This window comes from Chengkuizengella sediminis, from assembly GCF_010078385.1.
Taxonomy (GTDB): domain Bacteria; phylum Bacillota; class Bacilli; order Paenibacillales; family KCTC-33759; genus Chengkuizengella; species Chengkuizengella sediminis.
Window position 1 is genome coordinate 288,358 of record NZ_SIJC01000003.1, and the last position, 57,671, is coordinate 346,028.

A 57,671-nucleotide genomic window follows, 5' to 3' on the forward strand; every position below is an offset into this window, starting at 1 on the left:
AACAATATCTCACGAATTAATTTTGAAGCAACAATCGGTGTTTGCTCTGTTGGATCATAAATTGGAGCTACTTCTACTACATCCGCCCCAACAACCCTTGCATCTGATCGAGAAATTTCGTGTATTGCTGCAATCAATTCTTTTGAAGTAATGCCACCCGCTTCAGCCGTACCGGTTCCAGGTGCTGCAGAAGGATCTAAAACATCAATATCAATGGTGACATAAATGGGTCGCCCTGCTAAACTAGGCAAACTTTTCTTTAAAGGTTCTAATACTTCAAAAGGATGAAAGTTCACATGTTTTTTTCCGAACTTAAATTCTTCACGGCTTCCTGAGCGAATGCCATACTGATAAATGTTACTTCCTCCCATAAGCTCCACTGCTTTTTTTACTGGTGTAGAATGAGAAAGCACTTCACCTTCGTAGTGGTCACGTAAATCTGCATGTGCATCGATATGAATGAGTGCAAGACCAGGGTATTTTTTGTACATTTCTCTTATAACTGGCCAAGTGACTAAATGTTCCCCACCTAAACCTAGTGGGAACTTACCATCTTGCAGCAAACCTCCTACGTACTCTCCGATCATGTCTAAGCTACGTGATGCATTCCCAAATGGAAGCATTAAATCTCCTGCATCAAAATAAGTAATGTCTTCAATAGACCGATCTAAATAAGGACTATACTCCTCCAAACCAATGGAGGCTTCACGTATCCTAGCAGGACCAAAACGTGAACCTGGACGAAAACTTACGGTAAAATCCATAGGCATTCCATATATGATAGCACTTGAATTTTCATAATCATTAGAACTGTTTATAAACACTTTTCCAGAGTAAGCTTCATTTAAACGCATTAAGAACACTTCCTTCCTTCATTCATCTATTCCTTGGCAAGTTACCCCATTATCCTTGTTATTTAGGATTGACTAAATCTTCGACAAATCTAGGCAAAGCAAAAGCAGCCTTGTGTAAATTTGGCGTGTAATATTTTGTTGGCAATTCAGGTATTTTATTTTCATCTATATTTAAAGGATCCACCGTTTTACTTCCCATCATAAAAGTCCACAATCCACTTGGATATGTAGGAATATTCGCTTGATATACTTTTACAATCGGGAAAATCTCTTTCACATCTTGATTCACTTTTTGAATCAAATCGCCTTTAAACCATGGATTATCTGTTTGAGCGACGAAAATCCCGTCTTCTTTTAAAGCATCATAAATCCCTTGATAAAAACCTTTTTCAAATAGTTGAACTGCAGGTCCAACTGGCTCGGTTGAATCTACCATAATCACATCATACGTATTTTTATTTTCATGGATGTGCATGTAGCCATCATTTACAATAACTTCTACACGTGGATTGTCTAATTCACCCGCTATTTCAGGTAAATATTTTTTAGAGTATTCGATGACTTTCCCGTCAATTTCAACTAAAACGGCCTTTTCAACTTCCGGATGTTTTAGAACCTCACGAATGACTCCTCCATCTCCCCCACCAACCACAAGTACATGTTTAGGGTTCGGATGTGTATGTAAAACTGGATGTGCAACCATTTCATGATAAACAAATTCATCTTTGATCGTAGTCATAACCATACCGTCTAAAACTAACATACGTCCAAATTCAATCGTATCTATAATCGCTAAGTGTTGGAAGTCTGTCTGTTCCTCCACTAAAGTTTGTGTAATTTTGGCTGTAATTCCAAAATGGTCTGTTTGTTTTTCCGTATACCATAACTCCATCTGTTTCTTCCTTCTTTCAAACTCAATATTTTTATTCTAGCTTGTATTATAGTTTATCCTTTTTAAAATGCAACAAATTATCCATTTTTCTTTTAATATTCTTGAAAACAATGAATAGTAAGTGTTAAGTTTTTCCATACTAGATGTTATAGATGTTGTTTAGAAAGGAGGGATTCATATGATTAAAAAACTGACAACCGTTCTATTTTCATTATTTATCATTTGCACGATTAGTTTTGTTGTGTTCCTGATCTATTTGAGAACCCAGCCACTCCCAGTTACGAGTATACCTCAAACGTCCTATGTGTATGATCTACAAGGACAAGCCATTGACAGTTTTTATGTAGGTGAGAATAGAGAAGTTGTATCTCTTGATGATATCTCCACTTATGTCATCCAAGCCACGTTAGCTGTTGAAGACCATCGTTACTTTGATCATTTTGGTTTTGATTTAAAAGGAGTCACTCGTGCAGCCATTGTTAATTTACAAAACATGGATAAAGGACAAGGAGCTAGTACCATTACTCAGCAGCTTGCAAGAAATTTGTATTTAACACATGAAAAAACTTGGACTAGAAAAATAAAAGAAGCCATTTATACGATTCAATTAGAGATGCAATATAGTAAAAAAGAGATTTTGGAATTATATTTAAATGAAATATATTATGGACATGCCACATACGGAATTCAGGCCGCATCACAGCACTTTTTCAATAAGGATGCTAAGGATTTAACCTTGGCTGAAAGTACACTCATTGCTGGAATTCCTAAAGGTCCTGCCTATTATTCACCATTTTTAGATCTTGAAAACTCAAAGAACAGACAATATGTTGTATTACAGGCTATGGTCAATTCAGGTTTGATTTCTGATCAAGAGGCAGACACTGCCTATAAAGAGCAGTTAAATTTCAGTTCAGGTGAAAAAAATAGCAAAGCTTTTGCACCTTATTTTGTGGACTATGTTCGCAAGCTTGCAATCGAGAAAATTAATATAAACGAAGAGGACTTTAATCAAGGTGGTTATCAAATCTACACAACCTTGGATACAAACGCTCAAAAAATAGCTGAAGAAATCGTTGAGGATAAGATGGAGGATAAAAACGAGTTACAAGTCGCTTTAATCTCTATTGATCCAAGGAACGGGTATGTAAAAGCAATGGTTGGCGGTTCAAATTATGAAAAAAATCAATATAATCGAGTATTTGCGGATACTCGTCAGCCAGGTTCAGCCTTTAAGCCTATTTTATATTTAACTGCACTTCAGTTAAACGAATTATCTGCTGTTTCACAATTCAAAAGTGAGCCTACAGCTTTCACTTATGATGATGGAAAAAAATCATACATGCCTAGCAATTTTGGAGATAAATATCCTCATGATTATATAGATCTGCGTCAAGCGATTGCACAATCAGATAATATTTATGCCGTTCATACGATACTGCAGGTTGGTGCTGAAAATGTCATTTCTACTGCTCGCACATTAGGAATTACAAGTCCGATGCAGCCATTGCCTTCTTTAGCATTAGGAACTTATCCCGTTAGTCCATTTGAAATGGCGTATGCTTTTGGTACGATTGCAAATCAGGGGATAAAAGCAGAACCTATTGCCATTCTAAGAATCGAGGATGCTTTTGGGAATAACCTTTATGAAGCTGAACCTCAAGCTAAACAAGTTATAGACCCTGCATACACTTATATCATGACCAATTTGATGAAAGGTATCTTTGATTCTGGTGGGACAGGCAATCGTGTATCAAAAATATTAAAAAGACCTGTTGCTGCTAAAACAGGGACGACTAACACAGATTCTTGGATGGTTGGGTTTACTCCTGAGCTTTCCACAGCCGTTTGGATTGGATATGACAAAGATTTAACGATTAGTCCAGTGGAATCCATGTTGGCTTCTCCCATATTTGCTGAGTATACAGAGCGTACTCTAGAAGCTATTCCACCAAAACTTTTCCCAGTCCCAGATGAAGTTGTGAGTGTATATGTAGATGTAAAATCGGGAAAGTTGGCCACAGAGGATTGTCCTGATTCACGATTAGAAACGTTTGTTAGAGGTACAGAGCCTACGGAATATTGTTTGATCCATTCTACTGACGATTCCGATCTTGATCCAGTAACTCAACAGGAGGATGTGGAGAGTGAAGAGTCATCATGGTGGAACGACTTGAAACGATGGTGGAATAACTAATTATATACCCCGGAAATTTTTAAAACCCACAAAAGTGAAGAGAACCTTTGTAGCATATGCCGATTACTTTTGCGGGGCCCGGAACATTAAATACCCCATTAAACCTTTTAAATATGTTTAAGAAAATCTCGAAATAGTAAACTTAAAGAGTTTTATCAGAAAAAGCGAGAAGAAGGTAATCCACACAAAGTTGCCATGATTGCTTGTGCAAATAAGCTCATTCAATGAATTTTCTTCATTTTAAAACGTAAAGAGGCTTTTAGGTAAATTCATATAACTATATATATACTCCAAAACCATGATTTTCCAATAGTTATAGGAAGATCTACTGGGTATGTCAAAAATTATTATAACACGGAAATTTATTTGTTTTTAAATTAATTCTTGACCTCCTAGTAGCTGGTATTGTTTAAGAACATAGTCAGATGTTTATGCTATAATTAGGTGGATATTATAAATAAATCTATTTTGTTACGTAATGGCGCGATTGTAGTAGAAGATAGACACAATAGAATGATCAAACTTTTTTATAAAAATCAATTAATCAATCTCAAATTTAGAATCCATTTTGATCAATCTTTTTTTCAAAATGGATTCTTTTTATTTGCAATAGAATCTGGGTTTACATGCGATTTTAGATCAAACTTTATTTTATAGCTACACCTCTATAATTTATATGGTGCATTTTACATTAAATTACATGATAGTTGGATAAGATATATTGAATATAAACTATTATTTAAATTAGATTTTGATATATTAAAGGAGGAGAAGACTTGTATAAAATAGGAGAATTAAGTAAGCGATTTAATTTATCAAGGAGTACATTACTCTATTACGATTCAATTGATATTTTAAAATCATCCTCAAGAACACAGGCTAATTATAGATTATATACTGACGATGATTTTGACCGTTTGGAACGTATATGTATGTATAGAGATATGGGTATTGAACTTGATGATATAAAAACTTTATTAGATGACAAAAGTGAAAACATAGAAATACTCGAAACTGCCTTAGTTAGAATGGAAAGAAACATAGAAAAGATTAGACATAAGCAAAAAAAAATAATGGGAGTAATTAAAAAAAATACAGATAATCATTTGACTGGTAGAGAGATATTTACATCTGTTTTAAGAACTCTTGGATTTACGGAAGATGATATGAAGAAGTTTCACGCTGAATATGAAGTGAATGACGAAGCTGGTCACACTGCTTTTTTAGAATTTTTAGGACTAACCAATAAGGAAATTGAAGAAGTAAAGGAACATATAAAATAATAGTCTTTATATATTTTTTTACTATTCTATAGAAAATTAAAACTATTAACTAAAAAAACTAACACATTATTGACTCGTCTATAACTTTATAGTTTACACTAATGTTGCACACAAAATAATTATAAACTATGGAGGTGAAAATATGAAAAAACAATTAAAATTTATGTTAGTTATAAGTTTGCTATTGGCCATGATGACAGGTTGTTCATCTAATGGAGGAAGTGTAAGTTTACACGGAGGTACAAATAACGAAGGAAATAAGCAGAAAGTGAGCAACCCTCACGGAACTTCAGAAGATAATAAGGAGGATACAAGTACAATGAATTTTAATGCAAATAGAAATGAGTTTACGGTAGAAATGGTAACGAAAGGGTCAATAGAGAAAGTTTTTCCATTATTTTGTCCTCAAAGAGAGCACGATTGGATTCCTAGTTGGCAAGCTGATATAATATGGAGTGAGTCAGGGCTTGCGGAAGAAGGAGCAGTTTTTAAGACAGGATCAGAGACTTGGATAATGACGGACTATGAACCGATGGAAAAGGTTTATTTTGTACGATACAATCCAAATGTTGTAACACGTCTTAAAATTGATGTTAGAGAAGAAGATGGTAAAACGATATCGACATGGACGCAAAGTGAAGTTTCTACTACAGAAGCAGGTAACAGCTTTTTAGAAACGTCAACGCTTGAAAGCTTCACTGACAAGATTAAAGTATTAGAAGTTATGCTGAATCATTATGTTGAATCTGGTACAATAATTGATGAAGAAACTCTGTCAAAGGTTCTAACTAATTCTAGTCATTAAAAGAGTAAAATATTTTATAACCAAGAATTGATATGATAAATTTAAGGATAAATTGTAATCAACTAAGATTGCTATTTATCCTTTTTATTACATTTCAGAAGTGTTAAAAGTAAGCATAAAATAATCCACACCTATTAATTAGATGTGGACTATTGTTATGATTGGGAATATAAATTCTTTTGTGTATTTTCCCTACAAATGCGTAATAGAAGGGCTAGGAATTCTCCCCCCCTTCTATCACTATTTTATTTATCTATTTAACATATCTCCATGTTTGTCCTGATATATCTCTTTAATTTCTTCTTTTATAAGATCGATACTATCATGATCTTCTAAATCATAACCGCTTGTATCAATCCCTAATTCTGCCGCCTTATCAAGTACTTTTTGTGTGCAAATCTCTTCCACTTCTGCTCTAATTTCTTCTACTGTTTTACCTTCTGTATCAATATTCATTTTAGCTGCAATTTCATATATTTTTTCTTCAATATTGCTTTGGATAACCTCTTTAATTTCCTCTCTGATTTCTTCTATTGATTTACCCTCTGTTTCAATTCCAAGCTCTGCTGCCTTTTCCATAGTTACCGTTTCATGTAAATCTTGAACAACTTCCAAAAGTTCTACTTTTATTTCATCAATACTTTTATCAGTTGTATCCACCCCAAAAAGTTCTGCCTTATCTATGATTCTAGTTTCTCTTGCTCCCTGAAGCAACTCAATGACTTCACTTAATGGTAAATCTTCAATATCCAAGTTTAAATCTGCTGCTTTTTGTAGTAACCTTTGCTCCTTTTCTTCTTCTGATAATTGTGACCAAGTTTGTTCAAATTGTTCACGATCCATAAAGCGAGGTTTCTCATGATCACCTTTCTCCGATGCAAATACACTTCCTGTTCCAACAGCACTTAATAACAAAGAACCTGCAAGTGCTACGGATAATACTTTCTTATTCATTTCTTTTTCCTCCTTAAGTTTTATGTATCTTACACCTATATATTAAACATCTATTGTGTCAGTAAAATGTCCAACTATTTCATTTTCAAAAATAAAGAAAATGATTAAATATACTTCATTACGAACCCAAAAGAAAAGAGCAAGGAATCGTTAATTCCCTGCTCTTTTTATTATTTATATATGTTCAATTTAAAGAGTAACCTCATGTTTCTCACCTTTTTTTGGAGCCATTTCTTTCATTTCTTCTTTAATTTCATCCATTGTTTTTCCGTCTGTTTCAATACCTAATTCCTGTGCTTTTTCAAACAGTCTGGCTTCACGCTGCTCATGTAGCTCAACTTGTATTTCTTCAAACGTTTTTCCTTCCGTATCAATACCTAATTTCTCAGCATGTTCGAATAACTTCACTTCTTTTTCTTCATCCGATAATTGATTCCATGATTCTATAAATTTCTCTTGGTCAAATCTTTTACCTTTAGAACCTTGACCTCTTTTACCATGTTCTGGAGCAAGTGCTCTTAGTTCCTCTTGAATTTCTTCAATGGATTTCCCTTCCGTTTCAATACCTGCTTCTTCTGCTCTTTCAATTACTCTGGCTTCATGAAGCTCTTGAAGGGAAGCCATTACTTCTTCAAAGGATTTACCATCTGTTTCAATGCCTAGTCCAGCTGCTCTTTCAAAAAATTGATTTTGCTGTTCTTCCGTTAGTTCATCCCATTTTTCAGCTAGTTTCTCTAAATTCATTCCTTTTCCTTTTGGTCCGTGGCCTCTATTACCTTTAGCACCATTCTCTGAAGCATACGCTCTTAATTCCTCTTGAATTTCTTCAAACGTTTTCCCATCTGTTTCAATTCCAACTTTTTGAGCTTTCTCAAACAATCTTGCTTCTTTTTCTTCATCCGATAATTGATCCCATGCTTCAATGAACTTCTCCTGGTTCATCTTAGGTGTTTTTCCACGAAATTGATCTGCACCGTTCTCCGTTTCACTGGCAGATGCACTTCCTACACCAACTGCACTAACTACTAATGTTGCTGCTACTGCTAAGGATAAAAACTTGTTATTCATTTTTTTCCCTCCAAATTTTTTAATGTACATCAGGTACACTTATAATATAAATTTTGAATGTGTCGGGTAAATGTCCAAAAAATGAAAATAACATTAAAATTGTCCAAAGAACTAAATTAAAACGTCCTTCTTATTTCAATCGTAAACTTATACCGATCAGCACGATAGGAGGATATAACAAATTCTAAAGGAGTTTTACCCTCTAAAAAGGTTTGCTGTTGCATGCGTAATATTGGTGCTCCTTCTGATACTTTCAAAAAAATCGCTTCCTGTACTGAAGCAATAGTTGATTCTATCGTCTGAACTCCATCAACGATGTTCACACCATATTGTTTTTCAATGTACTGATATAATGATTGTTGTTCCATTTGTTGTTGGGTTAAATTGGGTATGAGCTGTGCTGACATATAAACTGTTTCAATCGCTATTGGCACTTGATCGGCTAAACGCACACGTTTCATTTCATACACTAATTCATTAGCTTCAATTTTTAAGTAATCAGCAATTTCTTTGGAAGCTGGAATCTTTTCAAAATGAATCCATTGACTACTCGGCTCATATCCTTCTTGTTTCATATCTTCTGTAAAGCTAGTTAGTTCGCCGATAAATTTATGTTCTAGTTTTTTGCTTGATACAAATGTACCTTTTCCTTTGTGTCTATACAAATACCCCTCGTTAACTAGATTGTTAATGGCTTGTCTTACCGTCATGCGACTGATATGAAACTGTTCTGAAAATTGACGTTCAGAAGGTATCAAATCCCCTGCTTGCATGTCTCCATTCACTATTTTCCCTTTAATAAGTTCTGCAAGTTGATAATAAATAGGTAGCGGAGAATTTTTATTAATCATTTCATGCTTCCTTTCTAGATCTATCCTAAAATTAAGATCAATTTATGTTGTTATATCCTGTATTGAAATATGTGATGTAAGTGACTGCTCATCTGCAATAACTGTTACGTTTGGATGTAACTGTAAAATAGATGCTGGAAATTGCTCGTTTAAATCACCTTGCAGCAGTTTATTAATCGCTACACCTTTCTCTGCACCTGATGCAAGTAAAAGAATTTCTCTACTGTTCATGATGGACTGGATCCCCATCGTAATAGCATGAGTAGGTACTTCATCCATGTCATTAAAAAAATGTTTATTGGCTTGTCGTGTAGATTCCGTAAGTTTTACAACATGTGTTTTTGTGCCAAATGATGTTCCGGGTTCGTTAAAACCAATGTGCCCATTTTGTCCGATTCCCAAAACCTGAACATCAATCCCTCCACACCCTTTTATTAGTTTATCATAATGATCACATTCTTTTTTTAATGAAACTCCTTTTCCATTTGGCAGGTGAACATTTGATTTCAATATATTAATATAATTAAACAAATTTTCTTTCATGTAATAGTGATAACTATTAGGGTGATCTTCTGATAGGCCAACATATTCATCTAGGTTAAAGCTAGTAACATGTTGATAATCTGTTTTATTCTTTTGAAAATCTAAAACCATGTTTTTATATAAACCTAAGGGTGTCCCTCCTGTTGCTAAACCCAAATTGATACAAGTACTTGATTTTACTTTTGAGGTAATATACTCTGCTGCTTTTTTACTCATTTCATTATAATCTCTAACTTTAATGACTTCCATTCTCATCCACTCCTTGTACTCTTATTTTATCGTATAACATAGAATTCTAGTTGTCTATACCAGTGATGAAATTAATAATTAAACTACAATAGTCTTTATAAGGGCACAGAGATATATCTATGCCCTTATTAAATTAATGGACTTTAAATTCTGGTAAACTAGATAATTCTTTAGTAAGTTCCGTTAAAATCTTTAATTAGCAATCCATAAGCAATCAAACCAAATAGAGCTGCGATTAAAAGGGAGGGTACAAGGTTTATATGCATTATTTGTATACTCCAAACTCTAAGTATTTAACCCTTCTTTCAACTCATCACCAGAGTTTTCCCACCATTCTTGATTATGCTCCATTAGAGCTGTTTGCAAGGCTGTTTTCTCCGTATCATCTAAACCATCTAAAATAAATTTACGCTTAAGCGCTTTGTCCATCTTATTTACATGATCAGCGAGAATCTTCCACCCTCTTCTTGCTTCTTCATCAATCAGCATTTCACATACGGTAACACCTGCATAATATGAACCTTCTTCTTTGCGGTCTACGGCCACCCATGCAATCCAACACTTCCTACCGTTAGGCACTTCTTCTTTATCTGTAAGAAATTTAATGCCTTTTTCCACCTTACTTTTCGCATGTAAGGCCCCAATATCTATATAGGCTTTATCTCCATCAATGATCATACTCGACATTTGGCTAAGGTTAATTGTCCCCGCTCCAAAACCTTTATGCTCTTTATTGCTAACTACATTCAAAGATAAATTCTTTTTCCCCTTTTTATCAAAGTTCATTCGACTAACACCGTCCTATTCTTCACTAGATGTAACCTACTTTTAGCATACAAAAAATATCGATGATAAACAAACTTTTTCTGTAAATTATGCTTTCACCCAAGTGGAACACCTTGCGAAATTCAATATTATAACCAACCAATCTAGGAATCACTCTACTACAAAAGGTGGGATAAGCATATACATTAAATCATGTACGCTCATTGAAAATATAACTGAGGTGGAATGACATGTTGCAAAAAATGAAATTTTTCGGATATGTATTTATCTTTATAACCTTTTTAACGCTCAGCTATTTTATATTCATCAATCTCTGGAACACAGTTCAATTCAATCATGAAAATGAAAGAAACTCTCCAGCTTTTTTAGATGAGAGTTCTGTCCTCGGGAAACAAACTGAATTTATTCAATTAGATTATCCAGACCATTCAAAACCACTCAGTTCAAGAATAGTTCATTACAACATTGATGTAGAGCTGGATGAAAAAAATAAGAAGCTGCTCGGTTCTCAAAAATTAACTTGGATTAACCCAGGAAAACAACCTGTGAATGAAATCTATTTCCACTTATATCCGAATGCGTTTCAATCCAAAAAAACCAGCTTCATAATTGAATCAGGGGGCAGTTTAAGAAACGACGAAATGAAAGAAGACAGCTTTGGAAGTATGACTATACACAACATAAGGATAGATAGTGGAGCGGAATTAACACAGCAAACCTTTTTTATACAACCTGATGACGGAAATCCAAATGACTATACATTAATGGGATTGAAACTCTCACAATCTGTTTTGCCCGGTGAAGAAATCACGCTTCATATGACGTTTACCGTTCAATTACCTTATGTTTTTGCAAGGATGGGATATGCAGGAGATTTCATTATGGCTGGTCAGTGGTTTCCGAAGATTGCAGCTTACGAAAAAAAAGGAATGCGTGGTCGAAATACAGAGGGATGGAATTTGCACCAATACCATGGTAATTCAGAGTTTTATGCTAATTTTGGTACTTATGATGTAAATATCAAAGTTCCATCGAATTATATTGTAGCTGCAACGGGAGTACAGATAGACAAAACTGAAACAAGAATCGATCGTACGATAGATCAAACTATTATTGGAACTTTTGATCATTCCACTTCCTCTGGACAAGAGTTAGAGGAAGCTGGCAACAGTAAAACTTATCATTATAAAGCCGTAGATGTCCATGATTTTGCATGGTCTGCATCTCCTCAATTTAAGGTCATAGAGGAAGTTTATCGTTCGGAAAATGTTAAGGATGTTACCATCAAATTATACTTGGACCCCCTTCACAGTGACCTAAAAGAACGCTATTTATATGCTGCCAAATCAGCCTTAAACAACTTCACAGATTGGTATGGTGAATATCCTTATCCTACTTTATCTATCGTTATCCCTCCTGATGGGGCAAATGGGGCTGGTGGCATGGAATACCCTACATTAGTAACCGCATGGTCTGCTTCAGAAAAGGAAAAAGATAGTTCATTAGAAAGAGTCATTATACACGAAATTGGACATCAATTCTGGTATGGTATGGTCGCTTCAAATGAATTTGAAGAGGCTTGGTTAGACGAAGCTTTTACCTCTTATGCTGAGGATAAAGTGATGGAAAAAGAATATGGAATACGGTCAAAAACCCATTATGAAGCTAGTTATGTATCCTCACCCGCACCGCTTAAGCAAAATGCATGGGAATACGAATATAAAAATGAATATGCTCAAAACGTTTATATTAGAGGGAAGTTAGTGTTACGTGATATAGAGGAGATCATAGGCACAGCTCAAATGAACAAAGTATTAAAAACATACTTCCAACGTTGGAAATTTAATCATCCCTCTACGGAAGATTTTCAAGCTGTATTAGAAGACGTCACTGGTCAGGAATGGGATCAGTATTTCAACACATTTATTTATGACAATAAAATGGTTGATTATGCAGTTCAATCGATTAACATCAACAAGATCATCAATGAAGAACAAACGTTATATAAACATCAAGTGTTGATTCAAAAAAATGGTGCGACATTCCATCAGCCATTGTCCATATTATTCACTTTTGAGGATGGGACTTCCATAGTAAAAACCTGGGAAGGAAAAGAGGAACATAAAATGTTTACATTTACGCATTCATCCACCTTAAATTGGGTTGCGATTGATCCAGAACATACGGTGATTTTAGAAAATAAACATATCAATAACTTTAAGAGTACTACTATAAATTCAGAAACAAAAACTAGATGGAATTTAGTTTTAATCCAATGGATTGAAATAATATTGAACTCCAAGATGTGGTGAGGTGAAATGATGATCGTTAATATGATAAAACAAGGATGGAAAACAACAAATCAAAATATAGTTTATATATTATTATTTTCAATGTATCAGTTAGTATGGGGGATCTTTTTATATCGATGGATTGAAAGTGTCATTGTTTCAATTTCACAACGTTTTCCAGACCCTAACATTATGGATGCTAGACAGTTATTTATTATAGAAGGTCAGTATTTGATCACAGATGGAGATTTCATGATGAAGTACTTCGCCCCTCTTTTGATTTTCATAGGCATACGCTGGATTGTATCACCCCTAATGAATGCAGGACTTTATTATGCTATACATCATAAGGAGTCACATTCTAGTAAACCATTGTTTTTACAGGGGGTTTTTAAATTAGGGAGTTCATTTTTTATCATCTCTTGCATCCATCTGTTGCTCTCCAGCATACCTCTTTATTGGATATTCTCATTTTTAAAAAATACACTAGAAACTTATACTACACCAAATTCATTACTTTGGAATGTTGCACCTATATTGATGGCTTATATCGTATATGCTTGGATTATCCATATCCTATTTATGTATATTCAATGGGGAAAAACGACAAATAATAATATCGTGTCTCCTATTGTATTTATGTTGAAAAATTTGATAATCACTATAGGTTTAAGTTTAATCATTACAATTATCATTGGAGTATTTACAGCTTTATTTTTTTCTGTCTCTATTTTATGGGTAAGTTTTTTTGCCATCATAGTAAATCAAATCCAATATTTTATTAGGGTTTATTTGAAAGTTTGGGAAATAAATACACAGTATCATTTTTGGTTACATAAAAAAGAGCCCCAATAGGTGATCGGAGCTTTATGGATTTATTGAGAATGGGGATAAAGTAAATTTACGACATTGAAGCAGGTGGAATTTTAAGAACAGTGCCAGGTTCGGGCGCAGTTCCTAACTGCATACCATTGTAATCTGCCAACTCTCTACCTGTTATACCATATTGATTCCCTATAGATCGAAATGTTTCTCCTTCCATCACTGTATGATAAACTTCTTCCGGCTCTGGCTCTGGCTCTGGTTCTGGTTCTGGCTCTGGTTCTGGCTCTTCTGGTTCAGACATAACTTCAGGAATCAAGAGCACTTGACCTACATATAAATTCCAAGGAGCCGTAATATTATTATATCTCATCAATCTTCTTGCTCTAAGACCATACATTCGTGCAATTCTCCAAATCGTCTCTCTTGGTTTAACGATATGGTACGCCACACCTGGCTCTGGAAGAACAGGAACTAATAATACTTGACCCACATAAATCATATTTGGATCTGAAATATTATTAATTGCCATTAAATCTTCCACTGAAACACCTGAACGTTGTGAAATCGCGTTTAATGTGTCACCAGACTGTACAACGTAAGTTCCCGCTACAGGCTCTTCTGGTGTTGGTGGTGCCATTGGAATGTACAGTGTTTGACCTACATAAAGGTAACTTTCTTCAGTAATATTATTAATCTCAACTAAGTCAACGATAGGTACCCCAAATTTTTGAGAAATCATATATAATGAATCGCCTGGCTGTACTACATAAGTTTCCATTTCCATACCTGGTTCCATAGGTAATGGTATTTTCAGCATTTGGCCCACATATAACATATTGGGGTCCTGAAGATTATTTAATCGAATAAGATCAGATACTGAAACATTATATGCTGCCGCAATATCATTTAGCGTATCTCCCGGTTGAACAATATAGGTATCTGCAACACCCATTGTAGGTATATAAAGCTGTTGGCCTATAACAATATAATCTTGATCAGTGATTCCATTTACTTCCATAATTTCTTGAACGGATACTCCATATTTTGCAGCGATTCCATTCAATGTATCATTCGCCTGTACTACATAAATCATAATGTAAAAAAACCTCCTAATGTTGATAAAACTTTAACTCAACTAATATTTATCTCATTGATAAGGTATGAAGAACCGTGATAAATTGCCTCGGTCAAATGCCTATTTTTTGTGATAAATGACTATTTTTTGAGTTTTTTTGCACAAAGGTTATGATTTCTTAAAAAGGCATAAACATTAGGCGGGTACAGGTGGAGGAAGCATCAATACTTGACCTACTCTAATCTTATTCGGATCTGTTAATCCATTCATCCTCATTAATTCATTCCGGTTCACAGTATGGTATTCTGCGATTTTAGTTAGCGTATCACCTGGTACAACGATGTGATATTCGCCTGTTTCCGGTACAATTGGAACAATTAACATTTGACCTATATAAATACTATCAGGATCTAATATATTGTTGATTTTTATTAAGGTATCGATAGGTACATTAGATTGACTTGATATTAAGTTTAAAGAATCTCCCGATTTGACAATGTACACATTTACTTCTGGTGGCTCTGTTGGTTGTGATGGTTCCGCAGGTTCAGAACTTACAGGGATATATAACGTTTGACCTACATAAATATAACCGGCGTCAATCAGATTGTTGGCATCCACGATCTCTTGTACAGAAACACCGTATTTACTTGAGATTGCAAATAATGTATCCCCGCTTTGGACAATATACCATTCGCCTTTTTTTGGGATGATTAACTTTTGACCTACATAGATCACAGTACTACTTAAATTGTTTGTATCCATAATCTCTTTCACCGAAATTCCGTAGGTTTGCGATATATCGTACAATGTGTCCCCAGATTTCACTATATGTGTCTGCTCCATAGTTGGAATCATCAAGCTTTGACCTATATAAATAATTCCACTAGTAAGATTATTTTGTTTCATGATCATTTGTAATGGTACGCCGTACTTTTGAGATATACCCCACAAATTTTCTCCTTCTTTAATAACATGGGTGATCATAATCTTTAACCTCCAAAACATCTTTCTTAGTTAAAGTATGTATACCCAAGACATTTTGACCCCGTCATTCGCCTAATTGAGTAGTGTACACTGTACACCCTTCCTTCAAAATAGATAGTGAGTGATAAATAATATTCACTAAATCTTCACAAATCCCAATATTTTGGTATAGATAGAATGATATACTCGTATTTGTTGTTCGGATATATCAAAAATATAATAAAAGGAGTTCGATTCAGTGGGAATGAGAAAAGCTTCATTTAAACAGTTTTATAAGTATACGGCTTTATTTCTATCTATTATTTTAGTTTTCAACATGATTGGTGTTAGTGTTGCAAATGCGCAATCAAAACTAAACACAGAGGCAGAAAAGCAACAAAAATCAGAAGTAGCAAATATAGGTGAAATCCCTAATAAACTACCAAAAGAAAAGCTAGAATTAACCAATAAAAGAACAAAATATTCTTCTCGTTACTTGAATCCAGATGGTAGCTTTACTGAGGAGATATTTTTGGAACCACAATTTTATCAAGATCCATCCGATAAAAAGTGGAAAAAAATTGATAATAAGTTAAAAGCCAAAGATAAAGATAAAAAGAAATATGAAAATACTGCAAATGACGTAAAGACTACATTTGCTAACGAATCTGGAAATAACGAGCTTGTTTCCGTTGAAAAAAAAGGAAAATCAATCTCTTTAATTCCAGTAAATGCAAAAAAAGCAAAAGGAAAATTAAAAGATAATGAAATTACGTATGAAGGAATTTATGACAACGTAGATATTCGTTATCAACTAAATGGTAATGCAGTGAAAGAAGACATTATCCTGCATAATACACCTGTTGAAAATACGTTTACCTTCGAATTGAAATTAAAAGGTCTTAAAGCTGAAACAAATGAAAATGGAATGATTCTATTTACCGATAATAAAGGTGTAGAACAATTCTATTTGGAAAAACCTTATATGACAGATGCTAATGGAAAGTATTCTGATGATGTTACTCTTACCTTGAGAGAAGAAAAAGGGAAAACTTATGTAGATGTGATTGCAGACTCTGCATTTTTAGAGGATCCTGAAACACAATATCCAGTTACAATTGACCCTACAATCAATGATTGGAATGTCATTCGTGATCTGTTTATTGCAAGTAATTTCCCTGATTCAGTCTATCCTAGTGAAACCTTTTTAACTACAGGTTATCATGGGTATTTCGGTGCAACTAGATCATTAGTTGAATTTGTTTTACCTGCTCTTCCAAGTGATAGCAGTATTCAAAACGCATCATTTTTCGCTTACCAAGTAAAAAATGATAGTTCAACAGCTACTATAGATTTAGAACGTATCACAAGTGATTGGGATTCTTCAAATACGACTTGGAATTCACAACCTTCTTTAGGAGGGGTTGAGGAGTTTACAGCTTCAACTAATACAGTCAATGAATATTGGGAATGGGAAATCACTCAATTAACAAAAGATTGGTATAACGGTGTTCAAGAAAATTTCGGTTTTATGTTAATCCAATGGGGTGAAGAGGTACAATCACCATACCGTACTTTTAACTCTGTGAACAGCGGAAATATGACACCTAGAATTTCAATTAACTATACAGTAGATCCAATCGGATATGAAGATTTCTGGAGTACTACAGAAGATGGTGTGAATCCTGCAAACGGAAACTTAGTTTTACCAGCAATAGATGTTTCCATTCCTGGACAAGGACTTAATGTAGATGTAACTCGCACGTACAACAGCCGAAAATCTTGGCATAAAGGGATGTTTGGTTACGGTTGGTGGAGTAATACTGAAGCGTTAATTGTTGATTCAGGAGAGGGTCCAATCACGCTAATTGACGGGGATAATACACGTCATATCTTCGGTCAACAAATTGGCGGTGGATATATTACACCAGGTGGTTTATATGTTGATCTTGAAAAAAATCAGGATGGAACTTATACAATAACAAATGCAGATGGTACAAAAACGAGTTTTAATACAAATGGAAAAATCAGTTCCATTGTTGATCCAAATGGCAATACGATTTCCTATGTATATGATGCAGCGGATAAACTAACCTCCATTCAAGACAATGCTGGACGTGTTACCACTTATGCTTATCATACGAATGGATTAGTATCTAGCATTACCGATCCAGCGAATCGTATCACAACATATGAGTATGATGCAGCAGATAACTTAATCGAAGTCATTGATCCTGCTGGTATAGCTACTATCATGACTTATGTTGCAGATCATAATCTTAAAACGGTCACAGATGGACGTAATATTACAACTACGATCAATTATGATGAATCTGATCGTGTTGAAGATATTAATCGACCGATTACAATCAATGGTGCTGCTGAAACAAGCACAACTACGTTTGCTTATGATACTGCAAATACAGTAACTACTGTTATTGATGGTGAAGGAAATCGTGTAGATTATACGTATAATGCAAATGGTAATATAGTTCAAATATCAAGAAATCCATTAGATGCTCAGAATAAATCTGTTACTACTTTCTTTTATGATGATAATAACAACTTAACAAAAGTAGTTGATCCTAAAGCAAATCGTGCTGGAACGGGTGAAGCGTATGTATATACCTATGATGCAAATGGAAATATCACTTCCGTTCAGTTGCCTGAGGGTGAAACAGCTGCTTACACTTATGATCAACAGAACAATTTAATTGAAGAAAATAACTTTAATAATAACGTCTCTGAATTTGATTATGACAGTAACAATAACCAATTAGAATCATTTGATCCGTACCAACAGTCTGTCGCACAACGTTATGATGAATCTGGAAATTTAAGCTACATGACTCATCCTATGTCTGCAGCAAACAATTTAGTTCCTAATTCGAATCTTGAAAATGACGAAAATAATGATAATTGGCCAGATCAATGGCAATCACTTATTGAAACTGGAAAAACAGCGACTATCCAATGGGAAAATGAATCCTTTGTTGGAAATAAATCGATCAGTATTTCTGATCCAACAGGATGGACAGTTGTTCAATCAGAAGAAAGCTCATATAATCCAAATGAGAACTATGTGGTTAGCGGGTATATCAAAACAGAAAATATTACTAATGAAGCTAAAATTAAAATTGATTTTTATAACAGCCAGAATGCTTGGTTAGGTCAAACATTCTCCTATGGCCTTAAAGGAACCCATGATTGGACACGTATGCAAGCAGTCATTGATGATGTCCCTGCAAATACAGCCTATATCCGTGCCGGATTAGACTTTGGTCCTGGTACAGGTAAAGCTTATTTTGATGGAATTCAGATAGAAAAAGGAACCATTCTAAGTGCATATAATCTTGTAGAAAATTCAAGTTTTGAAAAAGATACGAATGGTGATCATCTTCCTGATAACTGGGAAACAAGCAATAATTTATCTGTCAATGATGTCCTTGATACAACAGAATCTTTAACAGGGAATACTTCATTTAGGATCACTGGAGAAATTGGAAATGATAAATTTATTAAACAAACGATTTCGGTTTCTGGTGATGCAAATACACCGTTCACTTTATCCGGTTGGTCTAAACAAATCGATATGGATTTATCAGGTTCATTTTACGGAATACAGATTGCCATTCACAATACAGATGGAACCATAGACTGGACAAACGCACACGATTTTGACAAGAAAGAAGAAGGATGGCAGCATATTGCAGCTGAAGTAACACCTTCAAAATCATTTACATCTGTAGATGTGTATTATTACTATTTTGATCAAATCGGAACCGCTTGGTTTGATGCCATGCGATTAGAAATGGGAGCATCACACACAACTTTCTCTTATGATAATCAAGGGAATCAGACAAGTGTAAGTAGTCCTTTAGGAGATTCAACTTCATTCCAATATGATACTGTCGGTAATCAAACAAGTGTCACAAATGGACTAGGAAAGAATATGAATTTTGAATATGATGCTCGTAATTTATTAACTAAAGTGATTGATCCTAACTTCAATGAAACCCTCTATGGTTATGATGAAGTAGGAAATCGTACAACCGTTACAGATGCTAAAAATCAAGGGACCCATTATCAATATAATGAATTTAATCAGGTTTCTAGTATCATTAATCCTTTAAATCAAGTGACTCAGTTCGAATATAACCGTAATGGTGGACAAACAAAACTCACACATCCAAACGGTGACTCTATTTCTTACGATTATAACGCGTTAAATCAACTCAATAAAATTATTTATAATGGTGTAGAAAAATGGAACTTTGCATATGATGCTAACGGTTATGTAACTTCTGAGACAGACGATAAAGGTAATACGACAACTTATAATTACGACAAGAACGGAAGTTTGATTCAAAAAGCTAAAGGATCAACAAACGTCATCGATTATGTTTATGATCAAATGAGAAATAAAACGTCATTCACGGCAAATGTTGGTACAGACCAATTTACAAATCAATTTGAATATAACAAACTTGATCAACTTACTGCAATGAGTCTAAATAATAGCGAAATTGTTGAGTTTGTTTATGATGAAAGAGGAAATATTACTTCTACTATTCGTTCCAATGGTACGTATACTGCCTATGAATATGATGCTAACAATCGGTTAAAATCTTTAAGAAACTATAATGCAAATGGTGAAGTTTTATATCAATATGGTTATACGTATGATGCAAATGGGAATTGGACAGGTGTTTCCACAAATCAAGGGAATATTTCGTATCAATATGATGATTTAAACCGTCTCGTTCAAGAAACATTATTAGATGGAACGAACATTGAATATCAATACGACTCTGTAGGTAACAGAACTAAAAAAATCGTTACAAATGGTTCAGGCGAGTCAACAACCGATTATCTCTATGATGCAGGAAATCAGTTAATTGATGTAAATGGACAATCGTATAGTTATGATCAGAATGGGAACTTAACTAATAACGGTGATCAAATTTATGTATATAATGAAAATAATCGTCTTATCGAAGTAAAAGATGCTGGTGGAACCACAGTTGCTACCTTTGATTATGATAGCGAAGGAAAACGCACAACTATGACCACATCTACTGGAACAGTGAACTTCCATTATGATGGAGATCAGGTCATTTATGAAACAGATGAGAATAATATTATAGTTGCCGAATACACTTGGGATGCACAAGGAAATCCTGTCACCATGACGAAAAATGGTGTAACTTACCATTATCATATCAATGGTCATGGGGATGTAACTTCACTAACAGATAGCAGCGGTAATATTGTTGCATCGTATGAGTACGATGCATGGGGGAACATCCTATCTCAATCTGGTGCACTAGCGTCTGAAAACCCATATCGTTATGCAAGTTATCGTTATGATGAAGGAACTGGATTATATTACTTGATGGCACGTTATTACGATGCTGAAGATTCGCGATTCTTAACCAGAGACACGTTCCAAGGATTTGAAGATAATCCATTAAGTTTAAATCAATATTCATATGTGGAAAACAACCCTATTATGTATGTCGATCCATCTGGACATTTTGCTATTCCTCTAGCTTATGCAGCTGTTTTAGCTTTTTTAGGTGCATGGTTGATTTATTATGCTATTAAGTCACTTAATGCTGTGGGGAAATTAATAGATCAAAGTTTTGCTAGAGTAAAAACAAAACCAAGATATAGATCTAAATATGAGGTACATCATATAGTTGCACAAAAACACTGGAAGGCAGCACCATCAAGAAGCATATTGACTAAAGTCGGTCTTTCAGTTAATAGTTCTCAAAACTTAGTTAGTATTAAAACAGGGATGCATAGAAGAACTCATTACTATTTATATTATGATACAGTTAATCTCATCATGAAGAAAGTCTACAACTATAAGTCCAGTTACAGTACAAACAGAAAAAAAGTAATAGCAGCTTTAGGCACAATTAAAGTATGGTTAAAAGCAAAAAGTGCAACCTCACCTTTTTAAGGGAGTAAACGATGTTTCAAATGGATAAAAAAACAGAACTTTTAACTAAAACTCAAATTTAGATTTAATTTATGCAACTATATTCCTTAAAGCCATCTACTGTTAAGTGAGTAGATGGCTTTTCCTCAATCATATCTCTAGATGTCCTATTAAATCTTAAAAACAAAATTTGTAAGAATGATATATAATATTATTATATAAATTACTTAAATATATTGACATTGATTGTTCATCACTTCTTGCAGGAACAATAGATACTGAAACATAGTATGAGGGAATTTTAAGTGAGAAATGCAAGAGTCGCAACGAAAATTGTGTGATGTCGGTTTTCAAGTAAGGCTAAATTACTATTAAAGAAAGGTGCATAGATTGTATTATGAGACAGTTAATAAAATCATGAATAAAGGCTATAATAACTCCAATAACAATAAAAAACAAAAAAATGACTGAGTTCTAAATGAGATTAAAGTGTAGTTATTAGCAAAAAGTGCAACTTCACCATTTTAAGGAGAATAAATCATGTTTCAAATGAATTTGATAAAAAAATTAAAAACTTCTTATGAATTAAAATTATCTCCAGATAAAAAATTCTTATGTCATAACAATAGTAAAACGATTGTATATGACGTAAATTCATTTAAAGAAGTTATTGTTTTAAACAAACCTTCAGATCCAGGCAGAATAAGATTTTCTCCAAATAGTGAGTATTTATTAATCAAAAAAACAACTGGCGGAATTTGGGTTTATAAGACGGATAACTTTCAGTTAGTGAAGGTCTTAAAATCAAATAAATCTTTTAAGTTCCTTGAAAGAGATTTTACTTTTACTCAAGACAATGAAACGATTCTTGACACTCTGCAAATAAATCAAGAAGAGCAAATTGTAGCTATAAACATCAATTCTGGGGAAAAAATAATACTGACAGAATTAAAATACAAAGACTCTATAATTAGTCACAACCATTACTCCAAAAAAGGTAATTTTCATTTATTTACATTAGATTATGTGAATGAAAAAGGATATAGAGTAAACAAAATGATTAAAGTTAAAGAACCAATTAATAAACAATCCATTGAGGTCATAAGTAATGAAGAAATTTTATACTGGGAATCGATTATCTTTAACTCAGTAGCAAATGCGTATATTCTGGTTATTAATTATGAAATCATCTTAGTTGACTCAAGCTTTAAAAATGTATTGAAGAAAGTAACTATTGTCGATCATGAATGTCAGGAAGCGACAGGATACTTTTATCACATCTATCTTTCGACTAATGGAAAATTCATTGCACTCACTTACAGTAATAGGATATTTATCTTAAGATTTGAGGATTTAGAAACCATATTCATTGAAGATGTTCCTTATGCATGTTTTGCTGAATTTAGTAACGATGATCAATATTTATTTATTGGCACTTGGGAAAACGGCTATGTTTTTGAAAACAATTTATAACATGGCTCAAAGCAAATTTAAAGATGATCATTCAAGTGTTTTTCCAGTTGAAACTAAATAAGAGTACATTAAATGATTATAGGAACACTAATACTCATAGCAGGATTGATAGCTTAGGTTTTAAATATAATTTATTTATTAAAAGATGAACTTCCTGATGATAAAAATGGGTTCAAAGTTCTCAAAATTGCACTGTTCATCATTCTTTTTGAATCCACTTTTACTTACGGTACACTTCTTATCATCATTGCTGGCATTTTAATAATTAAAGGAGTATGGTAAGTCAATTGAATGGTCATTTTGGTTTGTATTTAATTAAAAAACAGCCGTTACAATGGATATGAATCATTTGTAATGGCTGTTCTATTTATGTAATTAAATTAAACTAACTACATTAATGATGTTATTTACTTTTACTTTAATCCTATGTTTACTTTTCTCATATGTAATGGTACCTAGTCCTATTCTGATTTGACTGATAGAACCTAGAGCATAAAACACATCATCTGTTAACGTTTTAAGGTACTCTTTTTGCCCTGACTCATCTAAACTTCCCCAATCGTTTTCTTCCATTTCTAAAAAATCATAAAATTGTGGAATGTTTGCGATCGCTTCGGATAAATCTGAAACAATATCATCGTATTCTCTTGCAAATTTCACACCCATGTTACATCAATCCTTCTTTATGTTCGCTCTAATATTGAGTACTATCTAGTACTTTTGTAATCAGTACCTCCACTCGGCGATTAGCTTCACGCCCTGCCGGGGTATCATTCGTATCAACAGGATGATATTCACTATATCCAATTGCACTAAAGTTTCGCGGATCTAATTTTTCATTCTCTAATAAAATTCGCATATAATTCAAAGCTCTTGTTGAACTAAGCTCCCAATTCGATTCAAATTGTACTGAATGGTGTGGAATATTGTCTGTATGTCCTGCTACTAACACTTCATAGTCTGGATATTTCTCGAGCAACTCTGCAATCGTGACCGCTAGTTTTCTAGATTCAAATTTCACATCCGCACTCCCAGGTTCAAACAAAGTATTATCACTGATCGTTAACTTTAGCAAATATTTATCCATTTCTAATTTTAATTGAGAGGTCAATTCATTGTTATCTATGTATGCCTGCAGCTGATTTTTTAAACTCTCTAAATCATATTTATAATGTGGAGTGAAATTCGTTTCATCAATCGAAGTTAAATCTCCGTTATCAAAATTATCAGCTGATTTTACCTTAGTATCTCCTTCTAGTATACTCGTGCCCCCATCTAAATAGGCATTTAAAGAGCTTGCAACCCTTTTGAGCTTTTCAGCATCAATTTCACTTGAGCTAAAAAGCACAATAAATAAAGCAAGTAACAAAACTAGTAAATCTGCATATGGGATGAGCCAGGATTCATCGATTTTAGTGTGATTATCTAACTTCCGCGTACGTTTCACCGGCTACACTCTCCTTACTTCCTTTCCCATCCTGATCACGTTCATTTTGAGGAAGAAAAACGGATAACTTATGTTGAATCGCAGCACTTGAAATACCTGATTGAATAGAAAGTAAACCTTCAACCATCATAAGTTTCAACTCAATTTCCCTTTGAGATAAACGTCTTAACTTATTGGCAAATGGATGCCATAACACATACCCCGTGAAAATACCTAATAAAGTTGCGATAAATGCAGCGGCAATAGAACGGCCTAATATATCTACATCATTTAAAGTACTCAAAGCTGCAATTAAACCAACAACAGCCCCTAGCACACCTAAAGTAGGTGCATAAGTGCCCGCTTGTGTAAAGATTTGCGCTCCAGCCTCATGTCTGTTTTCAGTTGCAGATATATCTTCCATTAATACCTCTCTAACAAAATCGGGATCATTACCATCAATAATCATTCGCATCCCGTTTTTCAAAAATGGTTCTTCAATATCATTCATTTTATTTTCAAGAACAAGCAACCCTTCTCTTCTTGTTATCATCGCCCAGTCCTTAAATACAGCTATTGTTTCTTGTTGTGTCAATAATTTTTGTTCTGTAAAAAGAATTCTAAATAATTGAGGAATTTTTTTTAGCTCATACATTGGGAAACCTATCATGACAGATGCGATAGTTCCTCCAATGATGATAAGAATTGCAGCAGAATTAAATAAAGATAAAAGACTTGCACCTTTTAATACCATTCCAAAACCTAATGAGAGTAATCCAATTAATAAACCAATCATTGTACTTTTGTTCATATGCTGATCTCCTTAAATGTGATAACAAACGCCAATATAAGTTCTTTTTTCGTTGTATCAAACAAACTTCGACAAGAATAAATAAAATCCTGCTGATTAAATAATTAAAAGTATAGGAGTTTCTTCCTAATAAAAGGACTCCTATACTTCGAATTAGTTCATAAGATCTACAAATTTACTATATTGGTATTACATTGTTATCTTCCTAATAAAATCTGTGCATATGGTGATGTAATTGGTAACATAATGATCGGTTCACCTTGGAAGGTGGTTAAATAACTTTCTAATGTACGATACAATTTATAAAAATCAGCATCTTTTCCATAAGCTGCATTGTAGATACTTGCTGCTTCTTGTTCTCCTTCAGCAATGATTTTCTTAGAAGTTGCTTGAGCTTCCGCTATAAGCTCCTTCGCTAAACGATCTGCATTGGAAGTGATTTTACGATATTCCTCATCACCCTCTGAAAGGTATCTAGCAGCAATTGCTCGACGATCTGAGATCATTCGCTTAAATACACTCTCTTTATTTTCATTCGGTAAATCAGTTCTTTTAATACGAACATCTACAATTTTGATTCCATATTTATCACGTTCTAATACACTTGCCACTTCATCGGAAATTAGTTTGTTTAAATCGCCACGTGCAGATCCAGTCTCACTAATTATATCTCCATAATCAATCTCAGACAATTTACGTCTTACGGTGTTATATACAGCATTGTCAATTCTTTTTTCACCATTACTTATCGTCTGTGCTGATTGTAAAAATTGTATCGGATTTTCAATTCTCCAGACCGTATAATTATCCACTTCGATCGGTTTTTTGTCCTTTGTTAAAATCGGTGTTGGATTGCTATCATATAACATTTGTCTTTTTGGAAGTGAAGTCACCGATTGGATAAATGGAATTTTAAATTTAATCCCTGGGTCTTCATAAATTTGAACCGCTTCACCAAATTGTAATACTACTTTGTATTCCCCTTCATTCACAATAAAGAGAGAGGTAAATCCCAATAAAATAACTAAAGCTACAACGATAATTGCTGTTATTAATTTTCTTTGATTTTTCATTGTCCCTCTCCTCCTTGTGATGATTTATTCGTAGATTTACTGTTTGTTAGTTCATTTAAAGGTAAATATTTTACGGTATCCCCTGAATCATCTGTAACTACAACTTTTGCATTTGGAAGAATTTTTTCTAACGTTTCTATCACTAAGCGATTTTCAGTAATCGTAGGACTCTTCGCGTATTCAGTATAAATAGCGTTAAACTTTTCAACGTCACCTTGTGCGTTTAATACACGAGATTTCTTCTCTGCTTCTGCGTTTTCAATTAATGCTTGTGCTTCCCCTCTAGCTTTTGGCAAACGATCATTCATATATTCCTGAGCATTATTAATTTTCGTATTCTTTTCTTCTCTTGCATCTGTAACAGCTTTAAATGCAGCTTGAACTTCCCCTTCAGGCGGTTCTATATCTTGAAATTTAATATCCATGACTTGAATACCTGTAGCATAAACTTCCTGTAATTTAATTAATTTTTCATACACATCACTTTGAATTTGTGTTTTACCTTCTGTAATTGCAAAATCTAAATTCGTAGACCCCATCACAGAACGAATGGATGCAATAGCTGAATTTTTAAGAAATTCTTCTGGGTTCTCAATGTTGTATAAATAGTCTCGAACATTACTAATTCTCCACTCGACAACTGCGTCTGCGGAAACGATGTTTTCATCCCCTGTGATCATTAGGGCTTCTTCCTCTTTTGCTACGGTTTGACCATTGATCACATCGTAACCGATATAAATTTGCTGAGTTCTTTTAGCTGGTAATTTAACGACCTGTTGAATTGGATAAGGTGCTTTAAAATGCAGTCCTGATTCCACTACAGTATCTGTATATTTCCCAAATGTTAAGATTGCAGCATGCTCTTGCTCCTCTACGGTATAAAACATCGTTATACCGGCTAAAACAATTAAAACTACTATAAGTCCTGCTACCACTTTTTTGATCGTTCCTGGTGGTAAAGGAGGCATCTGGGAGTTAGATGACTTCCCATCTCCATTAATGACTTCCATGTTTATTTCCCCTCTCTGTTTCTTTCCAATATTATGTATGATAATAGTAATCATTCTATACGTTATTGTAACAGTCTAGTTTCAAATAATCCACAAAAGAAACCCAACCTCAATAAACAAAGAGTGAGGGAACAGCTCACTGATAATTCTTCACACTCAATTCATCTAGCCGTTTAAACGAATACCCTTGTTTACGAGCATCATCAATAATGCTTCCCAAAGCTTCTGCATTATCCTGAGATACGGAATGTAAAAGAACCACAGCACCCGGATGAAGCTGTCTCATGACATTGTCATAAGCGTACTTCCATCCCTTTTGAGCTTTGGTATCCCAATCTTTATAGGCTAAAGACCAGAACACGTTCGTATATCCTAACTTGCTGCTGATTTCCAGAACTCGATCATTAAAAATCCCTCTCGGGGGTCTCATATATTCCATTTGCCACTGCCCTGTCACTTCTGCCACAGCAACCCTTACCTTATCCAATTCTTCCTCAACACGAACATCAGAAATAGTAGACATATCAGGGTGTCCCCAAGAATGATTACCAATTAAGTGCCCTTCATTTACCATTCGTTTTAATAACTCAGGTTGTTCTTTTACATATTGACCTGTCACAAAAAAAACAGCGGGTACCCTTTTTTTATTTAATACATCCAAAATTTTTATAGTGTGCCCATTTTCATATCCATTATCAAATGTTAGATACAATACTTTTTTAGATGTATCTCCGAGAAAAATAGCATCGTGTTTTTTTAAAAGGTCTATAAAACCCTCTTGTTCTATTGATGCAGGCTCGCCATTACGACTCTTCTTTAATCCAAAATGATAAACGTCCGTATACGCAAACACGCTATTAACAAAGTTTGCACTCATCACCAAACCGAATATTACACATATACAAACCAATAACCTTACTTGTTTTGTTTTCTTCACTGTTTTTTCCTCCTAAATTTAATTCTCCACTGAAAGAAAACCTTTGTCATGGTTAATATTCCAAAGATGGTTATTGTTTATCCCCTGTCTTAACGGTTGGTATTTTTGCGCACATTGTAAAAAACGTGCTAATGTACTCTATCCATTAGCACGTCCCGCAATTCAATACTCTGAATGTAATTCAATTGTTTAAAACTACATTCTTAGTATCATTCATCATTCTATTGTATAAAACTAATGAAATCATTTATTTTTTTATTTGATGAACTCCATGGCCTAACGCACCTTCTGCTGCTTCCATTACAATTTCACCCAGTGAAGGATGCGCATGTATGGTTAAAGAAATATCCTCTAAGGTTGAACCCATTTCCACAGCTAAACCAAGTTCAGCAATTAAGTTGGAAGCTTCTTGACCTACAATCTGTCCACCGAGCACGATACCTGTTTCTTTTTCTGCAATGATTTTTACAAATCCATCTGTAGCGTTTTTGGACATCGCACGACCGTTACCGCCGTAATTAAATTTATTCATTACAATTTCGATTCCCTTTTCTTTCGCATCTCTTTCCTTCAATCCAACACTCGCCATCTCTGGATCAGAAAATACAACTTCAGGAATCGCTTTATAATCAATGATACTAGGTTGACCCGCAATCACTTCTGCAGCAACCTTTCCTTCATAACTAGCTTTATGTGCTAGCGCATAACCTTCTACGATATCACCTATCGCATAAATGTTAGGTACACTAGTTTTACATTGATGATCAATTTCCACTAATCCCCGATCCGTCAATTTCACTCCAATATTTTCAAGACCTAGTTGATCAGTGTTTGGACGACGACCTACAGTAACAAGCACATATTCCGCTGTCACTTGTTTTTCTTCGCCTTTCACTTCAAAGGTCACAGTCACATCATTGTCTGTTACCTCTGAGCTTTTCGCCATCGCATTGTTATACACTTCTACGTTGGATTTTTTTAGATTTTTGCTGACAAAACGAGTCATCTCTTTTTCAAAACCTGGTAAGATCGTGTCCGCTCCTTCTAAAATGGTTACCTTTGTTCCAAACTTTGCATAAGTTTGCCCTAACTCTATTCCAATATATCCTCCACCGATTACAACCATGCTTTTCGGAATTTCTTGTAATAATAACGCCTCTGTTGAAGAAATAATACGATCTCCGAAGGGGAAGGTCTTTAATTCAATCGGTCTTGTACCTGTTGCAATAATACAGGAGTTAAATTTTAAACGTTTACCTTCTTTCTCGTTGCTTACACTCGCTACATTTTCTTCAATGAAAAATACTTCTCCACTTAAAATTTCAACATCGTTTCCCTTAAGTAGGAATCCAACACCGCCTGTTTGTTTTTGGACAATACCGTCTTTCCATGCTTGTACCTTAGCATAATCTATTTTCACATTATCCGCTTGAATTCCGATGTCTGCTCCATGGCTTAGTGATTCATATTTCTCTGCAGCTGAAATTAAAGCTTTAGATGGAATACAACCACGATTTAAACATACACCACCAAGTGCATCTTTATCTACAATCGTTACTTTTTTACCAAGTTGAGCAGCACGAATGGCTGCTACATACCCTCCTGGTCCTGCACCTACAACTAGAACGTCAACCTCTTCAACGAAATCTCCTACTACCATGTTTACACCTCCATGACTAACAATTGTGGATCTTCTAATAGCTGTTTAATGTAATTCATTGCATATTGAGCTGTTGCACCATCAATAATGCGGTGATCAAAACTTAAGGACAATGCCATCACTTTTCCGACTGCGATCTCTCCATCTTTTACAACAGGTTTTTCCGTAATACGTCCTGTTCCTAAGATAGCAACTTCAGGATGATTGATAACTGGTGTAAAAAACATTCCGCCAGCAGAACCAATATTTGTGATACTCATCGTACTTCCTTTTAACTCATTTGTTGTCAATTTACCTTCACGAGCTCCCGTTGATAAATCTTTAATTTCTTGGGCAATGGTCCAAATGTTTTTCGCATTTGCATTTTTAACTACAGGAACCATTAAACCATTGTCCGTATCTGTAGCAATTCCGATGTTAAAGTATTTTTTATATACAATTTCTTGCTTATCATCATCAATGGATGTATTTAAAACTGGATATTCACGTAAAGCAGCAACCAAAGCTTTTACGATATAAGGCAAGTACGTTACTTTGATGCCTTTTTTCTCCATTAACGGTTTCACTTGTTCTCTATATTCGACAAGTTTTGTAACATCTACTTCGTCCATGATCGTAACATGGGGCGCAGTATATACGGATTTAACCATCGCATTCGCAATGACTTTACGTATCCCTTTCAATGGAACTCTTTCTTCTAGTTCTTCTACACCTACGGATACAGCTGCTGTACCTGCTGCTGGCGCTTCGGCTTGTTTTGGTTGTTCCGTTTCAACTAAAACTTCAATTGGTGCTGCTTCTGTTTGTACTGCAGTTCCTCCTGCAGAGAAGGAAAGAACGTCTTCTTTCGTAATACGTCCATTTTTTCCAGTACCCTGAACTTGATCAATCTGTATACCTTTATCTCTTGCAAGTTTACGAACACTTGGCGTTGCAAGAACTTCTCTATGATCTACTGGAGTAGGTGCCTGAGTGGATACTTCATCTGGTGTTACCTCAGCAACCACTTCGTTAGAAGGCTGTTCTGGTTCCGCTTGAGCTTCAGCAGCAGGCTCATCTGCACTTCCTTCTACTTCTCCTTCAACTTCGATCGTAGCTAATATATCACCAACTACAGCTACCGTACCTTCTTCTACTTTTAATTCAGCAATTTTACCCGTCACTGGTGAAGGAACCTCAACGACAGCTTTATCGTTTTGAACTTCCATTAGAATATCGTCTTCATTGATCGTATCTCCTGGAGCTACGTTCCATTTTACGATTTCTCCTTCATGTAAACCCTCGCCTAATTCCGGCATTTTATATTGAAAAAGTCCCAATTTATGAACCTCCCTTTTAGAAATTGATTACTTCTTTTACACCTGCGATCACTTTTTTCTCATTTGGCAGCCATTCTTTCTCGATTTGTCCGAAAGCTACAACTGTATCAGGTGCTGTTACTCTGATGACTGGAGCTTCTAAGTGTAATATGGCTTTTTCATTAATTTGAGCCATAATTTCCGCTGCAGCTCCTGACGTTTTTTGTGCTTCTTGAACTACAATGGCACGGTTGGTTTTTTTCACTGACTGAACAATGGTATCTATATCTAAAGGCATTAAAGTACGTAGATCAATCACTTCTGCTTGAACGCCTTGTTTTTCTAATTCTTCTGCTGCTTTTAACGAAGTATGAACCATATTACCATAAGTAATAATGGTGACATCACTGCCTTCGCGAACAACGTTTGCTTTTCCAATCGGTACTGTGTATTCGCCCTCAGGCACTTCGTCTCTGAAAGAACGGTATAATTTTAAATGCTCCATAAAAAATACTGGATCGTTATCACGAATGGCAGAAATCAATAATCCCTTTGCATCATATGGATTGGAAGGAATTACAACCTTGATTCCAGGTGTTTGCATCATTAAACCTTCTAGGCTATCTGTATGAAGTTCTGGTGCGTGAACCCCGCCTCCAAATGGTGTTCTAAACGTAATAGGGCTATTATATTTCCCACCTGAACGATAACGCATGCGAGATGCTTGTGCACAAATAGAATCCATCGCTTCAAAAATAAAACCTATAAATTGAATCTCTGCAATCGGACGGAACCCTTGTACACCTAATCCTAGTGCTAATCCACCAATTCCTGATTCTGCTAATGGGGTATCAAAGACTCTATCTTCTCCGAATTGTTTTTGCAGTCCTTCAGTAGCACGGAATACACCGCCGACATGCCCTACATCTTCACCGAATAGTAGTACATTTTCGTCTCTTTCTAGTTCAACTCTCATTCCATCTTTGATGGCTTCAATCATTGTCATTTGTGCCATAACTTAATTCCCCTCTTTCTCTAAGTAAGCTTTTTTTTGTTCTTCAAGATGTGGTGGTGTTGTTTCAAACATGCTATCTATAAGATCAGGTATCGTCATTTTTGCTGTTGATTCTGCTTTTTTGATTTGATCAGCTACCGTTTGTTTTGCATCTTCGATCGTGTTCTTTTCATCATCTTCTGACCAAAGGTTTTTCGTTTCTAAATATTTACGGAAACGTACGATTGGGTCTTTCAATGCCCATTCTGATTCTTCATCTTTCGTACGGTATTTCGTTGGATCATCACCAGACATGGAGTGTGGTCCAAAACGATAAGTGATGGCTTCGATTAATGTAGCACCTTCTCCGTTGCGACCTCTTTCAGCAGCATCTTGAACTGCTTTGTACATAGCAAGTACGTCCATTCCGTCTACTTGTACAGACTTAATCCCAGCAGCCAACCCTTTTTGGGCAATCGTTTCTGCAGCTGTTTGTTTTGATGATGGCGTTGAAATCGCGTAACCATTGTTTTGCACTACAAATATAACAGGCAATTTAAAAGCACCAGCAAAGTTCATTCCCTCATAGAAATCACCCTGTGAGCTTCCTCCATCCCCCGTATATGTAATGACTACATTTTTTTTGCCACGCTTTTTAAGTCCCATTGCTACACCTGCACTCTGTACAATCTGAGCACCAATGATAATTTGCGGCATGAGTACATTTACATCTTCAGGAACCTCCCCACCATGCTGATGACCTTTGGAATATAGGAATGCTTGGTACATGGGTAAACCGTGCCATACGATTTGCGGCATATCTCTATAACCAGGACATACAAAATCCTCTTTATTTAAAGCGAACTCACTTCCAACCATAGAAGCTTCTTGTCCTGAGACAGGTGCATAAAAACCTAACCTTCCTTGTCTCTGTAAGCTAATTGCTCTTTGATCCCAAGTTCTAGTGAAAACCATTCTTCTCATTAATTCCCTTAACTGATCGTCACTAAGATTTGGCATAAGTTCTTTATTAACTGTGCCATCCAATGAAAGGATAGATAAAAGTTCTACTTTATTTGTGCGAACCTCATAACTCGCTTTGTCCATTACTGAAACATGTTCCATAGTGAATTTTCACCTCTATTGTAATTTTTTAATTTTTTTATAAATCAGAACATCAACAATGTAGATCAGGCCTAGTATTATAATTAAAAAATGGCCTGCATTCAGCTGATTAAGTATTGTTATTATTGCTGTTATACTAATATTATCATACTGTTTTAAAATAATAAAGGAGGTGATTGACCATTTTATTAATAAACTAAACATTCATTGAATATAACAGTATATAGAATTATATATTACAGATATGAATTTCCCTATCCTTATGTTACAAATAAAATAATTGATTTTAATAATACTTAAAATAGATTGTGTTTCATTTGACAATGGAAAGAAGGGAAAAAAGTCCTTTTGCTTATCATGATCATTTTGTGCTGAATTTAATAAAATTACTCTGAATAAATGGAAGGTTGATGGTTATGAACGATACTCGTTATTACAAAAGAATAATAAATAAAGAGCAGATCCAATCCACAATATTAGATGATGTAAGAAGTTTACGAGTTTATCTACCTCCAGGATATAATGAGTTGTCTTCATATCCTGTGATATATTGCCAAGATGGCGAACAGTTTTTCAATTTTGGCAGAATTGCTACACATGCAACTCGGCTTATTTTAGAGGAAGATTTAGAGCCTGTTATTATCGTAGGAGTTGATGTGAAATTATCAAAAAGAACTTCTGAATACGCTCCAGAAGGAGAACGTTTTGAGATTTATAAGGAGTTTTTCATTCATGAGCTCCTTCCATTTATAGAAGAAAAATATCCTGTAAGAAATCTTGTGAGTGAGCGGATCATTGCAGGTGACTCATTAGGAGGAACAGTATCTCTGCATCTTGCTTTAGATCATCCTAATCTTTTTCAAAAAGTGATTTCTTTATCTGGCGCTTTTTTAGACCGTACACAAGCTCGTATAGAGTTAGAAGATGACTTATCTTGGTTAGAGCTTTATATGATCATTGGATTGCAAGAGGACGTGGTACAAACGGAAAGAGCCACTTTTGATTTTCTACAAGCCAATCGCGTAACGAAAGAAATTTTATTAGAGAAAAAAACGAAGCTAAAATATGTTGAAAAAGACGGGGAGCACTTGTGGGGTTTTTGGCAAAATGAGCTTGATGAGATACTGAAATATTTTTTGAAGCGTTGATGAGTGGAATCAAAAAAATCAATGCCTGATTTTCGGCTACGGAATTTTACGAACTCGATATAATTAGAATAAATCTAAACGTTAAAGGCTGGAGGTAAAATAATGATAACAGCTGAACTTAAAAAAGAATATTACCAGGCATTGATAGATAAAAAAACAGAATATGAAGGGGTCTTTTTTGTAGGAGTAAAAACAACAGGTGTGTTTTGTCGACCTACATGTCCAGCCAGAAAACCTAAATTCGAAAATTGCGAATTTTACGTCTCTGCCGAACAAGCACTTCTAGCTTCATTTCGCCCTTGCCAACGCTGTCGCCCACTTTCTCATCCTAATCATGTTTCAGAGATTGTAAAAATGCTCGTAGAGGCGGTTGAAGAAAATCCTGAGAAGCGATGGAAGGATAAAGATTTTCAAGAATTATCCGTTGATGCCTCAACAGCGCGGCGCCAGTTCAAAAAAAGATTTGGTATGACATTCGTTCAGTATGCAAGGGCAAGACGAATGGGACTAGCCATGAAACAAATCAGATCAGGTGAAGCTGTGATTGAGGCACAACTTTCATCGGGGTATGAATCTAGTAGCGGATTTAGAGATGCTTTTTCTCGTATTATGGGTGCCGCGCCTACTTTAGTGGGGAGTAATAACATCCTAAGGGCATCGTGGATAGATACTCAACTTGGCCCGATGGTAGCTATTGCGGATGACGAAGCGCTTTACCTTTTAGAATTTGTAGATCGTCGAGGACTGGAACGTGAAGTTGAACGCCTTAGACAGAAAACAAAATCAACGATTATTCCAGGTCACACGGAACCGATTCGTTTAATTGAAAGGGAACTAATTCAGTATTATAAAGGGGGGTTAAGGGAGTTCAAAACTCCACTTTTTTTGCTCGGATCTCCTTTTCAAAAGAGTGTGTGGGAAGAATTAAAAAAAATCCCCTACAGTAAAACAACGTCTTATTCTGACATTGCTGCTGCAATTGGAAAGCCATCCGCCTTTCGTGCTGTTGCTCAGGCAAATGGCGCAAATCAACTCGCAATTGTCATTCCATGTCACCGCGTCATCAACACAAACGGTGAGTTAGGCGGTTATGGCGGCGGACTGACACGTAAAAAATGGCTTATTCAGCACGAAAAACAAGGAGGATAAACATGATTACTCAATTAGATAAGGCGAATTTACTAAATCATCTCCATATTAAGGGTGATCCCCTGATTTTATTTAACATTTGGGATGCTGGAAGTGCTCAAGCGATACAAAGTGTAGGTTCAAGGGTAATCGCTACAGGAAGCTGGTCAGTGGCTGCTGCACATGGATACGCAGATGGAGAAAAATTACCATTTGATTTAGTTCTTGCAAACCTAAAACGAATTATTGCTAGTGTTGATCTTCCGGTGACTATTGATTTAGAGGGAGGTTATAGTCAAAACCTGACCAAAATCCAAGAAAATGTTACAAAAGTTATTGAAGCCGGGGCAGTAGGAATAAACTTTGAAGACCAGATTGTTGGTGGCAAAGGACTATATTCGATTGAAGAACAATGCAATCGTATTAAAGCAGTCCGAGATGCAGCTGAACGTGCATCAATTCCCATTTTCATCAATGCCCGGGCTGATATTTTTCTTAATATCGAACCTGTTAATCATAATAACAAGCATTTGGAAGAAGCAATACTCCGTGCCTCTGCCTATGCAGAATTCGGGGCAAGCGGATTTTTTGCTCCAGGGCTTAGGAATGCTAAATATATCGGTAAATTGTGTGAACTTTCACCCATACCTGTCAACATCATGGTACTGCCTGATACACCTCCGGCAAAAAAGCTTGCAGAATTGGGAGTTGCACGTATTAGTCATGGACCTGGACCCTATGCTGAAATACTGAATACCTTAAAAGAAACTGGACGTAAAGCTCTTTCAATGAGTTGAGTTAACATATTTACATTGAATTAAGACTATACTTGTCAATTCATGGGTGCATTTCTTAATAAGAAAAGCGCCCTTTTCATATTATATAGCTCTAAAATAGCCTATTGAAGCACTAACTTGGATTAGGATAAAAAGATAACTATTCTTCTCGATATCTTGACTTGATCCGTTCCATCATATCCAGAATCTCATCATTATCTATTTCGATATTGTTCGATTCAAATTTCTGTTCAAATATGTTGGCCTCAGTTGAAATATACTTCTTCATTTGATCAACAAAATGATCAACAGAATTTAAATTCGTCAATTCAGATAAACTAGCTGTGCTAGTTGGTTCCACTTGAGGATGCTCTATAAATTCATCACTATTACCAACCGCAATTTTATAAAAATCACGCACAAGAGCAGCACGATCAGAGCCACTGCCTTCTACAACGACAAATGCATGAACAATAAAAGATTTCGTTTGCCGTCTTTGCGCAATTCCGCAAAACTTAAATCCATTGATACTTAAATCGTAATCTCCAGGACAATAAGAGCCAATAACTTCTCCTTTATTTATTTCCCGGGAAAAACCACCCAATGTATTTTTTATAAATTGATACATGATTTCAAAGTCATGATGAATATTTATTTCACCAATTGGCTTTGGTAAAATAATGGAAATATTGATAACCCCTTTATCCACAGGAACTGCTGCTCCTCCAGAATGTCGAACCATCACATCATATCCTTGCTGTTGCAACCATGCAACGCCTTCTTTTGCTTTTGGAAGTTTCCAATCACGCATTCCTAATACAAAAGCTTTCATATGCCTCCACATATGAATCATAGGAGTTTGTCCAAATCCTACTTTTCTACAAGCTACTTCATCAAAGGCAAATGGATATAAAATGTTTTGCGTTAAGACGTTGTTAGTATGATTAACTAATAATATATTGTTCGGCCAACGAAATGATGTACTCATTACGATCTCCTTTATAAAGTGAACTTATCGTGTAATAAAATATTCACTTTATTATACACAAAAACAACCTTCAAAAGTGAAGAACATTAAAGGTCATAGAGACCCTTTGCCAATATGAAGTTAAAATTGGAAAAATATACTCTCTTATATAAAAAAAAGAGGCAGATAATTATCTCCCTCTTTTTTCAATATTAAGATGTCATTGCTTCAATCATTTTATCTAAATGTGTAACTTTTTCAGTTAGTTTTTCATTCAACTCAGTCATTAAAGCCAATGTATGCTCTAAGTGTTCCTTTACTTTCTCCATATCATGATCTTGATTTGCTTTAATTAATTCTTTCTTTACATCCATTAGTTCTTGATGAATCTCAAGCACTTGATCATGTATGCCTTTTGCCTTTTTCCAATGTTTTTTTGCTTTTTTTATAGCTTCTTTTTCATGATCACCCTTTAAGCATAAATCAATGATTTCGCCTTTTTTTTCATTGATTTGCATGTGTAATTCATGGCTCTTTTTTCTTAAATCATTGAGCTTATAAATAATCTCTTTATGCTCATTCATCATGGAAGGTGTGCTTTTTTCCATGTTCATTTCACTTTGTTTCATGTCTTTCTTATATTTCTTCTCTTCCTTAATTTCTTCAGGCTTTATGTTTCCTTTACCCTTCTTTTCTTCTTTGATATCTTCCTCAGGCTTTATGTTGTCTTTCTTTTCTTCTTTGACATTTTCCTCAGGTTTTATGTTTCCTTTGTCTTTCTTTTCTTTCTTCATTTCCTCAGGCTTTACATTTCCTTTGCCTTTTTTGTCTTTCTTCATTTCTTCAGGTTTTACATTTCCCTTACCCTTTTTGTCTTTCTTCATTTCTTCAGGTTTTACATTTCCCTTACCTTTTTGATCTTTCTTCTTTTCTTTTACTTTTTCCTCAGGTTTCACTTCTTCTTTCTTTTCAGGCTCAACTTTTTCTTCTTTTACTTTTTCACCGCGATCATTATTTTCAGGTGGATTTACCATTGTTTCAGAATCTAATATTTGAGCAGAGCTTATGCTCATGACACCAAAAAACAGTACAATCGCTAATAAAATAGAGCTAATTCTTTTCATATCCATTACTCCATTCCTCATAAGATTTGTTATAGTATATGGATAGGTTGTGTCATAACTCTAAAAAAAATGTATGGATTGGAGAAATAAATGAGTCAGCAAAAATTCGACTTTACAAATGGAAGCATACAAAAAAAGATGATTTTATTTGCCACGCCTGTTTTATTGGGGAACATATTGCAATCATCCTATCAATTAATTGACAGCCTTTGGGTAGGAAACTTACTTGGGGCCGAAGCACTTGGAGCACTCACTATATCTGCACCCATCTTTTTTGCCATTCTTTCATTTATGATCGGGATCAATAGCTCAACTTTAACTATTTTATCTCAGCAAAAAGGTAAAAATGACGAAAAAGGACTAAGGAAGTCACTTAATGCATTCGTTATAATTTTGGGTATTTTATCTATTTTATTTGGTATAATCGGATTTTTCTTTTCAAATATATTACTCAAGTGGTTAGGAACACCAGAGGAGATTTTACCTTTGGCTAAATCTTACCTGCAAATCAATTTTTTAGGCATTATATTTTTGTTTGGATACAATTTTATAGGTACCATTTTAAGAGCGTTAGGAGACAGCAAAACACCTATTCGATTTATTTTATTAGCCGTTATATTGAACACTTTTCTTGATCCATTATTTATTTCTGGGTTTGGATTAGGAATGGAAGGGGCCGCATATGCTACTGTCATCTCACAAGCGATCGCTTTTTTATATGGATTATGGTACTCCATTTTCAAAGCCAATGTTCCATTTACTATACCGAAGTTTCCAGAAAAACAAGATGTGAAAACTGTTCTGAAATTAGGAATTCCTGGTGGACTTCAGATGATTGCTATTTCAAGCGGTTTAGTTGTTGTGTTAAGTGTTGTCAACTCATTTGGAAAAGATGTCATAGCAGGGTTTGGTGCTGCTCAAAGGATCGAAAACATTATTTTACTCCCTGCATTTACATTAGGCTCTGTTGTAAATAGTATGGCTGGACAAAATATTGGAGCAGATCGATGGGATCGAGTCAGCGAAATAGCAAAAAAGGGTTCTTATATAATCATTTCTTTAACATTATTGATCAGTTTATTTGTTTTTTTAAGTGCAGAGTTTCTGGTTCGATTGTTTGTAGATGATGCGGATACAGTGAATTTTGGTACTACTTATTTAAAAACCATTGCATTCTTTTATCCATTTATCGGGATTAATTTTGTGTTAAATGGTGTTGCACGTTCGTCAGGTGCTATGATGCAAGTACTGATATTGAACATTATTTCATTTTGGGTTTTACGTTATCCGCTTGCGTTAGTGTTTTCTTCGATATGGGGAGAAATAGGTATCAGTATTGGAATTGGGATAAGTTTTGTTGTGAGTTGTGTGCTTGCGATTCTTTATTACTTTTTTGGAAAATGGAAAGAGGTTGACATTTTTGAGGAGAAAAAGTCGAAAAGTGTGGTATCGTAAGCCACTAAAAAGTTGAACCGGGAAAAAGATGAACACAATGGAAGTACTCATATTCGCTCCACTTGCGTACCCCGCAAAAGTCACTCACATGAGCACTTCCATTGTTCGGTAGTTTCAAGTGGAGAACATACTTGTTAGTTTTTTCTTTGAAGTATTAGTGGCTTACTATACTGGGAGATGGGAAAGAGGTGAACAAAATGGTAGCACTCATATTCGCTCCACTTGCGTACCCCACAAAAGTCACTCACATGAGCACTTCCATTGTTCGGTAGTTTCAAGTGGAGAACATACTTGTTAGTTTTTTCTTTGAAGTATTAGTCGCTTACTATACTGGGAGATGGGAAAGAGGTGAACAAAATGGTAGCACTCATATTCGCTCCACGTGCGCGCCCCGCAAAAGTCACTCACATGAGCAGCACTTCCATTGTTCGGTAGTTTCAAGTGGAGAACATACTTGTTAGTTTTTTCTTTGAAGTATTAGTGGCTTACTATACTGGGGCAATTGAGAAGAGATGTAAGTCATTTCGCAGTGGATTGTTTCATAGGCAAAACAAATAGACCTTCGTCCTGCTGCCACTCTGCATAAAATATATCCTCAACTCTTTTGATGTTTATTTTCACCAATTCATTTTGCAACCAAGTTTCATCAAAACCACTCGCTGTTAAATTATCTAACAACACTTCCCCATCAATAATAAAAGTTACTGCCAGATAAGTTGGGCGTGGATGCATGTCTAAATCTTGCTGTGTAGTAGTTGAATATAATGATTTCTTAAGAACTGAAAGTGTACCGTTTGATTCTAACAAAGCAAATTCTACTTCATGTACTGAAAAAGTATCTTTTTGACGTAATAATGTTTGTAACTGGTTGATGCTCATTTTATTTTTTCTTAGCTCATTTCGATCAATAATACCATTATGGATTACAATGGAAGGGTTGCCTTCTAGGAAACCGCGAAGTTTTAAAAATTTTATTTCTAACATTTCCGCTATGTACATTAATAAACCCCAAACAAAAACTGCAAATAAAATATAACCAAAACCAATGTCCTCATCATATATTGCATTCCCTACAAGTTCACCCAACACTAAGGCTGATATGAATTCAAATGGGGTAACTTGATTTATTGAGGTTTTTCCTAAAACTTTTGTCATTAAAAAAAGGAGGATAAATCCAATGAATAACTCCACACTAATATCTACAAAATTCATAGAATCCTCATTCTTTCAATCTGTCTTTTAGTTTCCTCTGTTCCTAATGCATGAACTTTTTTATAAATACCAGCTAATACTTCATCATAGTCATCATTTTCTTGATCATTATGATATGCCATCGCTGGTATAAAAGACCTTATAAAAGTAGTGTGCTCTGCATCTTCTCTAAAATTAAATAGTTCTTCAAGCTCTGTAAGTTCTTTATTTGATGCATATATTTCAAACTCATAGGAAGCCGCCGTTTGTTCTTCTAGTATGGTGCCTGCCTGCACTGAAACGTAATATTTTTGCCTTTCCATAATTAAGATAACTCCCCTCAAGTTTTATTTAAGTACATAAATGTAAAAGAAATAAGCACCAACTAGCATTAAAAGTGTAATAATTACATAACTAAGAAGAACTGGATTTAAAATAACTGGATGTTTAGTAGATGTTCCATTTTGATCTTCAGTTCTTTGTTCCTGAGCTAATCTAAATGTATAAATTAACGAACCAATACCGATGATCACAATAAGGACCAACCCAATATTGATGTAAGTACTGTACATACCATTCATGTTTTTTCCCTCCTTTTTACACCCTTATGATTTCCCTTTTTGGGAATTCTTATTAGTCTTATAACAAAAATATTAGACACAAAAAAGCTCTTGATCATATATCAAGAGCTACAAAATTATTTCTAATCCCACTATTCAATCTTCATTAATCTAGTTTATTCCAATATGTACGCCAATGCTTCCACAGCTTGATCTAACGTTTCCACAACTACTTGGGATTTATTAGATAATTCTTTTAACGCATGATGGAATTCTTCAGGACGAACTAGAATAACCGGTTTGCCCATTTGAATCGCTGTGGCAGCATCCATTGCAGTGTTCCACTGTTTATATTTAGGACCAAATAATGCTATAACTACATCTGCTTTGTTCATTAATACAGTAGTCCTGAGGTTGTTCATTTGAGAAGCCGCTTCATCTCGATAAATCGCATTCGGTTGTGTTCCTTTGATCAATTCTCCTATTTCATCAGATCGATCATGTTTTTCCTGTGGTCCAACGGTTTGTATGGAAAGTTTCTTTTCTTTAATTTTCCCTCTAATATTTTCTCTCCAATCATCATGAATTTGACCTGCTAAATAAACGATAAGTTCCATCATAAATTCACTCCTTTAAAATAATCTATTCTATAATAGGTAGTTTTCACTCTGTGAGGATATTCAACCAAAATTAGTTTTTGAAAATTTCACTTGCCAAGTGATCCAAACTAAGTATATCATAAGTTAAATTTCAAACCTTTTTACGAGGTTCAATAAGCCTTTATACAAGTTATGAACTCTTCACTAGAATAAAGGATTTAACAACTATTTGTCGAAATATGCATGGAAGATCATGAAAGGAGCAATCATCATGGCTTTTGAAATTCGTCCATATCCAGAATGGTCATGGTCACAATCACGCGATCAAATTTTTAAGGATTGCCAAAGAAAATATTACTACCATTATTATGGTTCACATAACGGTTGGTTAAGAGATGCGTCTGAAGGTCAGCGCACTGTGTATCGTTTAAAACAAATTACAAACCTTTATATGATGTTAGGTGATGGTGTTCATCTGATGGCAGAGGCTTCTTTAAAACAGTGGCAACTTGAAAAATCCATGCCTGAGCATAAAGAAATCACTGAAGATGTTCGATTTCACTTGAATCAAGCTTATAAAGATTCACTAGACATCACAAGATGGAAGATGGCACCGAAAAAACTAAAAATGTTACATGAGTTATACTACGGAGATAAACTACCGCCAAAACGAGTAGAACAAATTAAAGAGCGCCTAAAACTATGTATAACGAACTTTTTTGAAAGTGAAACGATACAAGATATTTTACAAGATCAAGATATGAAAATAATAGAAATCGAGGAACTAAACACCTTTCTCATCAACGGACAGAAAATTTATGTTAAATTAGATTTTTTATTTAAAAAACGAAACCGTTGGATCATCGCCGATTGGAAAACTGGAAACGAATCTGAGGAAAACAAAAATCAACTTTTGTTATATGCCTTATTTCTACATGATAAATATAATGTACCTTTTGAACAGATGGAAATTAGGTTAGAATACTTATTATCTGGAAAAAGTGCAAAGATTACAATCGATGAAACTGGGCTTAATCAACTTAAGGTTGACATTGTAGAGAGTATGGATCAAATGAAAAAATGTTTAGAGGATCCTGAAATAAATAAACCTCTACCTATCTCACGATTTGCAACAAACCCTAGTAAACGAAATTGTTGGGGCTGCAACTTTAGAGAAAGTTGTGATGAAATAGCTAACTAATGTACTAGGTGTCAATGATTAAATTTAAATGAACTGTTGTAGTAAACCGTAGGCAAATACAACACCTGCGGTTTCTTTCATTAAAAATACAGAACTTATCTTTTGCATAATTTTTAAATATACAAGGAGGAAACCATGCAAAGCATTCAGATCCAAGACATTATTCATGCTAGTCGGGTGCTTAATCCCGTCATCACAACTACCCCACTACAATATAATGAACTGTTATCTCAGATGTATGACTGTAATGTTTATTTAAAACGGGAGGATTTACAAGTCGTTCGTTCTTTTAAAATTAGAGGGGCCTATCTTGCGATACAAAGTTTATCTAAAGAGGTTCGTGAACGAGGTGTTGTATGTGCCAGTGCTGGAAATCATGCGCAAGGAGTTGCATATTCCTGTAACCGATTAGGTATCCAAGGGAAAATATTTATGCCTTCCACTACGCCAAAGCAGAAAATCTCTCAAGTAAAATTATTTGGAAAAGAGTATGTAGAGGTCATTATGACAGGTGATACTTATGATGATGCCTACACGACAGCGATACAATATAGTAATGAAAAAGAAATGGCCTTTATCCACCCTTTTGATGATCCCCTTACTGTTATCGGACAAGGAACGATCGGAATGGAAATTATGAATCAAACTTCCGAAAATATTGATCATGTATTTGTCACTATAGGTGGTGGTGGATTAGCTGCAGGAACAGGTAGTTATATTAAAAGTGTTAGTCCCGACACGAAAATCATTGGGGTTGAACCTGAAGGCGCACCTGCAATGAAACAATCAATTGAACAAGATCAAATCGTCACCCTTGAGAAGATTGACAAATTTGTTGACGGTGCTGCGGTTCAAAAAGTTGGAAAGATTACATTTGAACTTTGTAAACAGCTTGTAGACGATATTGTACTCATCCCAGAAGGGAAAGCATGTACTACCATTTTACAGATGTATAATAATAATGCGATTGTCATTGAACCTGCTGGAGCATTACCGATTACAGCATTAGATCTGTATAAAGACGAAATCAAAGGAAAAAATGTCGTATGTGTTATTAGTGGTGGGAATAACGATATTGATCGCATGCAGGATATTAAAGAACGTTCCCTTATATATGAAGGGTTAAGACATTACTTTATTATTAACTTTCCACAAAGGTCTGGTGCATTAAGAGAATTCCTAGATGATGTGTTAGGTAAAGATGATGATATTATTCAATTTGAATATACGAAAAAAAATAACCGAGAAAATGGACCCGCACTCGTAGGTATTGAGTTAAAACATCGTGAAGATTATGATGCACTCATTCAACGTCTATCAGAAAGAGATTTTAAATATATTGAAATTAATAAGGATGAGAAGTTGTTTAATTTGTTGATATAATTGTAAACTTTAAATACAAAAAATAGCTATTACAAATTCATTTTTGTGAATAGCTATTTTTTCAAACCGTCCCCGCAATGATACTGCAAAGGACGGTTTTTACTACTAGAGATTAATTAATCCATAAAATCTACAAACTGTAAGAAACGCGCAATCATTACAGCTACTTCAGCTCTAGTTGCATTAGCTGATGGTGCAATCGTATTCTCCGTTTTACCACCAATAATGCCTGTCTGTGTCATTACTTCTAATTCTTCTTTTGCCCAGTCACTTATTTCTGCATAATCCGAAAACTTATTTTTTGCAATCAAACTTTGATTTAACTTCGACTCATCAAAGCGTACTAATTCCATAGCTCGATAAATCATAGTTGCTGCTTGTTCACGTGTAATCAAATCACTTGGTTTAAAGGTATTATCATTGTAACCTTTAATAATTCCAGCTTCTACAGCTGCATTCAGCTCGTTTACAAACCATTCCGTTCCTTCTACATCTGTAAAGATACTTGAGTAGTTTTTGTTAGATTTCAAATCTAAGCTTCTAACCAACATCGCTGCTAATTGTGCACGTGTGGTTACCTCATTTGGTGCAAACTTAGTTTCACTAACCCCATTCACAATATATTTACTTGCTAATTTTTCGATGGTTGTTTGATACCAGCCCTCGCTGTCTTCAAAGGTTACCTTATTTTCTACAATCACATACATACTATTGGAATTGCTTTTAATAATCGCTTCATTTCCATCAAATATCGTTGGAATCGGCGAGAAGGTTCCATCTTCATTTAGACGAACTGCAATGGAACGATTAGGATCAAATCTCTTCTCACCAATAATCACACGTTCTACATATTGACCAAAGTGTTCTACTTCTATAGTTTCATCTCCTGAACTGACTTCAATATGAAAATCATATACATCTGATGCTAAATCTAATTCATTTTGCTCTTCAGTTAAATTAGTATCTTTCAATTTATTGATTTGAATAGATATTTCTAATTCGTCTGAAGATACTCCTAATTTCTTAGCCGTATCATCAAGATCTATTTCTTCTACAGGAAGTCGATAAGCAACTTCATCTGTCACAATTTCGATTACGGTTTCATCATTGTTATCTGTTACTGCATTAATACTTTCAGAGCTCAACTGAATGTCTACTGTATCTGTTTCAACTGTTGATAAATCTATAATAAGTTGATCTACTTCTTCTGCTTTTTTTAATGCTTTGGTTATGGTTTTATCATCTACTTCAACTATTGTTTTGATTGTGCCGTCAGATTGATCTTCTGTTTTCACATCATTTACATCAACTTCTACACTTTTAGGTTCGTTTGATTCTTCTTGTTGTTCGGTTGACTCGAGTTCTTCTTCATCAACTTGAGGTGGTGGGGTTCCTCCACTTGGAGAAGTGCTACCGGTACCTCCACTTGGAGTTCCACCGTCTGAGTTTCCACCACTATTACCTCCACTCGGAGGAGTTGTGCCACCTGAGTTTCCATCGTCTCCATCATCTTCTTTATCTTTTAATGTAACTGACACTTCATTTGAAGGTATACCCTCGCCAACATCGTTTAATGCCGTAACTATATAGTAATAGGTTATACCATCTATAACATCGGAATCTATAAAATGAGTAGTCCCAATATTACCTTCAGCATTTATTATCATTTCACTCTTATCCATTTCAGCAATATCTATAAATGGTCCACCCTTTGATTCTGAACGTTTTACCACATGACCAGTAGGTGCATTACTGTTTAAATTAGATTCCCAAGTTAGTTCTACTTCTCCTTCTGATGCTATAACTTCCAGGTTCGTAGGAGGACTTGATGTCCCCCAAGTATCAATTTCAAACCACTCTGACTTTTGTATTGGCTCTTGATTAGGAAGATTTATCGTTACATTGTATTCATAATTTCCTGGTGTTAAGTTAGAATAAAGAAATTCATATCTAGTTTCAGCTGGACCCATAAATACAATTTCTTTGTTTACATTTTTTATTTCTATATTATATGAGATAGCAGACTCAGACTCACCATTATTACTAAAAATTACATTTTGAAGGTTAAATTCTCCACTCATTAATTGATGTTCAAACCTAACTTCTTCAGGAAAATATCCAAATGATACATCTAAATCAACTGAATCAGTTAAATATAAGTCAGTATCTTCCATTACATCGATCTTTTGAACCCATATCCACTCATAGTCTCCCTCTCCTACATATATTTCAAACTTAACACTATCAGGTGTCATTAAGATTGTATTTTCCTCAAAGTAAGTATAACTTGATGCTAAATAGTCTTCTATTAACAGAGAGCTTATCTCTAATGGCTGGCCATTTTTAAGAAAAGATACTTTAACTGCTTCTCCTAGTTCATTATCAAAATTAATTGGAGATTGAAACTCATTCAAGTTAATTTTTTTAGAAAGATGAATTCTCTGAAGCTTATTCTCATCTATCTCTTTTTTAGCGATATATTTCAAATGTACTTCCGACATATCTGTAGGCAACCATAATGTAACCCCAGATTCATTAAATTGAAATTCATTAATATTAAATGTAAAAATACTATCCGGAATGACTGTCAATCTATGATTAATAAAATCATCATTAGATTCAATTTGAAGTTCAGTCACTTCTGATTCATCTATATTAATCTCATCTAAATCAATGATCTCCTGCCCTGTTAAGTTAGCTTGATATAAAAAAATGATATTTTCATGAGCCGCATTTCTTATAGTAAAAGCCATTTCTAAAAAATAACTTTCATTTGATTCTATATTAATATCCTCAAGCTGTTCTAACGTCGAAAACCATTCCCAATCAGCTCCAGACTCATTTGCTCTATATATCGTACCTCTATTAAATAAGATATAAGATTCAAACCCATCTGGTAAATAAAACGTAATATTTCCTAAAATATAAGTGTTAAGGGCTTCTATTTCATTTTCAAAGACTTCTTGATTTAGAGATTCACCCACAACTTCTTCAATAATCTCCCCTTGAGCCTGCACATTAACCAAAGGAACCACCGAAGAAAAAATAAGTAAAAAAGATAATAATGGCACTAATATGTACCTGTTGCTGTTTCTCATGCTGTCAACTCCACCTTATTAATATTGGACATTCAGTACATATTTTACTATAATCACATTTAAATTAACATGTATATAATACCAAGATGCCTTTATTTCTCCTTTTTTTGCTTAAAAGGCAGAATCAAATAATACCCAAAATGCTTGCAGTGCTCTCTCCTTCTTCCTTCGCGTAAATTTGTTAAAGCCGCATTGATCTCGCCACCAAGGATGATTGTAATATTAATAAGATACATCCAGATGAGTAAAGCAATGACTCCCCCAATACTTCCGTACGTTTTAGAAAAATTACCAAAATTATTTACGTAAATGGAAAATAAAAGTGAGACTATAATTAAACCAACAGTTGTAAAAATGGTTCCGGGCAGAACCTCTCTATATTTTAATTTTCGATTTGGTGCACTATGATACAAAAAAACAAAAACAAAGAAAATGACAATGAGCGGAATCAAATATTTCATCCAATCCCACACTGTTCCAAAATATAGTGGCAGCTCAAAAAAACTAAACACACGTTTACCTATCACTTCTCCAAAAACAAGCATAATAAATAAAAGTAACAGTACCAAAGCCAGATACAGCGTATATAAAATGGAAATGCCTCTGACGACTACATAGTGACGGTTTTCCGCTTCATCATAGGCCTTATTAATTCCACGAATAATTGCCATGACCCCTCTAGAGGCTGTCCATATTGTTGCAATTACTCCTAGAGATAAGAGTGTTTCACTACGACTCGATACCGTCTCCGTAATCAGGTTTAAAATCATCTGATCTGTGTTCTCAGGTAGAAGTTCTTTAATCTCCTGTAGTACATCCTCACTTGTAATAGTCGTGTATGAAAGTAATGTGATGAGAAAGATGAGGAAAGGAAAAAACGATAAAATCTGATAATAAGTTAACTGCGCAGCGATGGCATTAACTTCATCGTCTTGAATTCTGCATATCATTTCGTTGAAGAATGGTTTGATTTTCATGTGTGTTCACTCCGGATATGATTGAAGTTGATATAGAAATCAGTTCTATTTAAAAAATTGATGATTGTGTATTCAAAATGTAAAGCTATATGTTAGTATGTGGAATTTTAGGATTTTTTAACTATTCTTCGGTAGCTCATATTTAATTCACATAATAAAAATTTTGTTTTTTAGACGCTTTTTTCTGGTTTAATACAGCTCCTAAAACAGTTGCATTTGTTTGTTCCAGTAATTCCTTAGCTTTTTTCACCTGTTTTTTATCAGTTTTTCCACTCCGTATAACAAGAACAACACCATCACATAAATTAGAAACAATTTGTGCATCCGTAACTGCTAACACTGGAGATGTATCAACCAATACCATATCAAATTTTTGCAGTGCTTCATCCATAAAATCCTTCATATGTTGTGAACCAAGTAATTCAGCAGGATTACCTGGTATTGGACCACACGTTACAATAGATAAATTATCTACTCCGGTATCATAAACGATTTCATCTATTGAAGGATAAAATCCAGCTAAATAATTAGTTAGTCCATTTACTTGAGAAATTCTAAAAATATGATGTAAAGTTGGTTTACGAAGATCCGCATCAACAATTAACACACGTTTTCCTTGTTGGGCAAAAGATATTGATAAATTTGCAACGGTTGTAGATTTGCCATCACCGGGAATAGAAGATGTAACAACAATGGATCGATTGGACTGTTTACCAGAACTAAATTGAATATTCGTCCGAATAGATCGATATTGTTCAGATACAATAGTCTTAGGCTTGAAATACGTCACCATACTGCGCAACCTACTCTTATCCATTCTCTTTTCAAGTCTCAAGTGTAACCCCCCCATCATTTCCAATTTCATTATTCTGCGTTGTTTCCTTCACTTTTATTTTTTTTATTTTATTGATTGTACCTAATACAGATAATCCCAAATCATCTATGTCCTGTTCTGTTTTAACCGAGTTATCAAAAAACTCTATTATAAATATAAGTACAAGAGACACTAAAACAGATGCAACAACAGAAAGAGCAATAATTAGTGTTGGATTCGGTTTTATAGGGACACTTGAAGCCTTTGCTTCAGCCAATATCGTTACATTGTTTACATTCATTAATCCGACTATATTCTCTTTAAAGACTTGTGCAATTGTATTTGTAATCTTTGCTGCCATTTCACTGTCTTCATTCACTACTTCAATTGTAAATACTTGTGACTGACTTGCTGTTTGTACAGTAATTAAATCATTTAAATATGCGACTGAGTAATTTATCCCTAATTCATCTATTACTTGTTCCAATATAAAAGGACTTTTAATGATTACACTGTAAGTATTAATTAACTCTAAACTAAATCGAATGTCATTAGAATTAAATGGCTGAAGTTCAGAATTAGTAGGCGCAACTAGTAATTGTGTAGATGAATGATACGTAGGAGTTAAAACATAATAACTAATCAACCCACTAATAAGGATAGCTATTAAAGTAATAATGATGAGAATCCATATTTTTTTTATAATGATTTGAAGTATTTGCTTAAAATCGATCTCTTCTTCCATTATTTCCTCCAAGGATATATTCTTAATAAAAATCAAATTTTATTTATCAAGATTATTTTTTATGTCCTGATATAGCTAAGTTATGCAATTTGTATTTGCTGTAACGTGAGGGAAAGGTTTTCTCCATATTTTCACCTATACAAATTCTCATTGGATTCATCGTAAATTCACCGATCGCAACCTTCTCAACAAGTTTTTTATTAAAGTAGATGCAAAAAGAGTCATTCTCTTCCCATTTCAAAATAACTTCTCTATTACGCTTTGCTTTAAATCGTTTTGTTTTTAAAATAATGTTGTTACTATTGCCATCTGTTGATAACCAAGTTTTAAATCTTCTTTCATTTACGTCATAAAAGCAGAGGAAAAAGTTATCTTCTAAGCTGTCATGGATTATGTGATCTCGAATCATAAGAAAATATATATAGTTGAAATTTGCTATACCTCTCATCGTTTTAGTATCAACACTAAACTGAATCGCACCATTATTTTTATTAAGTTTAAGGTAATCAATAGTTGAACGATTAGGATTATCTATGATGACATTGGTAAACTCGTCTATATTGTTTATATTTTCAATATTATATTTAGGTTGTAAGTGACTGAATAACTCAGCTAACTTATCTATTTGCAGCATAGAAAATGTAAGTAAGAATCTTAAATACTTCTTCATTATCAACATCAACAGCCTTTTACAAGGAATAGTTCAAACTCTTTTATTAACAATTAAGCGATCCATAAAAGCAAGGAGTGAAGAACTCAACGATTCATCTTGGAGAGCAAACTCCAATGTAGTTTGAATAAATCCTAACTGATCTCCTACATCGTAACGTTTCCCATCAAAATCATATGCAAATACACGCTGTATTTCGTTTAATTTTTGTATTGCATCTGTAAGTTGTATTTCTCCACCTGTTCCAATCTGTTGTTCATCTAAGAACATAAAAATTTGAGGAGTAAGAATATATCTACCCATAATTGCTAACCTAGAAGGCGCAGTACCTGATTCAGGTTTCTCAACAAAATTTCTCACCTGATAAAGCCGACCATTTTGTGTGATTGGATCGATAATTCCATAACGCTCCGTCTCATCTTCATGTACCTGCTGCACTCCAATTATGGAAGCCTGTGTTTTTTCATGCTCATTCATTAATTGACGTAAACAAGGAGTGTCGGCTTGTACGATGTCATCTCCTAATAAAACAGCAAAAGGCTCATCTTCTATAAATTTTCTTGCACTCCAAACCGCATGACCTAATCCTTTAGGTTCTTTTTGTCTAATGTAATGAATATTTGCAATATTGGAGGAAAACTGAACTTTTTCTAGTAAATCTAGCTTCCCTCTTTTTAAAAGATTCTGTTCCAATTCAAATGCATTATCAAAGTGATCTTCAATCGCACGTTTGCCTTTACCTGTAACAATAATAATATCTTCAATACCAGAAGCAACAGCTTCTTCAACAATATATTGGATCGTTGGTTTATCAACAATAGGCAGCATTTCTTTAGGCATCGCTTTTGTAGCTGGTAAAAATCTCGTCCCTAAACCTGCTGCAGGAATTATTGCTTTTTTTACAGTTTTTTTCATATGCTCTCTTTCCTTATATGAATTTAATAGATATAAAATTTTATGTTCTTATCTATAAGAATATTCCAATTAATTATTAGTAATAGTAATAGTAATAGATATATTGTAATCATTACTAGAGTCTAAAAAGATTTTTAAAATAAGTATTCTTATTAACAATTCGAATAAATCATTAGTTGCAACAAAAAATGACCCTCTATTCAATTTAGAAGACCATTCATTTTATGCGTTAAATTTAATGTTTATTTAAATGCTTTTATGATTTGTATAGTTCTTTTCCCTATTGCAGGCGACAATTTAAACCCAGTGCCACTCCAACCAGTAGCTAATATAAGACCATTCACATTTGAAATTTCTTTTATTATCCCTCGCTCATTTGGCGTATATCCATCAAAACTTAATCTGCCTCCAGAAAATCTTGACTGATCAATCCAATCAAAACGTTCTTTAGCCATTTTTTTTACTTTTTTTGCTTCATCAAATAGAATTGCTTTTGATTCGTCAGGGTTAATGTCCCACTCATTAGTTGGATAACCAATTAATTGAAGTTCATTTTGTTCTGGTTTACTATATAGGTCAGTTATATTGTCAATAAAAGCTGGTGGAATTGAAGCAGATTCAGGCCTTTTAAAATATTGAATTTGAATATGTTTACTTCGGACACTATAATGTAACCCAAGTTGTTTTATAAACTTATCACTCCAAGCACCTGTTGCTAATATCACAATATCCGCGTGAATAAATCCTACTGAAGTATCTACACCCATTACCCTATTGTTATCAACCATAATCTTATTGACTTCAACACCTTCTAAAGCCAACACTCCTAAGGATCTAGCCTTATCGATCCAAACCCTTGTTGTTAACAATGGATCAGCATAACCCCCATCTGGTTCATATACTGCTGCACCAACACCCCCCCATTTTATAGATGGGAATCTATTTTTGCCTTCTTGATTGGACACTATCTCAATATTACAACCCCATTTTTTTAATTGCTCTACTACGTTATTTGCCTTCTCAGTCCATAAGTCAGGAATTAAGTTTAATAAACCTGTTTTCACATATCCACAGGAGCAACCATATGTTTCTTCAAAATTTAAAAATGTTTGAAAGCTATCTCTAGCTAAATCAGTTAGGTAAGAGTCAGTATGATATATCCTTATAAACCCACCAGATTTAAAGGTTGACCCACTTGCAAATTGATCTTTTTCTAATAAAATTGAATTAGAATACCCATTTTTAGCTAACTGATATAATATGGATGCGCCTACTACTCCCCCACCGATCACAACGATATGTTTTTTCATACTTTATTTACTCAACTCATATTGTGCTAACTGTTCTTTTATTGGGGTAAAATAGATAAAGTCATCTTTTCTTACTACTAAATCTCCTAATATTAACCTCGGTACATCTTCCCACTGCATCTGTTCATTTATGCCAAGACTTTCCCATAAATATTCTGAAAATCGAGGCATTATAGGCGCTATTAATATAGCTAACGTTTTAGCAGCCGTTAACTCTAGCGCTATACTTGTTCTAAAATCATCATATTGTGAAGATATTCCTTTATAATAGGTTTCAGATTCTCCAAATGCAGATGCTCTACGTACTAATTCAGAACACTTTCGTGTCACTTGTTGAAGCGAGAATACTTCTGGTTCGTATGATATCGAAACTTCTTTAACTGTGTTTTTTAACATTTCATAGAAAATACGATGTCGATTCTGCCAGCCTCCAGTATGTGGTGTCACCCCTTCAAAATTCACATTTATTTTATGAATTAATTTAGAAATCCACCCCTGCCAACACTGATTCAATTCATAATCCACTGTTTGTTCAAATTCAATTAATGAAAAATTTTCTTGGACTGTCTCTGCTCGTATATACGATAAATAAAACCTTAGGACATCAGAAGGTACTTTCTTCAATAAGTCTTGCCCCCATATCGCATGTCCCCTACTAGTTGAAAATTTCAAATCATCTAATCTTAGAAATTCGTTGGTTACAAAAGCAGTAGGTAATTTTATTTCTTTATCAAATGCCATATACAAAGCTGGAAAAAGAAGAGCATGAAAATAACTGTTATCAAATCCAAAAAATTGAACCACTTCAGCATTATTATTTTTCCAATATTTTCTCCAATCGCTATCCTTCTCATCTTTGCTTACAAAATCATCTGTAGCTGCTATATAACCTGGACACATTTCAAACCACACGTATAAACTTTGCCCTTGATAATGTTCAAGGGGGACTGGAATACCCCAGTCAGATGTGTGAGTAATTCGAATATCAGGTAATCCTTGCTCTAGCATTTTTTCACAAAGTGCTCGATGGTGAGACCTCATGGAAACGCCTTTGACGTAATTTCTTAATTGTTTTTCGTATAAGTTAAGAGGGAAATAAATATGTTTTGAATTTTTAATGGAAGGCCTGTGATCGCAATGTTTGCAAGCAGGTTTAATCAAATCCGTACAATCATTTGGCTGACCGCATTGTTCACATGCGTTTCCATCACTGCTTTCTAAGCAGTGTGGACACTGACCTCGAACATTTGCTTCGTGTAAATACAGATCACAACAATCACAATATAAAGATGGGACTTCCTTTTCTATCAACTTTCCATTTTCATACAGTTTTATAAAAAAGTTTTGAATGAATTTAATATAATCTTCTGAATGATTTGGACGTAAACAATTTTCCACTTTTATATCATTTAATAAAAAAGTATCTTCTATGATATCTGCAAAATAATTAGAAGTATCTATGGTAGATTTCCCTAGTTGCTTTGCTTTTAAAGATACATAACTTTGGTAATCATCCATATAGGTAATATAGTGACTTTCCATATTTTTTAATTTTAAAAAACGATTTAAAATATCTGCACCTGTATAAGGACCTGATATATGGCCCAGATGTAAATCTCCATTAGGAGTAGGTGGAGAAGCGAAGATTAAAATTTGCTTTGTTTCTTGTTTTTGTTTTAATAGAAACTCTTCCTCTAATAGTTTTATATCTTCCCACCATATACCTAGAAAAACTAAATCATGATCATCTGAACCATTTTTTAAAGTATGAACTTTAAATGCAGGTAAATAAATTACATCTCCACTCTCCACCTTCTGTTCATCTTCATCCACAGTAATAATTCCATCTCCTTGGATAATAACGAATATTTCACCTTCATGATGATTATGTGGGTCTGTGGAATTCCCTGGCTTTACCATTCCCAAAATTGAACCAAATGGAGGTTCTTGCACATTTTCCCAAGGAGATAGTCTTTTATAATAAGTCTCAGATACATTAGACAATTCTTTATGTTCTAACTTTTTCACTAACACTTTAACTAACCTCCATCCTTATTTTTGTGCTAACATATAATCTTCATGTGTATCTTTTTCTCCCATTCTATGTATAATATCTTCTAAAATATCCTCTACTCTAAATGGGATGATTGACAATAGTGTATCGCTTAAACCGTGCGTTTTTTCATTAAACCCTTGAACATAAATGGATGGAGAGAAACGATCCTTTGATAACACTCTGTGACTCCTCTCAACTTTTAAGTTTCCTGTTTCATCTTTTTCTAAATAAGTAAAAATATTGTTAAGTATTGATGGAATTTTTCTTTTATAACCTGTAGCTAAAAAATATGCGTCTGCTTTCAATTCCTCATATCCACCTTCTCTATTTAAAAACCGACCTCTTACACCTTGTTCTGTTTCAACCAATGTTTTAAGTTCCATAAACGGCAATATTTTAAATCTGTGTTGATCAGCGACCTTTTGAATATATACTTTTTTATAAATTTCTTTAATTAGATCCACATCTACCACTGAATAATTCGTATCTTGATAATTTTTAATGAAAGAATTTCTTTGATCCGTCGGCAAATTGTATACAAAATCTGTGATCTCATTATGAAAGATCTCATTTACAAATGGACTATCATCCGATTGTTTAAACGCAAATTGTTTCATGACTGATTTAATCTTTGCATTTTTATAATGATCAATCAGATAATTAAAGATTTCTGCAGCGCTTTGACCTGAACCCACCACAACAAATTCATAGGGTTGGTTTTGATCCGGATAATTATTCTTTAACTTATGTAAAAATTGTTTCGTGTGAATGATATGTTTTGAATCTAAATTGATATGAGCTGGCGTATTTGGTACTCCACCTGTGGCAACGATCACATTTTTAGCTAATACTTCGTTAATAGAACCATCCTCCATATTTTCTACAACTACTTTGGTATACTTTATGGAATATTCATCATCTTGAACGTATGGTTCTAAAGATACAACTTTTGTTTGATACCTTACTTGATTAGAAAATTGCTCAGCTGCCCAGCAAAAATAATCGTTGTACTCTATTCTAGTAGGATAAAAATCTCTTAAATTAATAAAATCGTTAAGTCGATTTTTAACTTTTAAATAATTTAAAAAAGAATAATAACTTTGCGGGTTTCTTAATGTCACTAAATCTTTAAGAAATGAGACTTGAAGTTGCATGTTTTCCATCAACATGTCTCCATGCCATGCAAAACATTTTTGGGATTCAAAAAACAAACTTGAAAGTTTCTTTTCAGATTCTTCTATTGCTATTGCTAGGGCCAGATTTGAAGGACCAAATCCTATCCCTACAACATCATAAATTTCACTATTCTCATAAAGTTCTTTTTTATCCTCTATCACCAAATATCCTCCTCAGCATATGTAAAATATTTATACATCCTATGCCGTAGACCGATTGATTATTCTAACATTCTCTATTAACATCTATACTAAAGTTTATTAAGTTGTATTATCGTATATATTGATCATTCATTCAGAATAATCCTCACTTAATTTTAAAGTTTTAAATGGAATGTACCATGTTCTAAACTTAAAAATTCGATATGCATACATAGTTGCAATCAATTCCCTAATGATGATACTAAATGAGGTAGCAATAGCCGCACCAATCATCCCAAATAGTGGAATTAAGAGCGCATTGCATACTAAATTCACACCTGCGGAAACCATGATTGCATTTTTAGCTTGTTTTTCATGTCCTGTCATATTAAGTAACTGCATTACACTTCCAGTACAACAATTTATACATTGACCAATACATAAAATAGTGAGGGGAATTGTACCTACAATATAATTTTCTCCAAAAACTGATAAAAGAATTGGTGAAAGAAGTATAGTTATTACCAATATAGGAATTGATAACCAAAAAGTAAGCATAGCTGAAAATCGAAAAACTTTTATTAAATCTTGTTTACGTCCTCCCCAGTACAATTCTGAAAATTTAGGTAAAATAATCATATTAATGGAGGAAAGAGAAAAACTAATGAGAAGGGATAGTTTAAGTACAATACTGTAAATTCCAACGACCTCTGTGTTATAGAAAATTCCTAGCATTACTGTATCTGTCCAATTTAAAATAAGTACCATAGAAGATGTTAAATACATGGGGAGAGAGATGATAAGTATTTCTTTCATACTTTTTACCTTTATTTCATCAGGTC

48 protein-coding genes (2 of these 48 only partly in view) are annotated in these 57,671 nt (G+C 34.3%); 13 read left to right on the forward strand and 35 right to left on the reverse strand.

Annotation, left to right across the window (positions count from 1 at the left end; genetic code table 11):
- Positions 1-854: the 5' portion of an agmatinase gene (speB, locus tag EPK97_RS08525; protein ID WP_162036191.1), read on the reverse strand. Its footprint begins 16 nt before the window's first position; only the first 854 of its 870 coding nucleotides appear in the window; its start codon is at positions 852-854; its stop codon lies beyond the left edge, outside the window.
- A gap of 58 nt (positions 855-912) precedes the next feature.
- Positions 913-1,746 carry a polyamine aminopropyltransferase gene (gene speE / locus EPK97_RS08530; RefSeq protein WP_162036192.1) on the reverse strand — a complete coding sequence of 278 codons (834 nt, stop codon included), beginning with the start codon at positions 1,744-1,746 and terminating at the stop codon, positions 913-915.
- Positions 1,747-1,924: 178 nt separating this feature from the next.
- Here speE and EPK97_RS08535 point away from each other — a divergent pair, with 178 nt between their 5' ends.
- The 3 genes from EPK97_RS08535 to EPK97_RS08545 all read left to right on the forward strand — a co-directional run bounded on the left by EPK97_RS08535 (position 1,925) and on the right by EPK97_RS08545 (position 6,031).
- Positions 1,925-3,943 (forward strand): transglycosylase domain-containing protein, encoded by a 2,019-nt coding sequence (locus tag EPK97_RS08535; RefSeq protein WP_162036193.1) that lies wholly within the window; start codon positions 1,925-1,927, stop codon positions 3,941-3,943.
- A 776-nt stretch (positions 3,944-4,719) separates the two neighbouring features.
- Positions 4,720-5,226, forward strand: coding sequence for a MerR family transcriptional regulator (locus EPK97_RS08540; RefSeq protein ID WP_162036194.1), 507 nt, complete (start codon positions 4,720-4,722; stop codon positions 5,224-5,226).
- Between the two features lie 142 nt (positions 5,227-5,368).
- A complete protein-coding gene (locus tag EPK97_RS08545) occupies positions 5,369-6,031 on the forward strand; it encodes a hypothetical protein (RefSeq protein WP_162036195.1) in 663 nt (220 codons plus the stop codon).
- A 249-nt stretch (positions 6,032-6,280) separates the two neighbouring features.
- Here the strand turns inward: EPK97_RS08545 and EPK97_RS08550 are convergent, their stop codons facing one another.
- The 5 genes from EPK97_RS08550 to EPK97_RS08570 form a co-directional block, all read right to left on the reverse strand.
- Positions 6,281-6,985: a hypothetical protein gene (locus EPK97_RS08550; RefSeq protein ID WP_162036196.1), complete on the reverse strand. Its 705-nt coding sequence runs from the start codon at positions 6,983-6,985 to the stop codon at positions 6,281-6,283.
- A gap of 189 nt (positions 6,986-7,174) precedes the next feature.
- Entirely contained in the window at positions 7,175-8,053 is an 879-nt protein-coding gene (locus tag EPK97_RS08555) for a hypothetical protein (protein ID WP_162036197.1), read from the reverse strand.
- A 116-nt stretch (positions 8,054-8,169) separates the two neighbouring features.
- The gene (locus EPK97_RS08560; protein WP_162036198.1) at positions 8,170-8,904 is read right to left on the reverse strand and encodes a GntR family transcriptional regulator; all 735 of its coding nucleotides are present in this window, start codon (positions 8,902-8,904) and stop codon (positions 8,170-8,172) included.
- Between the two features lie 42 nt (positions 8,905-8,946).
- Positions 8,947-9,696 (reverse strand): glucosamine-6-phosphate deaminase, encoded by a 750-nt coding sequence (nagB, locus tag EPK97_RS08565; protein ID WP_162036199.1) that lies wholly within the window; start codon positions 9,694-9,696, stop codon positions 8,947-8,949.
- Between the two features lie 285 nt (positions 9,697-9,981).
- The gene (locus EPK97_RS08570; RefSeq protein WP_162036200.1) at positions 9,982-10,482 is read right to left on the reverse strand and encodes a YwhD family protein; all 501 of its coding nucleotides are present in this window, start codon (positions 10,480-10,482) and stop codon (positions 9,982-9,984) included.
- Positions 10,483-10,712: 230 nt separating this feature from the next.
- On the opposite strand from EPK97_RS08570, the gene EPK97_RS08575 reads away from it, so the two are divergent.
- Both EPK97_RS08575 and EPK97_RS08580 read left to right on the forward strand, forming a co-directional pair.
- Positions 10,713-12,794 (forward strand): M1 family metallopeptidase, encoded by a 2,082-nt coding sequence (locus EPK97_RS08575; protein ID WP_162036201.1) that lies wholly within the window; start codon positions 10,713-10,715, stop codon positions 12,792-12,794.
- 9 nt (positions 12,795-12,803) lie between these two features.
- The gene (locus EPK97_RS08580; RefSeq protein WP_162036202.1) at positions 12,804-13,628 is read left to right on the forward strand and encodes a hypothetical protein; all 825 of its coding nucleotides are present in this window, start codon (positions 12,804-12,806) and stop codon (positions 13,626-13,628) included.
- Positions 13,629-13,674: 46 nt separating this feature from the next.
- Here the strand turns inward: EPK97_RS08580 and EPK97_RS08585 are convergent, their stop codons facing one another.
- Positions 13,675-14,691, reverse strand: coding sequence for a LysM peptidoglycan-binding domain-containing protein (locus EPK97_RS08585; protein ID WP_162036203.1), 1,017 nt, complete (start codon positions 14,689-14,691; stop codon positions 13,675-13,677).
- A gap of 177 nt (positions 14,692-14,868) precedes the next feature.
- Complete coding sequence (locus EPK97_RS08590) at positions 14,869-15,660, reverse strand: LysM peptidoglycan-binding domain-containing protein (protein WP_162036204.1); 792 nt, start codon at positions 15,658-15,660, stop codon at positions 14,869-14,871.
- A 244-nt stretch (positions 15,661-15,904) separates the two neighbouring features.
- On the opposite strand from EPK97_RS08590, the gene EPK97_RS08595 reads away from it, so the two are divergent.
- Positions 15,905-21,610 carry a DNRLRE domain-containing protein gene (locus EPK97_RS08595; protein ID WP_240903755.1) on the forward strand — a complete coding sequence of 1,902 codons (5,706 nt, stop codon included), beginning with the start codon at positions 15,905-15,907 and terminating at the stop codon, positions 21,608-21,610.
- Between the two features lie 519 nt (positions 21,611-22,129).
- Positions 22,130-23,062, forward strand: coding sequence for a hypothetical protein (locus EPK97_RS08600; RefSeq protein WP_162036206.1), 933 nt, complete (start codon positions 22,130-22,132; stop codon positions 23,060-23,062).
- A 375-nt stretch (positions 23,063-23,437) separates the two neighbouring features.
- On the opposite strand, the gene EPK97_RS08605 is transcribed toward EPK97_RS08600, so the two are convergent.
- From EPK97_RS08605 to pdhA, 10 genes are all read right to left on the reverse strand, one after another.
- Positions 23,438-23,728, reverse strand: a complete 291-nt coding sequence (locus EPK97_RS08605; RefSeq protein ID WP_162036207.1) for a hypothetical protein — start codon at positions 23,726-23,728, stop codon at positions 23,438-23,440.
- A 28-nt stretch (positions 23,729-23,756) separates the two neighbouring features.
- Positions 23,757-24,509: an OmpA family protein gene (locus tag EPK97_RS22370; RefSeq protein WP_162036208.1), complete on the reverse strand. Its 753-nt coding sequence runs from the start codon at positions 24,507-24,509 to the stop codon at positions 23,757-23,759.
- Positions 24,484-25,299 carry a flagellar motor stator protein MotA gene (motA, locus tag EPK97_RS08615; RefSeq protein ID WP_162036209.1) on the reverse strand — a complete coding sequence of 272 codons (816 nt, stop codon included), beginning with the start codon at positions 25,297-25,299 and terminating at the stop codon, positions 24,484-24,486. Before motA ends, EPK97_RS22370 begins: the two co-directional genes overlap by 26 nt.
- Positions 25,300-25,496: 197 nt before the next feature.
- On the reverse strand, positions 25,497-26,372 hold the full coding sequence (hflC, locus tag EPK97_RS08620) for a protease modulator HflC (protein WP_162036210.1): 876 nt from the start codon (positions 26,370-26,372) through the stop codon (positions 25,497-25,499).
- On the reverse strand, positions 26,369-27,382 hold the full coding sequence (gene hflK / locus EPK97_RS08625; RefSeq protein ID WP_162036211.1) for an FtsH protease activity modulator HflK: 1,014 nt from the start codon (positions 27,380-27,382) through the stop codon (positions 26,369-26,371). Before hflK ends, hflC begins: the two co-directional genes overlap by 4 nt.
- A gap of 136 nt (positions 27,383-27,518) precedes the next feature.
- Entirely contained in the window at positions 27,519-28,259 is a 741-nt protein-coding gene (gene pdaA, locus EPK97_RS08630) for a delta-lactam-biosynthetic de-N-acetylase (protein WP_162036379.1), read from the reverse strand.
- Between the two features lie 307 nt (positions 28,260-28,566).
- Positions 28,567-29,979, reverse strand: a complete 1,413-nt coding sequence (gene lpdA / locus EPK97_RS08635) for a dihydrolipoyl dehydrogenase (RefSeq protein WP_162036212.1) — start codon at positions 29,977-29,979, stop codon at positions 28,567-28,569.
- 2 nt (positions 29,980-29,981) lie between these two features.
- The gene (locus EPK97_RS08640; RefSeq protein ID WP_162036213.1) at positions 29,982-31,298 is read right to left on the reverse strand and encodes a dihydrolipoamide acetyltransferase family protein; all 1,317 of its coding nucleotides are present in this window, start codon (positions 31,296-31,298) and stop codon (positions 29,982-29,984) included.
- A gap of 16 nt (positions 31,299-31,314) precedes the next feature.
- Positions 31,315-32,292: an alpha-ketoacid dehydrogenase subunit beta gene (locus EPK97_RS08645; protein ID WP_162036214.1), complete on the reverse strand. Its 978-nt coding sequence runs from the start codon at positions 32,290-32,292 to the stop codon at positions 31,315-31,317.
- A gap of 3 nt (positions 32,293-32,295) precedes the next feature.
- Positions 32,296-33,378: a pyruvate dehydrogenase (acetyl-transferring) E1 component subunit alpha gene (gene pdhA / locus EPK97_RS08650; RefSeq protein ID WP_162036380.1), complete on the reverse strand. Its 1,083-nt coding sequence runs from the start codon at positions 33,376-33,378 to the stop codon at positions 32,296-32,298.
- 434 nt (positions 33,379-33,812) lie between these two features.
- On the opposite strand from pdhA, the gene EPK97_RS08655 reads away from it, so the two are divergent.
- From EPK97_RS08655 to EPK97_RS08665, 3 genes are all read left to right on the forward strand, one after another.
- Positions 33,813-34,544, forward strand: coding sequence for an alpha/beta hydrolase (locus EPK97_RS08655; protein WP_162036215.1), 732 nt, complete (start codon positions 33,813-33,815; stop codon positions 34,542-34,544).
- Between the two features lie 102 nt (positions 34,545-34,646).
- A complete protein-coding gene (locus EPK97_RS08660) occupies positions 34,647-35,693 on the forward strand; it encodes a bifunctional transcriptional activator/DNA repair enzyme AdaA (protein ID WP_162036216.1) in 1,047 nt (348 codons plus the stop codon).
- Positions 35,694-35,695: 2 nt separating this feature from the next.
- Positions 35,696-36,469 carry an isocitrate lyase/PEP mutase family protein gene (locus EPK97_RS08665; RefSeq protein ID WP_162036217.1) on the forward strand — a complete coding sequence of 258 codons (774 nt, stop codon included), beginning with the start codon at positions 35,696-35,698 and terminating at the stop codon, positions 36,467-36,469.
- A gap of 139 nt (positions 36,470-36,608) precedes the next feature.
- On the opposite strand, the gene EPK97_RS08670 is transcribed toward EPK97_RS08665, so the two are convergent.
- Together EPK97_RS08670 and EPK97_RS08675 are read right to left on the reverse strand one after the other, a co-directional pair.
- The gene (locus tag EPK97_RS08670; protein WP_162036218.1) at positions 36,609-37,436 is read right to left on the reverse strand and encodes a lipoate--protein ligase family protein; all 828 of its coding nucleotides are present in this window, start codon (positions 37,434-37,436) and stop codon (positions 36,609-36,611) included.
- A 191-nt stretch (positions 37,437-37,627) separates the two neighbouring features.
- Entirely contained in the window at positions 37,628-38,539 is a 912-nt protein-coding gene (locus EPK97_RS08675; RefSeq protein WP_162036219.1) for a hypothetical protein, read from the reverse strand.
- A 90-nt stretch (positions 38,540-38,629) separates the two neighbouring features.
- Between EPK97_RS08675 and EPK97_RS08680 the strand changes: the two genes are divergently transcribed.
- Positions 38,630-39,994 carry an MATE family efflux transporter gene (locus EPK97_RS08680; RefSeq protein ID WP_162036220.1) on the forward strand — a complete coding sequence of 455 codons (1,365 nt, stop codon included), beginning with the start codon at positions 38,630-38,632 and terminating at the stop codon, positions 39,992-39,994.
- Between the two features lie 519 nt (positions 39,995-40,513).
- Here EPK97_RS08680 and EPK97_RS08685 read toward each other — a convergent pair.
- The 4 genes from EPK97_RS08685 to EPK97_RS08700 form a co-directional block, all read right to left on the reverse strand.
- Complete coding sequence (locus tag EPK97_RS08685) at positions 40,514-41,206, reverse strand: DUF421 domain-containing protein (protein ID WP_162036221.1); 693 nt, start codon at positions 41,204-41,206, stop codon at positions 40,514-40,516.
- Positions 41,203-41,508: a hypothetical protein gene (locus EPK97_RS08690; RefSeq protein ID WP_162036222.1), complete on the reverse strand. Its 306-nt coding sequence runs from the start codon at positions 41,506-41,508 to the stop codon at positions 41,203-41,205. The genes EPK97_RS08685 and EPK97_RS08690 overlap by 4 nt, the downstream gene beginning before the upstream one ends.
- 24 nt (positions 41,509-41,532) lie before the next feature.
- Positions 41,533-41,766 (reverse strand): hypothetical protein, encoded by a 234-nt coding sequence (locus EPK97_RS08695; protein ID WP_162036223.1) that lies wholly within the window; start codon positions 41,764-41,766, stop codon positions 41,533-41,535.
- Between the two features lie 155 nt (positions 41,767-41,921).
- Entirely contained in the window at positions 41,922-42,362 is a 441-nt protein-coding gene (locus EPK97_RS08700; RefSeq protein WP_162036224.1) for a YtoQ family protein, read from the reverse strand.
- 253 nt (positions 42,363-42,615) lie between these two features.
- Between EPK97_RS08700 and EPK97_RS08705 the strand changes: the two genes are divergently transcribed.
- Positions 42,616-43,545 carry a PD-(D/E)XK nuclease family protein gene (locus EPK97_RS08705; protein WP_162036225.1) on the forward strand — a complete coding sequence of 310 codons (930 nt, stop codon included), beginning with the start codon at positions 42,616-42,618 and terminating at the stop codon, positions 43,543-43,545.
- Between the two features lie 135 nt (positions 43,546-43,680).
- Positions 43,681-44,928 (forward strand): threonine ammonia-lyase IlvA, encoded by a 1,248-nt coding sequence (ilvA, locus tag EPK97_RS08710; protein ID WP_162036226.1) that lies wholly within the window; start codon positions 43,681-43,683, stop codon positions 44,926-44,928.
- Positions 44,929-45,044: 116 nt separating this feature from the next.
- On the opposite strand, the gene EPK97_RS08715 is transcribed toward ilvA, so the two are convergent.
- The 10 genes from EPK97_RS08715 to EPK97_RS08760 form a co-directional block, all read right to left on the reverse strand.
- Complete coding sequence (locus EPK97_RS08715) at positions 45,045-48,026, reverse strand: S-layer homology domain-containing protein (protein WP_162036227.1); 2,982 nt, start codon at positions 48,024-48,026, stop codon at positions 45,045-45,047.
- 92 nt (positions 48,027-48,118) lie between these two features.
- The gene (locus tag EPK97_RS08720) at positions 48,119-49,003 is read right to left on the reverse strand and encodes a YihY/virulence factor BrkB family protein (protein ID WP_162036228.1); all 885 of its coding nucleotides are present in this window, start codon (positions 49,001-49,003) and stop codon (positions 48,119-48,121) included.
- A 142-nt stretch (positions 49,004-49,145) separates the two neighbouring features.
- Complete coding sequence (locus tag EPK97_RS08725; protein WP_162036381.1) at positions 49,146-49,853, reverse strand: CpsD/CapB family tyrosine-protein kinase; 708 nt, start codon at positions 49,851-49,853, stop codon at positions 49,146-49,148.
- The gene (locus tag EPK97_RS08730) at positions 49,828-50,562 is read right to left on the reverse strand and encodes a YveK family protein (RefSeq protein WP_162036229.1); all 735 of its coding nucleotides are present in this window, start codon (positions 50,560-50,562) and stop codon (positions 49,828-49,830) included. Before EPK97_RS08730 ends, EPK97_RS08725 begins: the two co-directional genes overlap by 26 nt.
- A 52-nt stretch (positions 50,563-50,614) precedes the next feature.
- Complete coding sequence (locus tag EPK97_RS08735; RefSeq protein WP_162036230.1) at positions 50,615-51,232, reverse strand: hypothetical protein; 618 nt, start codon at positions 51,230-51,232, stop codon at positions 50,615-50,617.
- 33 nt (positions 51,233-51,265) lie between these two features.
- Positions 51,266-52,147, reverse strand: a complete 882-nt coding sequence (galU, locus tag EPK97_RS08740; protein WP_162036231.1) for a UTP--glucose-1-phosphate uridylyltransferase GalU — start codon at positions 52,145-52,147, stop codon at positions 51,266-51,268.
- A 242-nt stretch (positions 52,148-52,389) separates the two neighbouring features.
- Positions 52,390-53,457, reverse strand: coding sequence for an NAD(P)/FAD-dependent oxidoreductase (locus tag EPK97_RS08745; protein ID WP_162036232.1), 1,068 nt, complete (start codon positions 53,455-53,457; stop codon positions 52,390-52,392).
- 3 nt (positions 53,458-53,460) lie between these two features.
- On the reverse strand, positions 53,461-55,491 hold the full coding sequence (locus EPK97_RS08750; RefSeq protein ID WP_162036233.1) for a class I tRNA ligase family protein: 2,031 nt from the start codon (positions 55,489-55,491) through the stop codon (positions 53,461-53,463).
- A gap of 18 nt (positions 55,492-55,509) precedes the next feature.
- Complete coding sequence (locus EPK97_RS08755; RefSeq protein ID WP_162036234.1) at positions 55,510-56,850, reverse strand: SidA/IucD/PvdA family monooxygenase; 1,341 nt, start codon at positions 56,848-56,850, stop codon at positions 55,510-55,512.
- Between the two features lie 129 nt (positions 56,851-56,979).
- A protein-coding gene (locus EPK97_RS08760) for a flippase (RefSeq protein ID WP_162036235.1) crosses the window boundary here: on the reverse strand, positions 56,980-57,671 show its final stretch. The gene runs 703 nt beyond the window's last position; 692 of the gene's 1,395 nt are visible here — the last part of the coding sequence; its start codon lies off the right edge, out of view; its stop codon occupies positions 56,980-56,982.

What these genes read in the sequence shown, in the direction of transcription:
- speE (WP_162036192.1), bottom strand. Translation starts at nt 1,746, where the DNA reads ATGGAGTTATGGTATACGGAAAAACAAACAGACCATTTTGGAATTACA.
- EPK97_RS08535 (WP_162036193.1), top strand. Translation starts at nt 1,925, where the DNA reads ATGATTAAAAAACTGACAACCGTTCTATTTTCATTATTTATCATTTGC.
- EPK97_RS08545 (WP_162036195.1), top strand. Translation starts at nt 5,369, where the DNA reads ATGAAAAAACAATTAAAATTTATGTTAGTTATAAGTTTGCTATTGGCC.
- EPK97_RS08550 (WP_162036196.1), bottom strand. Translation starts at nt 6,985, where the DNA reads ATGAATAAGAAAGTATTATCCGTAGCACTTGCAGGTTCTTTGTTATTA.
- EPK97_RS08555 (WP_162036197.1), bottom strand. Translation starts at nt 8,053, where the DNA reads ATGAATAACAAGTTTTTATCCTTAGCAGTAGCAGCAACATTAGTAGTT.
- EPK97_RS08560 (WP_162036198.1), bottom strand. Translation starts at nt 8,904, where the DNA reads ATGATTAATAAAAATTCTCCGCTACCTATTTATTATCAACTTGCAGAA.
- nagB (WP_162036199.1), bottom strand. Translation starts at nt 9,696, where the DNA reads ATGGAAGTCATTAAAGTTAGAGATTATAATGAAATGAGTAAAAAAGCA.
- EPK97_RS08570 (WP_162036200.1), bottom strand. Translation starts at nt 10,482, where the DNA reads ATGAACTTTGATAAAAAGGGGAAAAAGAATTTATCTTTGAATGTAGTT.
- EPK97_RS08575 (WP_162036201.1), top strand. Translation starts at nt 10,713, where the DNA reads ATGTTGCAAAAAATGAAATTTTTCGGATATGTATTTATCTTTATAACC.
- EPK97_RS08580 (WP_162036202.1), top strand. Translation starts at nt 12,804, where the DNA reads ATGATCGTTAATATGATAAAACAAGGATGGAAAACAACAAATCAAAAT.
- EPK97_RS08585 (WP_162036203.1), bottom strand. Translation starts at nt 14,691, where the DNA reads ATGATTTATGTAGTACAGGCGAATGATACATTGAATGGAATCGCTGCA.
- EPK97_RS08590 (WP_162036204.1), bottom strand. Translation starts at nt 15,660, where the DNA reads ATGATCACCCATGTTATTAAAGAAGGAGAAAATTTGTGGGGTATATCT.
- EPK97_RS08595 (WP_240903755.1), top strand. Translation starts at nt 15,905, where the DNA reads ATGAGAAAAGCTTCATTTAAACAGTTTTATAAGTATACGGCTTTATTT.
- EPK97_RS08600 (WP_162036206.1), top strand. Translation starts at nt 22,130, where the DNA reads ATGTTTCAAATGAATTTGATAAAAAAATTAAAAACTTCTTATGAATTA.
- EPK97_RS08605 (WP_162036207.1), bottom strand. Translation starts at nt 23,728, where the DNA reads ATGGGTGTGAAATTTGCAAGAGAATACGATGATATTGTTTCAGATTTA.
- motA (WP_162036209.1), bottom strand. Translation starts at nt 25,299, where the DNA reads ATGAACAAAAGTACAATGATTGGTTTATTAATTGGATTACTCTCATTA.
- hflC (WP_162036210.1), bottom strand. Translation starts at nt 26,372, where the DNA reads ATGAAAAATCAAAGAAAATTAATAACAGCAATTATCGTTGTAGCTTTA.
- hflK (WP_162036211.1), bottom strand. Translation starts at nt 27,382, where the DNA reads ATGGAAGTCATTAATGGAGATGGGAAGTCATCTAACTCCCAGATGCCT.
- pdaA (WP_162036379.1), bottom strand. Translation starts at nt 28,259, where the DNA reads ATGAGTGCAAACTTTGTTAATAGCGTGTTTGCGTATACGGACGTTTAT.
- lpdA (WP_162036212.1), bottom strand. Translation starts at nt 29,979, where the DNA reads ATGGTAGTAGGAGATTTCGTTGAAGAGGTTGACGTTCTAGTTGTAGGT.
- EPK97_RS08645 (WP_162036214.1), bottom strand. Translation starts at nt 32,292, where the DNA reads ATGGCACAAATGACAATGATTGAAGCCATCAAAGATGGAATGAGAGTT.
- pdhA (WP_162036380.1), bottom strand. Translation starts at nt 33,378, where the DNA reads ATGGACAAAGCGAGTTATGAGGTTCGCACAAATAAAGTAGAACTTTTA.
- EPK97_RS08655 (WP_162036215.1), top strand. Translation starts at nt 33,813, where the DNA reads ATGAACGATACTCGTTATTACAAAAGAATAATAAATAAAGAGCAGATC.
- EPK97_RS08660 (WP_162036216.1), top strand. Translation starts at nt 34,647, where the DNA reads ATGATAACAGCTGAACTTAAAAAAGAATATTACCAGGCATTGATAGAT.
- EPK97_RS08665 (WP_162036217.1), top strand. Translation starts at nt 35,696, where the DNA reads ATGATTACTCAATTAGATAAGGCGAATTTACTAAATCATCTCCATATT.
- EPK97_RS08670 (WP_162036218.1), bottom strand. Translation starts at nt 37,436, where the DNA reads ATGAGTACATCATTTCGTTGGCCGAACAATATATTATTAGTTAATCAT.
- EPK97_RS08675 (WP_162036219.1), bottom strand. Translation starts at nt 38,539, where the DNA reads ATGAAAAGAATTAGCTCTATTTTATTAGCGATTGTACTGTTTTTTGGT.
- EPK97_RS08680 (WP_162036220.1), top strand. Translation starts at nt 38,630, where the DNA reads ATGAGTCAGCAAAAATTCGACTTTACAAATGGAAGCATACAAAAAAAG.
- EPK97_RS08685 (WP_162036221.1), bottom strand. Translation starts at nt 41,206, where the DNA reads ATGAATTTTGTAGATATTAGTGTGGAGTTATTCATTGGATTTATCCTC.
- EPK97_RS08690 (WP_162036222.1), bottom strand. Translation starts at nt 41,508, where the DNA reads ATGGAAAGGCAAAAATATTACGTTTCAGTGCAGGCAGGCACCATACTA.
- EPK97_RS08695 (WP_162036223.1), bottom strand. Translation starts at nt 41,766, where the DNA reads ATGAATGGTATGTACAGTACTTACATCAATATTGGGTTGGTCCTTATT.
- EPK97_RS08700 (WP_162036224.1), bottom strand. Translation starts at nt 42,362, where the DNA reads ATGGAACTTATCGTTTATTTAGCAGGTCAAATTCATGATGATTGGAGA.
- EPK97_RS08705 (WP_162036225.1), top strand. Translation starts at nt 42,616, where the DNA reads ATGGCTTTTGAAATTCGTCCATATCCAGAATGGTCATGGTCACAATCA.
- ilvA (WP_162036226.1), top strand. Translation starts at nt 43,681, where the DNA reads ATGCAAAGCATTCAGATCCAAGACATTATTCATGCTAGTCGGGTGCTT.
- EPK97_RS08715 (WP_162036227.1), bottom strand. Translation starts at nt 48,026, where the DNA reads ATGAGAAACAGCAACAGGTACATATTAGTGCCATTATTATCTTTTTTA.
- EPK97_RS08720 (WP_162036228.1), bottom strand. Translation starts at nt 49,003, where the DNA reads ATGAAAATCAAACCATTCTTCAACGAAATGATATGCAGAATTCAAGAC.
- EPK97_RS08725 (WP_162036381.1), bottom strand. Translation starts at nt 49,853, where the DNA reads ATGGGGGGGTTACACTTGAGACTTGAAAAGAGAATGGATAAGAGTAGG.
- EPK97_RS08730 (WP_162036229.1), bottom strand. Translation starts at nt 50,562, where the DNA reads ATGGAAGAAGAGATCGATTTTAAGCAAATACTTCAAATCATTATAAAA.
- EPK97_RS08735 (WP_162036230.1), bottom strand. Translation starts at nt 51,232, where the DNA reads ATGAAGAAGTATTTAAGATTCTTACTTACATTTTCTATGCTGCAAATA.
- galU (WP_162036231.1), bottom strand. Translation starts at nt 52,147, where the DNA reads ATGAAAAAAACTGTAAAAAAAGCAATAATTCCTGCAGCAGGTTTAGGG.
- EPK97_RS08745 (WP_162036232.1), bottom strand. Translation starts at nt 53,457, where the DNA reads ATGAAAAAACATATCGTTGTGATCGGTGGGGGAGTAGTAGGCGCATCC.